The sequence below is a fragment of the Actinosynnema pretiosum genome, from assembly GCF_024171695.1.
GTDB classification, from domain to species: domain Bacteria; phylum Actinomycetota; class Actinomycetes; order Mycobacteriales; family Pseudonocardiaceae; genus Actinosynnema; species Actinosynnema pretiosum.
This window is the reverse complement of sequence record NZ_JAMTCF010000006.1, coordinates 230,687-288,357: the sequence shown is the minus strand read 5'-3', so window position 1 is coordinate 288,357 and position 57,671 is coordinate 230,687. Positions and strand designations below refer to the sequence as shown.

Here is a 57,671-nt window from a genome sequence, read left to right as displayed (position 1 = left end):
AACGCCGGTTTTTGTCGGACCCCCTCGCTACCTTGGCGCCAACCCAGGGGAACGAGGAGGACAGGGTGGACGAGGCACATCCCGACGCCGGGCTCATCGCCGCGGGCGCGGTGCTGCCGGGCCCGCGCGCCGCGGCGCCGGGCCAGGACGTGATCACGGCCAGGCGCTACGCGCACCCGGCCGCCCCCGGCCGCGCCGTGGTCCGGCTCGTCCCCGCCCTGCTCGCCCGCGCCGAGGACCTGACCTGCGACTACCTCGGGTTCGGCGAGCCCGAGCGGGTCCACGAGGTCGGCACCGGCAAGCGGGTCGCGCTCGGCTTCCCGGCCTGGGCGCTGGCCAACGACCCGGACAACGGGCACCACGCGCTCGACCTGGTCAAGGACGTCGAGCGGCTCGGCGCGCTGGCCCGCTCGCGCGCCGAGGCCGCCAAGACCGGGTTCCTCGCGCTCGGCGAGCGGCTCGCCAGGTCCGCCCCGCACTTCCTGCCCACCCTGTACGAGCAGGCCGGTCGCGCGTTCCTGGCGCACGGCGGCACGAGCTACGCGGGCATCATGTTCGGCAAGGCCAGACAGGCCGAGGAGGTGCACAGCCTCCCGCTGGACGTCGAGCGGCTGCGCGAGGTGTTCCTGGAGTTCGCGTTCGCGGGCGCGCTGACCGTGAAGGCGCTGACCTCGTTCGCGAAGTCACTGCAGGGCAGGCTCGACCCAATCGAGGCCTACGAGCTGGTGCTCGACCTGTGCGTGCGGCGCTGCGCGGGCGGCCTCGCCCCGCACAACTCCATGCCCGACGACCTGCGCAGGCTCGCCGCCGCCGCCGGGCTCGACCAGGACGCCGAGGACGAGCGGCTGCTCGCCCGCCTGCTCGGCCTGCGCGGCGTCTCCCGCGCGGGCGGCAAGTTCTGGAAGCGCTACCGCCCCGCCCTGCTGCGGCTGTCCGCGAAGGACCCGGCGCTCGCCCCCCGGCTGCTGGAGCTGGTCCCGGACGACCGCGACGACCTGGACGACTGGCTCGACCTGCTGGAGGCCTGCGGGGCGACCGCGCACCTGGTCGACGGCACCGGCGCGGTCGGCGCGGCGGCCTGGCTGACGTCGGTGCTCCAGCTGCGCGACCTCTCCTGGGGCGGGGAGACCCCGCGCTCCGAACGCCTGCTGGCGCTGGTCGAGCGCCTCGCCCCCCGGCTGACCGCCGGCACCACCCCGGTCCGCTTCCCGCACACCTGGCGGCAGGGCGAGCTGGACCTGCTCGACCTGCTGCTCACCCTGGACGTCCCGTTCGAGCTGGTGCACGAGACGGGGGAGCGGCGCAACCTCGCCGTCGACGACTGGCTCTCCGACGTGCTGCCCGGCCGCCGCGACCTGACCGCGCTCGCCGCCTCCGAGCGCACCCGCGCCGACCTGGGCGCCGGTCTGGTCGCGCACCTGTCCGACGCGGGCTCGTCGGGCCTGGCCAACCCGGCGGCCGTGCGCGCGGCGATGGCCGTGCCCGGCCTGCGCGCGGCGCTGTCCGCCTGGCTGGCCGTGCGGGTCACCGCGCTCGGCGCCACCGGTCTGCTCGACCTGGAGCGGCACCTGGCCGAGCTGGGCCCGCTGGGCGTGCCCGAGGCGTTCGCCGTGCTGCCCGAGGCCGCCGAGACCATCGCGGACGCCGACGTCACCGCCCTGCTCGCCTCGGTGCTGCGGACCGGTCTGCTGGACGAGCTGGGCTGGCCCGCGCTGGACCGCGCGGCCGGGCTGCTCGGCGCGGACGCCGAGATCGCGGGCGAGGGCTGGCCCGCGCTGGTGCTGCGCGCGGGCGAGGAGTTCGCCGTGGCCGGGCCGGACGGGGTGCTGGCCGAGCACCGCTCCCGCGTGCCGCTGGAGCGCAGGCACGACTGGGACTACGCGCCGACCGCCTGGTGGTTCGACGGCAGGCTGCTGGTGCGCTGGCACGCGAACTACGGCGAGGAGCTCGCGTACTGGAGCGACGCGCCGACGGTGCTGTTCGACCCGCTCAGCGAGGTCGACCCCTACCAGAACCGCGAGGCCGTGCCGTCCCTCGCGCTGCCCGGCGGGGCCCGCTGCACCGGTGGCCGCGCGGTCAGCCCCGGTGACACCCACGTGCCGTTCCCGCGCCCGGTGCACGGCGACGGCGCGAACCTGTGGGTCGAGACCGGCGTCGGCTGGCGCGAGGTCGACCCGGCGACCGGCGACCTGGGGCGGTCGAGCCTGCCCGCCTTCCTGGAGGAGTTCGGCGCGCCGCGCGAGCTGGACGCCTGCCACCTGCGACCGGTCGGTCCGGGAACGGAGGCGAGCCCGCTCGGCGCGTCCGGCGGGCTGCACGGCTGGCGGGTCCGGGCCGAGCCGGACGGCTCCTGGCTGGGCGAGGGCGTGGACGGGCGCGTGGCGCGGCAGCCGCGCGAGGCCGGTGCGCCCGCCGGGTTGCTCGACCTGCCCGGCGGCGCGCGGCTGGTGGTGCGCGCCGAGTACGAGACGATCGAGCTGCGCGACACCTCGGGCGCGCTGCTGGCGACCTTCGACGTCGGCGAGCGCCGCCCGGAGGGCGCCTCGGGCACTCCGCTGGTGCCGCCGGTCGCCTGGTGGCACGCGCTGCGGCCCCGCGACGAGACCGGTTCCGCCGCGCTGCGGGCGGTCACCGAGGAGGACGCGCGCGAGCTGATCACCGCCGCGCTGGCGACGGCCGAGACCGCGCTGCCCGCCGTGATCGCGGCGGAGGTGGCGCTGCTGCGCGCGGGTGGGGGCGGGGCGTTCGCCGGGGAGCCGGGCGCGGGGGAGCCGGACACCGGGAAGTCGGACACCGGGCGCTCGAACGCCGCTCCGGCCGAGGTCCGCGCACAACCGGGACAGGCCGGTGACGCGTCCTCCCCGGCCACCGGGGTCAGCGGGCCGGTCACCGGGTCCGACGATCCGGCGGCCGGGTCCGGCGATCCGGCCGCCGGGCGGTTCACGGCGCTGGCCCGCGCGGTAGCCGAGCGGCTGCCCGCCCTGACCCACCCCGAACTGCTGATCGCCGTGGTCGCCGAGATCCGCAGGGCCGCGCGCCTCCAGCAGGGGTTCCGGGCGTTCGCGCGGGTCGCCGAGGCGGCCAGGCTGATCGACGACTCCGCGCGCCCCGCCACGCCCGAGTCCGCCGTGCTCACCGACACCGGCATCAACCGGGCGGTCAACTGGTTCGCCTCCCACACCGAGGACGACGTGTCCGGGCCGCCGTCCGCGCTGCCCGACCTGCTGGCGGCGCTGGTCGCGGCCTCGGTCGACCCGGCGCCGGGACCGCTGCCCGAGGTGTCCTCCCTGGACTGGGGCAGGGTCATCCCGCACCTGCGGTCCCTCGTGCACCGGGCCGCCTCGCCGTTCACCCCGCCGGGGCAGCGCGCCGTGCTCGCCGAACTGCTGCGGGTGCTGGTGTCCAGCCCGATCGCGGACGGTTCCGGCCGGTGGCGGTTCGTGGAGCTGGTGCTGCCCGAGCGTGGCCCCCACCCGGAGAACCGGGTGACGCCGACCGGTGACGGGTTCGTCGCGCTGTTCGAGGAGAGCTGGCTGGACGTGCCCGGCCGCAGCTTCGAGGGCCTGCAGTTCGGCCGCGACGGGTTCGCGCTGCCCGAGGGCTGGCGGCTGAGCGAGCACTGGCCGCTCGACCCTGGGATCGACCGGGACGCGGTGTCCGCGTTCCTGGACGCGCTGGCCGAGCGCGGACCCGCGCCGTGGCGGCCGGAGGCGGTCGACCGGCTGGTCGAGCTGACCGGTCTCAGCGGTTCCGAGGCCACCGTGCTGCTGGCCGGGATGCCGGGCGTGGGCGCGTGGGGCGGCAACTACCTGGGCACCGCCCTGCGCAAGGAGCTGGGCCTGTCCCGCGACGCCGCGCTCGTCGCCAAGGCCACCCTGGGCCCGCTGGAGGACGACGCGCGCGGCCTCCTCCTCAACGCCGCCGTGCCCGCCGACCCGCTGCGCCTGTGGACCGAGGGCCCGGACGTGGCCGCCGTGGCCGAGGTGTGGAACAGCGAGCACGGCCGCCGCACCCCGGTGCCGGAGGACCTGCTGATCGCGGCGCACAAGGCGTTCGGCCGCGACGACATCGCCGCGCTGCTCGTCGGCCTGGTCAACCCGGACCGCGCGACCTGGCTGACCACCGACGGCGGCCAGCGCTTCGACGGGGTCGAGCTGGAGCAGGGCGACGAGGCCGGGTTCGGCTCGGACCACCTGGACGTGCTGCCCCGCCTGCTGACCTGGCTCGGCTACCACCTTCCCGGCGGTTCGCCGCTGCGCGCGGAGCTGTCCCGCGCGCTCGACCTGGCCAGGGCGCGGGCGCACTCACCCGCGTTCCTGGTGGAGCTGGGGGCGTGGGAGGAGAACCGGAAGGTCGAGAAGCTGCTCGGCGTGCCCGCGCTGGAGTCGGGCAAGGTGCTGGTGCACCGGGGTTTCGTGGAGGTGGCCGCGGAGGACGACTACTGCACTGTCGCGGTGCGGCCGGGCCTGGTCGGTCAGGCGGACCGGGACCTCGTGGTGGCGCTGGCGAAGGCGCTCGACGGCGAGGCGGTCCTGGACGACCTGGACCTGCTGCGCTCGGAGGGCCTGGCGACCCTGTGCGCTCCGCCTGCCGACGTCTCGAACGCCGCAGGCGCCGCAAGCTCCCAGGACCCGGCGACGTACGCCCAGGACCCGAACAACTCGGTCCCGAACCTGGTGGCGGAGGCGGCGGAGGCGCTGGGCCTCTCACCCGACGCGGCGACCCTGTACCTCCAACTCCTCGCGCTGCCCGACCCGACCGACGCGAACGCGGCCCGCTGGACCGGCTGGAAGCCCGCGCGCCTGCGCAAGGCGAGGACCGAACTGGCCGACACCGACCTGGTCCTGACCGCGAAGCGCGCCAGGGCGGGCCGAACCCTGTTCCTGCCGGGCGGCTGGCACGACCTCCCCACCCCGGCCCTGCCGGTGGAGACCTGGAAGGAACGCCTGTACCCGCTGCCGGAGCACCCGGAGGGCCCGGTGCTGCCAGCGGAACCGGTGGCGTCCCTGTTCACCGGGGCGTGGGCGCGGTTCCGGGCGGGCGAGGTCCCCGCCTACGAGAAGCTCGGCGAGCAGAGGAGCCGCCGCTGACACCCGAGAGACCGGACCGGCGGCCCACCGCACCACCCGGTGGTGGGCAAATCGCCTGGACAGGTTCCGCGCCCTGTGCGTTGATCATCCGTGTGCCACCGGGGCGCGCGGACGATCACCGAGGGGAGCGCGGGGCATGACCACTGTGGACGAGGCCGTGAAGCGGGGCTGGGCGAACGCGCGGCCGGACGACCCGGAGCCGACCGTCGACCACTTCCGGGCGCTGCTGGCCGAGCACCCGGACGACGTGGTGGCGCTGTTCGAGTACGCGGGTTCGCTCGACTACGCGGGCCACGAGGCCGAGGCCGTCCCGGCGTACGAGCGCGCCTTCGCGGCGGGCCTGGACGGCGACCGGCTGCGGCAGGGCCTGATCCAGTACGGCAGCACCCTGCGCAACCTGGACAGGCACGACGAGGCCATCGCCGCGCTGGAGCGCGCGGACCGCGAGTTCCCCGGCCACGACTCGGTCCGAGCCTTCCTGGCGCTGGCGCTGACCAGCGCGGGCCGAGCCCCCGAGGCCGTGGCGCTGCTGCTCACCCTGGCGGTCGACCGCGTGGACAGCCCCGACCTCCAGCAGTACCAGCGAGCCCTGCGCGGCTACGCCGCAGAACTGGCGAACTGACCGAACCACGAACCGGACCACGGCGCCTTTGGACGCAGCGCCGGCCCTGGGGCCCGGACCTGGGCCTGAAGCCCGGACCAGGAGCCCGGACCAGGAGCCCGGACCAGGGCACTGAGGCGACTGGGACCGGAGACGTTGCTCTGGCGGGGTCACTGGGGCGATCGACGCTGCCCGCATTGCGCTGGCCGGGGCGACTTGCGCTGGCGGCTTTGCCCTGGCCGAGAGCGGGATGACTGGGCTCGGCCGCGTCGCCCTGTCCGGAGCGCTGCGGCCGTCGGCACTGGCCATGTTGCCCGGCTGGCACCGGGGCGATCGGTGTTGATCATGGTGCTCTGGCCGGACTGCCGGACTGCCGGACTGCCGGACTGCCGGACTGCCGGACTGCCGGACTGCCGGACTGCCGGACTGCCGGACTGCCGGAGAGCGTTTTATCTGGCCGGGGTGCCTGGGTCGGGGGCGGCCACTTTGCCCTGTTCAGGGCGGACTGGCCGGTACCGGTGCGCCTCTGGCGCGGCGGCCCGGCAGGCGGGGGTCGCACGCGTCGGTGGTCAGTTCGCGGGTGGTGTCGTGCCGGTGGTGGCCGTGGTCGCCCCGCCCACCGTCGCCGAGTCGCTCGTGGACGTCGAGGTGGTGGTCGGCGACTCCTCGGTGGTCGGCGCGGGGGCGGTGTCGGTGACCTCTCCTATCGTGGGAACCGTGGTCACCTGGGTGGTGGTCGGCGTGGTCGGGGGAGAGGTGACCACCGGCTGAGGCTTGTTCTGCACCGTCACCCCGCAGGCCGAGCACAGCAGCAGCACCAGGCCCAGCACACCCCCGAGCCGCACCTCACCCATGCCCACCCGCCTCCCCCCACCACGCCCGTGCCGTCCAGCAAGGGCCGCACCACCACGCTGCTCCCCACTGGGCCGCTGGCTGCCTGGCTGCCCGTCGCTCACCCGTTGATCGCCGGGCTGCTCGCCGTTGACCTGCTGGTTGCCGCGTTGCTCGCCGCTGACCCGCTGGCCACCACGCGGCTCGTCGCCGTGCCGCTGACCACTGCGCTGCTGGACGCCAAGCTGTTCACTGCAGGGCTGCCAGCCACCGCCGCGTCGTTCACCAGCGGGCCTCTGGCCGGCGGGACGCTCGCAACCAGGCCGCCTGCCGTCGGCAGCGCCGCCGATGACCCCCTCGCCGCCCGGCTGTTCATCGCTGAGTCGCCAGTCGTAGCGCCACTCGTCGGCAAGCCTTTCGCCGGTCAACTGGTCGTCGCCCCGCCGCCCGCCAAACTGCCGCTCATCGCCCTGCCGTCCGCTCTCGGGCCGCTCACCACCGTGTCGCCCGTCGACGCACCATCCGCCCTCGGGTCGCCCGTCTGCGGACCACCCGTCCCAAGGCCGCCCACCCTCGGGCCCCCCACCCTCAAGCCACCCGCCTTCAAGCCACCGGCCTTCGAACCCCCCACCACCTCGCAGCTCATCACCACGCCGCCCGCCGACGCGCGGTCCGCCCCCGGACCACCCGCCCCCGGACCACCCACCACCAAGCCCCGCCCCTCCACGTCTCACGCGCCTGCCTCCGGGATCTCCACGGCGAACCGCGCCCCGCCACCGGGACGCTCCTCGACGAGCACCACTCCACCATGTCGTCGCACGTGCTGCGCCACGAGCGCCAGCCCCAGCCCGCTCCCGCCCGCGCCGCCCCGGCTGCCCGCCCGCGCGCCGCGGTCGAAGCGCTCGAAGATCCGCTCCCGGAGCTGTTCCGGCACGCCCGCGCCCGCGTCGTCCACCTCGATGCGCGCCCGGTCGCCCCGCCGCAGCACGCCGACCCGCACCGCTCCTCCCGCGTGCCGCTCGGCGTTGTCCAGCAGGTTGCTCACCACCCGGTCGAGCATCCGGTGGTCGCCGAGCACCACCACGCCCTCGTCGACCGCGTCCAGCGGCACGGTCGAGCGCCTCGCGCCCAGCACGTTGCGCAGCAGCTCCGCCACGTCGATCGGGTCCGGGTCGGTCAGCTCGTGCTCCGCCGAGCGGGAGATCTCCAGCAGGTCCACGACCATCCGGGCGAAGCGGTCCACTTCGGACGTGAGCAGGTCGAGGGCCTTGCCCGCCGTGCCGTCCAGTTCGGCGCCGCGCCTGCGCAGCACGGCCGCCGCGTTGACCATGGTGGTCAGCGGGGAGCGCAGCTCGTGGCTCACGTCGCCCGCGAACCGCGCGTCGCGCAGCACCCGCCGCTCCAGGGCGTCGGCGGTGGAGTTGAACGAGGTCGCCAGCTGGTCCAGGTCCGGGTCGCTCTGCTCGGGCACCCGCGCCGCCAGGTCGCCGCGCGCCACCCTCGCCGCCGCCCTGGTCAGCTCGGACAGCGGGCGCAGGGCCTTGCCGCTCGCCCAGAAGCCCAGCGCCGTGCCGAGCGCGCCCCCTGCCAGGGCGCCCGCGACCAGCAGCGCGCTCAGGAACCGGAACGTCCGGTCGAGCTGCACCAGCGGCGCCAGCTCCACGTACACCCCGTCGGGCGTGCCCAGCGGCAGCACCACGGCCAGCACCGGCACCCCCTCGACGCGCAGCCGCTGCGTGGCGGGCGTGCCGTGCTTGCCCAGGGCGACCAGCTCGCCGGGCACCGACTCCGGCCGCACCTGCCTGCCGCTGGCCAGCACCCGGTCGCCCCGGTGCACCAGCACGGTCGAGTCCGGGCCGGTGGTGAGCCCGGTCAGCAGCTCCTCCAACCCCGCCGACCCGGTCACCAGCGCGGCCTCCACGAGCTTCACGTTCACCTCGGCCTGGCGGGTGGCCGACTGCTCGCGCTGGCGGAGCAGGTACTCCGACGTGAGGCTCCAGGTGGCGAACGACAGCGTGCTCGTGATCAGCAGCGAACCCGATCCGAGCAGCACCGCGACGCGCCTGCGCAGCGACAACTTCGGCACAACACCTCCTCGACCGCGTGCCAGCGTGCCCCCGCGACACCGGTACCGCAGCGGATCGCAAGGTGATCGCAAGGTTGCCCGAAGCGGTTTCCGGTGCGCGCACCGGTAGCGGTCGACAACGATGCAGGGTGCGCCAACACGGGCACCGGCCGGGCGGAAGCGGCCGGTGCCCGTTCCCCGTGAAGAAGGCAGAAATCCGCCACCGTGACCGCGATCCCCACCGCCAGCGCACCGAACCCGATCACCCTGATCTGCGACAACTGCGGCAGGACCTTCAGACCGGACCACCGCGCGCCCACCTGGCGCGCCCTCTGGCCACTGGCCCGCGCCGCGGGCTGGACCGGCCGGGGCCACGCGGTGGGCCCGCACTCCTGCCCGCGCTGCTCAGAGTGATCCTGTTCCCCAGGAATGCGCAGCATTTTTCGACAGAACTCCAGAAAGCTGAAAGAAATGCGGAAAGTAGGGGTCGGTGTGCATATATTTCCCTGATGCTCGCGAGGGTGGGTGCTGACCCGTCCCACCCCGCCAGCGCGCCCCCGGACCGACGACTCGCCGGTCCGGGGGCGCGCGCACGTCGAGCCCTGCTCAGCCGCGCGTCGGCACGCCCGTCACCTCGTCCGCCACGACCGTGCCGCGCGCCCGGTCCCGCCGGTCGAACAGCGCCAGCAGCGGCGTGGCCATGATCGTCGTCACCAGCGCCACCACGACCAGCGCGCTGAACAGCGCGGGCGTCACGATGCCCGCCGCCAGCCCCACGTTGATCGCGATCAGCTGCATCAACCCGCGCGCGTTCATCAGCGCCCCGACCCGCAGCGCCACCGGCTGCGGCTCGCCCACCAGGCGCGCGGCCATCCAGCACGCCCCGAACTTGCCCGCCACCGCCAGCAGCACGCAGACCACCGTGAACACCAGCGCCTCGACGCTGCCCAGCAGCGCGAAGTCCGTGTTCAGCCCCGAGTAGGTGAAGAACAGCGGCAGGAACAGCGCGCCCACCGGCCGCAGCGACTCCACGGCCCGGTCCAGCCGCTCCGACCGGGGGAACACCACGCCGAGGCTGAACGCCCCGAACACCGCGTACAACCCGATCGTGTCGGTGTACCAGGCGATCAGGAACAGCACGCCCAGCACCACGAGCAGCAGGTCCTCCGCGCCGATCCGCTCGGCCAGCGCCACCGTCCTCGGGCGCGACCGCAGCGCCAGCGCGAGGCCGACCACCAGCAGCGCGGACCCGCCGACCGCCAGCGCGACCGGTCCGGCGCTGCCCGCCGCGATGCTCAGCACCCCGGCCAGCAGCACCCACGCGACCGCGTCGTCGATCGCGCCCGACCCCATCGCCAGCGTCCCGAACCGGGTGTCCGACAGCCCGCGCTCGGTGATGATCCTGGCCAGCATGGGGAACGCCGTGATCGACAGCGCGACCCCGACGAACAGCACCGACACCAGGACCGGGGTGTCCGGGGAGAACAGCGCCGGGTTGCCCGCCGCCGCCCAGGTCAGCCCGGCGCCCAGCAGCAGCGGCACCAGCACGCCCGCCAGCGAGACCAGGCCCGCCGACCGCGCGACCGCGCCCAGCCGGTCCACCCGGAACTCCCAGCCCGCCCGGAACATGAACGCCACCAGGCCGATCTGCCCGACCACGTACAGCACCGGCCGCAGCTGGGGCGGGAACAGCTCCGCCGACGCGCCGGGCAGCAGCGCCCCGAACACCGAGGGACCGAGCACGACGCCGGCGACCATCTCGCCGACCACCGGCGGCTGGCCGATCAGGCGCAGCAGCAGACCGACCACGCGGCACACGACTAGCACCACGACGACCGCGAGGAAGAACGCGGGCGCCAGTTGGGTGGGGGTCACAGGAAGCCCTCCGGGAGGTGGGGTGGGGAGTACGGGGGGAGGGGACGGCGCCGGTGGGCCCGGACGCGGCGGGCCGGGCCGGGGCGGTCACGCGGGGAGGGGCGCCGTCCGTGGGGCGATCACTGGTGGGGACGACCGCAGGGTGGGAACGGCCGCGTGGGCGTGGCCGCTCGGGGAACGACCGGTGGTGGGAGCCGCCGCTGGGGAGCGGCCGTCGGGAGCGCCCGTCAGGGGGACGGGCGCCGGGCGGGGGAACCGGTCCGATGGGGAGTGCGCGCGTCGGGAGCGGCCGGGTCGCCCGGCCCCACCCCCGCCGCGTCCAGGGCGTCGAAGTACCTCCCCGCCAGCCGCAGCCTGCGCGCGTCCAGGACCATCACCGTGCCCAGCACCAGCTGCACCAGGCTGCGCGCCACGTCCTCCCACCGGTCCCGCACCCGCAGGAACCCGCGCAGCGCCGCCACCCGCCCCGGCCGCCGCGGCGCGTCGCGCGGGACGAGCAGGCACGGGGCGCGGTGCGGGATGGAGCGGGTGTGGGAGACCGGCGAGTCCAGGCGGTAGCGGCGCAGCACCTCGCGGGTCGCGGCCTTCATCGCCAGCGGCGCGATCCGCCACGCCGGGCACGGGCGGTTCGCCGCCACGCCGAACGGGATGTGGTGGGCCTCGCGCGCCGACAGCGACTCCCAGCGCTCCGGCACGAACTCGTCGGGCCGCTCGTAGCCGGTCGCGTGGTACTCCGGGTAGCTGAAGCACACCACCGACCCGGCGGGCAGCACCTCGCCGGGGCCCAGCCGCACCTCGCCGCTGGTGATCCGGTGCGCGATGCCGAACAGCGGGTACAGCCGCAGCACCTCGTCCAGCACGTGCCCGAGGTACCGGTCGTCCTCGGGCTCGGCGACCAGCCTGGCCTGCACCTCGGGGCGCCGCGCGATCGCCAGCAGCAGGTGCGCCATGCCCTCGGACATCTGCACCACGGCGGTGTTGAAGAACGTGCCCTGCAGGAAGTGCACCTTCTCCTCGGGCCCGAGCGAGTCCGGAAGCGGGCGCACCACGTCACCGGCCGCCACGCGCCGCCGCAGGTAGCGGGTCAGCCGCGCCCTGCGCCGCATGTTCCGCAGCCCGGTGCACTTGAGCGCGGTGACCACGTCGTCCGCGTGCCCCACGATCAGGTCGCGGGCGCGCGGCGGGCACGGCTCGCCGAACACCAGCCCGTAGAAGTACTCCGCCCACACCGGCATCATCAGGTCGCGCAACCGCACCAGGCTCACCCGGCCGTGCGGCAGGGCGTCCAGCGCGGCGGCCGTCGCGCGGGTCGCGGCCTCGGCGAGCGGACCGGACGGACCGGAGACCATCGCCCTGGTGAACCGGGCGACGTCCTCGTAGCGCGGACCCGGTTCCAGGTGCTCCTGGTGCACCTCGGGGCCGGGCGCCAGCCAGTACCAGAACAGGTCGGACAGGCCCGCGCCCCGGCTGCGGCCGTCCGCCGCCGGGTCGGCGTAGACCCGCTCGAACACCTCGGGGCCGTGCCGCTCGTCGGGCAGGGTGAGCACCCGGTCCCCGTTGACCTTCTCGAACACCTTCCCCCGCAGGGCCACCACGCGCTGCGGCAACCAGCGCGGCGCGCTCACCGCGGCGGCGGCGGCCAGCGCCCTGACCGCCGTCGACGCCCTCACCGCGCGGTCCACGGCGCGTCCACGTCCACCACCAGGTCGCGGGTCAGGTCGGCGTTCGAGCGCCCGCCGCACAGCGCCAGCGCGTGGTCGTGCTCGTCGCGCAGCACCTCCAGCACCCGCCGCACCCCCGCTTCGCCGTCCGCCGCCAACCCCCACACCACCGGTCTGCCCACGCCGACGGCCGCCGCGCCCAGCGCCAGCGCCACGGCCACGTCCGACCCGCGCCGCACCCCGCCGTCCACCAGCACCGGGACCCGCCCGGCGACCGCGTCCACCACGGCGGGCAGCGCGGTCACGGCGGGCGGCACGGCGTCGAACTGCCTGCCGCCGTGGTTGGACACCAGCACGCCCGCCGCGCCCGCGCGCACCGCCAGTTCCGCGTCCGCCGGGTGCAGCACGCCCTTGACCAGCACAGGGAGCGGGGTGGACGCGACCAGCCCGGCCAGGTCGTCCCACGAGGAGTCGGCGGACATCCCGATGGGGCTGGTCCCGCCGGGCGGTGAGCCGGGCAGGTCGCGCATGTTCTCCGCCGCGAAACCCGGCGGCAGGTCGGTGAACCCGTTGCGCAGGTCCCGCTCGCGGCGGCCGAACACCGGCGAGTCGACGGTCACCACCAGCGCCGAGCACCCGGCGTCCTCGGCCCGGCGCACCAGGCACGCGGTGACCGCCGGGTCGGGCTGGAGGTACAGCTGGAACCACACCGCCGCGCCCGCGTCGACCCCGCGCGCCGCCGCGACCACCGCCGCGACGGGGGTGGTCGCGGCCATGCCGGTGATCAGCGCGGTGCCTGCGGCGGCGGTGGCGCGCGCGGTCGCCAGCTCGCCGTCGGGGTGCGCCAGGCGGTGGAACGCGGTGGGCGAGACCAGCACCGGGAACCCCAGCCGCGCGCCCGGCAGCGCCACGGCGGTGTCCCGCGCGGCGCGCCCGCGCAGCACCCTGGGCAGCAGGGCGAGCCGGTCGAACGCCCGCTCGTTGCCCGCCACCACCCGCTCCCGGCCCGCGCCGCCCGCGACGTAGTCGTAGAACTCGGGCGACAGGGCCGCGCGGGCGCGCTCGTGCAGATCAGCGAGCGCGCCCGGCGCCCAGGTCGACCCGGTCGGCGCGTGCGCCGAGGTCACGACAGCGCGGGGGCGGGCGCCCCCAGGTGCTCCGACAGGAACTCGCGCAGCGGCGCCTGGTGCACCGCCTCGCTGTCCCACTCGTTCTCCAGGTTCTCCGTCACGTGGTGCTCGCCGACCAGCTCGGCGCCCTCGTAGACCCGCACCACCGGGTGCAGGTAGCGCCCGTCCAGCCCCTGCACGTCGTCCTGCGACTTGCGCCCGGCCGTCACGTCGAACGGGTCGACCGCGTCGTGGTCCGCCCCGTACTCCAGGGTGATCACCGCGTGCCTGGCCACCTCGCCGAAGTCGCCGCGCGGCACGGCCGCCGCCGCGTGGTCCACCGGCACCTCCTCGGCGTAGCGCAGCGACCCGTCCGGCGACTGGAGCACCACGTCGCCCAGGAACGCGAACTGCTGCCACAGCGCCGACGAGGTGTTCACCCGCCGCACCACCTCGTCCACCGCCGCCTCGACCTTCGTCCCCAGGTCCAGCGCGGGCCACCGGACACCGTGGTGCCGGTGCTCCAGGATTCGGTGCAGCGCGCGCACGCCGTAGCGGAAGCCGTGGATGAAACCGCTGGTCGACTTCTTGAAATCGCGCACCTGGGTGATCGTCCCGGCGAAGTGCAGGTCCGGGACGTTCGGCGACTCCCAGGTCTCGGTCTGGGCCGGGAACCGGTCGTTGATGGTCAGCTCGGGGCGGCACTCGGGGGCGAAGGCCGAAGCGTCGAAGCGGAATCCCGTAGCGAGCACCACGCGGTCGTACCGGATCTCCTTCACGATCTCGTTCACCCGCTCGAACACCACTTCGACGTGGTACCCGTCGGCGTCCTTCCGGATTCGCCGGATCTTGCCGTCCAGGATCGCGTTCTGCGATTTCAGCTGGTAGGTGTCCAGGAAGTTGTTGTTCACCGCGCGCAGGTGGCCGACGAAGTGCGTGCGCCAGGCGAGCTTGAGCGACCCGGCGCCCGCGACGTGGATGACGGCGGCGTTCGCGATCAGGCTGTCGGCGGTCTCGAACGCCGAGTTGCCGCGCCCGACGATCAGCACGCGCTGCCCGGTGAAGCTCTCCGGGTCGGTGTCGAACTCGTCGTAGCGCTCGGCCAGCTCCGCGCCCTCGAAGTCCGGCACGTTCGGCAGCGACACCCCGGTCGCGGCGATCACCCGCTTCGCCCGGAAGGTGTTCCCGTGCTGGTCACGGGCCACGAAGTCGTCCGGTCGGGTGATCTCGACCAGGCGCGTGCCGTACCGCACGTCGATGCCGTGCGTGGCCGCGAAGTCGGCCAGGTAGCCGACCATCTCGTCGGCGTGCGGGAAGTAGCGCGGGGTCCGCCGGGTGAACAGCGGCTCGTGCTCCTCGGACAGCAGCGAGTTCCAGTCGTTGCGCAGCCGCAGCTCCGGGTCGTCCCACCCGGTGTGCACCTTGTTGATCGAGATCAGCGTGCGGTGCCGGGGGAACCGGGTGAAGAAGGCGCCCGCGGCCTCGCCCGACTCGACCACCAGGTAGCTGCGTCCGGCTTTCGCCAGGAAATAGCCCGCCTGCAGGCCCGCCGGACCTGCTCCGATCACCAGGTAGTCGACTGCCTCTTCGGTGGGCACCGGGCTTCCTCCTCTTGCCGTGGGCGAACCTGGAATTGCTGGTTGAACGTTTAATAACCTCTAGTGGAAAGTCGTTCCCGCGTCAACGCCCCGGACTTCGGGGAGATGTTCGAAAAATTACGCGAACGGGGCGGGGGCACTCCCCGCCGAAATGCTGTCGAGAACCTGTCGAATCGTCTCGAAATCCGCCACGAGGTGGCAGCGAATCGACCGGCGAGCCCAACCGAATGGAGACCACATGCCTTCCGCCCAGGTTTTCCCGCAAGCCCTGCTGGACGAGCTGGCCCACGACCCGGACAGCCCCGCCTTCGAGCGCGGGCCGCGCGTCACCACCAGGGGCGAGCTGCTCGACCTCGTCCGCCGCACCGCCTCCGCCCTGCGCGGCGCGGGCGCCGGACCCGGCACGGGCGTGGCCGTCGCGGTCGGCGTCACCGCCGAGGGCTTCGCCGCGCAGATCGCCGCGCACGCGCTGGGCTGCCGCGTCGTCATGGTCCGCAAGGGCCTTGGCCGCGCCCACCTGCCGCACGTGGTCGGCGACGTCGACCTGCTCGTCGTGGACGCCGAGGGCGACCACCCGGACCTGCGGACCGCCGCACCCGCCGCGAAGCCCGTCGTGCTGGAGACCGACCTGCCCGCCGCGAGCCGCGCGCGCCTGACGCCGCTGGGCAGGCCGGACGACGCCGCCCTGGTCACCTACACCAGCGGCAGCACCGGGCGGCCCAAGGGCGTGGTGATGACCTACGCCGCGCTCTCCGCCTACTGGGCCTGGCAGCCCGACCGGTGGGACGCGCGGGTGCGCGAGCACGCCGAGCGCTACTCCCGGTTCCTGCTGTTCGGCACGCTCGCCAGCGCGGTCATGTTCGAGCACCTGGGCCTGTGCCTGCTCGGCGGCGGCACGGCCGTGGTCCCCGAGTCCGGCCTGCCCGACCTGCCCGCCGACTTCGGCAGGTTGCGCGGCACCGCCTGCCTGCTCACCGTCCCGCGCCTGCACCACGTGCTCGACGCGGTGCGCGCGGGCGGCGTGGACACCTCGTCGCTGCGGCTGCTGCTCGTCGCGGGCTCCCCGCTCGCGCCGCACCGGATGGCGCAGGCGCACGAGCTGCTCGGCGACGTCGTGCGGCAGGCCTACGGGCAGACCGAGACCGGGATGCTCACCGTGCTCACCGCAGAGGACGTGCGGCGGAGCCCCGACGCGGTGCGCTCGGTCGGGCGGCCGTGGGCGGGCGTGCGGGTGCGGGTGGTGGACGGCGACGGCGCGGACGTGCCGACCGGCGTCGCGGGTGAGGTGCTGGTGCGGGTGGACTGCGCGTTCGCCGGGTACTGGCGCGACCCCGAGCGCACCGCCGAGGTGCTGCGCGACGGCTGGGTGCGCACCCGCGACCTGGGCGCGCTGGACGCCGACGGCTTCCTGCACCTGACCGGCCGGGCGCGGGACGTGATCATCGTGGACGCGGTGCTGCACCACGCGGGCGCGATCGAGCGGGTGCTCGCGGGTCACCCGGACGTGGACCAGGCCTACGCGGTCGGCGCACCGGACGAGCGGACGGGGGAGGCGGTGCACGCCTTCGTGGTGCCGAGGGCGGGCGCGGTCCCGGACGCCGACGCGCTGCGCGAGCTGGTCGCGGGCGAGCTGGGCGCGGGCGCGCGGCCGAGCACCGTGACGGCGGTGGCGGCCGTCCCGCTGCTGCCAGGGGGCAAGCCGGACAAGCGGGCGCTCCTGGCGCTGCTCGACCACGCGGGCTAGCAGGTCCGGACGGGGGAGCGGAACCCACCGAACGAACGGCTGCAAACTGTCAACAGTTGTCGGATTTGTCTGATCGGCCGCGCGCTGACCAGGCAAACCCCTCGACTGCGGTGCTGGTTCTTGACAGAGGTCTAGTCCACCTACAAACCTAAGAGAGCGCTCTCACGGAGCGCTCGGACACCCGTCCGACCCCTGCGCACCACCGGCACCACCCGCACCACAGCCGCCACCGGCACCCGCGCCTCACCGCCGCGAGGTAGGGAAACCCCATCCTGCTCACGAGGAGTTCCCGATGCGCACCACGTCGAGGTGGGCCACCGCCCTCCTGGCGCTCACCGCAGCCGCCGCGGCGACCGTCGCAGGACCCGCAGGCCCCGCCCAGGCGATCGGCCCGGACCTGCTCCCCCTCACCGTCACCAACAGCAGCGGCCGTTCCGGCTCGGTGCACCTCTACGTGCTCGGCACCGACATCCGCAACGGCCGCCTCGGCTACGTCAACCAGGCGGGCGCCTTCACCCCCTGGTCCGGCGGCGCCACCCCGCCCGTGCCCGCGCCCGACGTCTCCATCAACGGCCCGGCCAACGGCGGGTCCACCACCCTGCGCATCCCGCGCTTCATCTCCGGCCGCGTCTACATGTCGTTCGGGGAGAAGCTGAAGTTCTTCCTCCCGCCGAGCGGCCTGGTGCAGCCCGCGCCGTGGAACCCGTCGGACCCGAACACCAACATCCTGTTCGACTGGAGCGAGTTCACCTACAACGACGCGGGCCTGTGGATCAACAGCTCGCAGGTGGACATGTTCGCCGTGCCGCACTCGGTCAGCGTCACCGGCGCGAGCGGCCAGACCCGCACCACCGGCGCGCTCAAGGCCAACGGGCGCGACAACGTCATCAACGGCCTGAAGTCGCAGTCGGGCTGGAGCGGCCTGGTCCGCACCCGCTCCGACGGCACCGTCCTGCGCGTCCTCGCGCCGGGCAAGGCCGCCGAGGCCGGGCTGTTCAGCGCCACCTACCTGGACCCGTACATCACCCAGGCGTGGAACGCTTACACCAGCAAGACGCTGACCGTCGTGCCGTTCGGCGACCAGCCGAGCATCAAGTACTTCGGCCGCACCTCGGGCAGCACCATGACGTTCACCAACACGGCGGGCCAGCGGGTCGCCACGTTCCAGAAGCCGTCCACGTCCAACGTGTGGGGCTGCGACGGCGCGCTCGCCGCGCCCAACGACCAGGTGGTCGGCCCCATCGCCCGCACCCTGTGCGCGGCGCTGCACCGCTCCACCCTCGGCACGCTGGACACCCAGCCCAGCGGCGGCCCGGCGGACTTCTACAAGGGCGCCATCACCAACCACTACTCGCGCCTGGTGCACCAGAACATGGTCGACGGCCGCGCCTACGGCTTCGCGTTCGACGACGTGCTCGCCCAGGAGTCCCTGGTGCACGACGGCGACCCGCGCTCCGCGGGCATCACGCTGACCCCGTTCACCGGCGGCGGCGGGACCAACCCCGGCAGCAAGACCAGCATCGTCTCCGACTGGCACGGCAAGTGCGTCGACGTGCCGAACTGGAACTTCGCCGACGGCCAGCGCCTGATCGTGTGGGACTGCACGGGCGGCACCAACCAGAAGTTCGAGTGGACCGGTGGCCAGCTCAAGACCGACAACAACATGTGCGTCGACGTCGCCTGGGGCTCCAGCACCAACGGCGCGGCGGTGCAGCTGGCCGCGTGCAGCGGCAACGGGGCGCAGCAGTGGGTGCTCTCCGGCGCGGGCGACCTGGTGAACCCGCAGTCCAACAAGTGCCTGGACATCCCGGCCGAGACGCCGGGCAACGACGCGGTGCTCCAGCTCTGGGAGTGCCTCGGCAACCCGAACCAGAAGTGGCACAAGGGCTGACCCACCGGGTAGCCCGATGACGAGGGGCGGGGTGGGCGCGGTCGCCGAACCGCGCCCACCCCGCTTTCCTTCTCCCGTGCGCCGGTTGGTCAGCGGGCCGCTCCCCCTGTCGCGGCTCCTCGCACGGCGCTCGCCCCGGTCGTGGCGGGGCTCCCCGCCACGCTCGGAGCGGTCACGCCCACCACTTCTGCCAGACCGCGTTGTCCATGCCCTGCACGAAGACGTCGATCCGGCCGGGGCCCCACGAGACGGCGGTGGGCGCGTGCTGGAACGTGCCGCCCAGCGACTCCCAGCCGAGCCAGGACGAGCCGTTCCACCACTTGTGCCACAAGGCGTTGTCGGTGCCCTTGGCGAACACGTCGAGCCTGCCGCTCGCCCACGAGGACACCGTCGGCCCGGCCGTGATCACCCCGCCGAGCGATTCCCAGCCCGACCACGAGGACCCGTTCCACCACTTGTGCCACAGCGCGTTGTCCATGCCCGCGCCGAACAGGTCGATCCGGTTCGGGCCCCACGAGACGGCCGCCGGGTTGTCGATGACGGCGCCGCCCAGCGATTCCCAGCCGGACCAGGACGAGCCGTTCCACCACTTGTGCCAGACGGCGTTGTCGGCGCCCTTGGCGAACACGTCCAGCCGCCCCTGCGACCACGAGGACACCGCCGGTCCCGCCGTGATCACCCCGCCGAGCGACTCCCAGCCCGACCAGCGGGACCCGTCCCACCACTTGTGCCACAGCGCGTTGTCCGTGCCGCGCGCGAAGAGGTCGATCCGGTCCTCGCCCCACGACACGGCCGCCGGGTTGTCGACGATGTTCCCGCCGAGGGACTCCCAGCCGGACCAGGACGAGCCGTTCCACCACTTGTGCCAGACCGCCGAGTCCTCGCCCCGCGCGAACAGGTCCAGCCGCCCCTGCGACCACGACGACACCGCCGGGCCCGACGTGACGCGCCCTCCCATGCTCGACCAGCCGTACCAAGCCCGCGCGGACGGCGCCGCCACGGCCGTCCCGCCCACCACGCCCAGCGCCGCGACCACCGCGACGACCACCCTCACCAGCCGAGTGCGCACAGCAACCCTCCGGTCATTGCGGGAATGCCTAGAACGATTTCCGAAGCTAACACGCGGGCGCATTGTCGAATGGGCGGTAATATTTTTACCCGAACCGGGAGGAAAACGCGGCTAACGCTCGCTCGCCGTCGCCGACGTGGTGGAACGGGGTGAGAATCACCGCCGGATCGTGCGGCCCGCCGCGCTCGGCAGGGCGATTCATGACCGGAAATAACAATCATCGGCGCGGTTCGCGGCGCCCGTCCCGGCCCGCGCCACCGGGACGCGCCGCCCGCCGCCGAACGCCGCCACCCCGGCTGGGCCGCCCGGCCCATCCCGCCGAGAACGAGCGAACGCGCAGGTCGCGGGCCCGCGCGGCCGAACGGCCCACCCCGTAACGAGATCACTCCCACCCTCGATCTCCCGGACGTCCACCGCCACGAGCCACCGTGGCCACGGGAGAGGCGTGAACGCGATGTCCCTGTCCAGCGCCGTATTACGCGCTTTGATCTGCGCCCTGCTGGCGCTGTCCGCGCTCGCGGCGCCCGCGACCGCCGAGCCGACCTGCCCCTGCGGGCTGTGGGACGACCACGACACCCCCGCCGTCCTCGACGCCGCCGAGCCCTCCGCCGTCGAGCTGGGCCTCGCCTGGCGCGCCGACCGCGACGGCTACGCGCTCGGCGTCCGCTTCTACAAGGGCCCCGGCAACACCGGCGCGCACACCGGCTCCCTGTGGTCCGCCGACGGGCGCAGGCTCGCCACCGGCACGTTCGCCGACGAGACCGACACCGGCTGGCAGACCCTGCTGTTCCCGGTCCCCGTCGCGGTCCCGGCGGGCGTCGACCACCTGGTGTCCTACCTCTCGCCCACCGGCCACTTCTCCGTCGACCCCGACTACTTCACCGCCCCGCGCCGCGCCGACCCGCTCACCGCGCCCGGCGCGGGCGCCTTCCGCAGCGGCGGCGGTTTCCCGGACCAGCGCTCCGGGGCGAGCAACTACTGGGTCGACGTGCTGTGGGCCGCCGAACCCGGCCCCGACCTGCGCCCGCCCGCGCTCGTCGGCGCAACCCCCGCCGACGGGGCCTCCAGCGCCCCGCCGTCCGGCCGGGTCACCGCCACCTTCGACGAGCCGGTCGACCCGGACACCGCCGCCCTCGCCGTCACCGGACCGGACGGCCCCGTCGCGGGCGCGGTCACCACCTCCGCCGACCGGCGCACCACCACGTTCGTCCCCGACTCGCCGCTGCCCGGCGGCGCCCCGCACCGCGCCGAGGTCGTCGTCCACGACGGCGCGGGCAACCGCAGGGCGCACACCTGGTCGTTCACCACCGCCGCACCCAGACCCGCGAGCTGCCCCTGCTCGGTGTGGGACGAGGCCGTCGCGCCGAACACCCCGGCCAGCGCCGACCCGGCCGCCGTCGAGCTCGGCGCCAGGGTCCGCTTCGACGGCCGCGCCGAGGTGCTGGGCGTGCGCTTCTACAAGGGCCCCGGCAACACCGGCGCGCACACCGGCTCGCTGTGGTCCGGGAACGGCGTGCTGCTGGCCACCGGCGCGTTCGCCGACGAGACCGCCGAGGGCTGGCAGACCCTCAGGTTCACCTCGCCGGTCGTCGTGCAGGCCGCCACCGACTACGTCGTCTCCTACCACGCGCCCCACGGCCACTACGCCGCCGACCTCGGCTACTTCCGCGCGGGCGAGGCGACCCACGGCGCGGCGCACCTGCCCGCCGACGGCGACGGCGGCCCCAACGGGCTCTACCGCTACGGCGGCGGGTTCCCCACGTCCTCGGCGCAGGGCGCGAACTACTGGGTGGACGTGCTCTACCGCAACGGCTTCAACGGCGACACCACCCCGCCGACCCTGCTCGACCGCGCCCCGGAGGGCGACGCCGTCGACGCGCCCCTGTCCGCCACGTTCAGCGAGCCCGTCGACCCGGCCTCCGCCCAGGTGCGGCTGACCGACCCGGCGGGCGCGCGGCTGCGCGGCTCGGTGTCCCTGTCGGCCGACCTGCGCACCGTCACCTGGCGCCCGGACGGCGCGCTGCGCGGCGCGACCCGCTACACCGCCCGCGTCATGGCCGCCGACGTCAACGGCAACCCGCTCGCCGAACCGGGCGCCTGGTCGTTCACCACCGCCGCGCCGCGCTGCCCGTGCTCGCTGTTCAGCACCGCCACCGCCCCCGGCCCGCCCACCAGCGGCGAGGACACCGCGCACGAGCTGGGCGTGCGCTTCACCCCGACCACCCCCGGCAAGGTCACCGGCGTCCGCTTCCACAAGGGCCCCGGCAACACCGGCACGCACACCGGCTCCCTGTGGTCCGCCGACGGGCGCAGGCTCGCCACCGGCACGTTCACCGGCGAGACCGCGAGCGGCTGGCAGTCGCTGACCTTCGCGACCCCGGTCGTCGTGGTGCCCGGCGAGGTCTACGTGGCCTCCTACACCGCCCCGAACGGCCGCTGGTCGCTCGACGAGCGCTACTTCCAGCGCGCCCTCGTCGACACCCCGCCGCTGCGCACCCCGGCCCCCGCCGACTGGGAGAGCGACGGCGTCGGCGTCTACCTGCCCGGCGCGGGCTTCCCCACCCGCAGCTACCAGGGCAACAACTACTGGGTCGACGCCGTCTACACCCCCAGCGCCGACACCACCCCGCCCGCCCCCACCTCCCGCACCCCGCTCGCCGGGGCCGTCGAGGTCGACCCGCTCACCACCGTCGTCGCCTCCTTCGGCGAACCGCTCGACGCCGCCCGCAGCTCCGTCGCCGTCACCGGTCCCGGCGGGGTGCCGGTCGCGGGCGGGCTCACCACCAGCCCGGACGGCCTGACCCTGCTCTGGACGCCCGACGCGCCGATGGCCACCGGTGTCCACACCGTCTCCATCCGCACCGCCGACGTCGCCGGGAACGTCCTGCCCACCCCGGTGACCTGGTCTTTCACCGTCGGCGGGAGGTGAGCGGAACCCGCCCCGCGCAGGGGGCGTCGCAGTAGGGGTTCCCCGGTCCGGGCGTGGGTCCTACCACGTCCGGACCAATCGCTGAGTAACGTCAGCCCCGCGAATCCCTGCACGCGAGCACAAACCTGGAGTTGAACGACGCCGTGAGCGGTCCACAGGAAGGCGCTGCGGCGCCGAGGATCATCGGGAACCGGTACGCGCTGCTGGCCGAGCTGGGCCGGGGCGCGATGGGCGTGGTCTGGCGAGCCCACGACAACCTCATCAACCGCAAGGTCGCCATCAAGGAGCTGCACCTGCCCGAGGGGCTGCCGCCCCAGGAGGTGCAGGTGCTCCAGCAGCGGGTGCTGCGCGAGGCCCGCACGGCGGGCGCGCTCAACGACCCCGCCGTGGTCACCGTGTTCGACGTGATCGTCGAGAACGGCGTGACCTACATCGTCATGGAGCTGGTGGAGGGGCAGCCGCTGGACACCCTGGTCAAGCGCAACGGCCCCATGCCCGCCGAGCACGTGGCGGGCATCGGCCTGCGGGTGCTCTCCGCGCTCCAGGCCGCGCACGGCGCGGGCATCGTGCACCGCGACGTCAAGCCCGGCAACATCCTGGTGTGCCCGGACGGCCAGGTGAAGCTGACCGACTTCGGCATCGCCCAGGCCGTCGACGACCCCGGTCTGACGCTCAACAACGCCATCATCGGCTCGCCCGCCTACCTGTCCCCGGAGCGGGTGCGCGGCGAGGCGGCCACCCCGGCCTCCGACCTGTGGGCGTTCGGCGCGACCCTGGCCTACGCGGTCGAGGGCGCGGCCCCGTTCCAGCGCACCTCCACCGCGTCCACCCTGCACGCGATCATGAACGAGACGCCGCAGCTGCGCCTGGCGCACGGCTCGGTCGCCGCCGCCATCGCGGGCCTGCTCGCCGCCGACCCCAGGGCCCGGCTCACCGCGACCCAGGCCGCCGCGCTGCTGTCCGGCAACGCGACCAGGCCGGTGGCCGTCGCCGCCGGTCCCACCGCCGAGACCGGCCAGGTCCGGCCCGCCCCCGCCGAGCCCGCCAAGCGCGCGCCGGTGCTGATCGCCGCGGGCGTCGTGGCGCTGCTGCTGGCCACCGGCGCGTTCTTCGCCGGGCGCGCCCTGTCCGACTCCACCGAGGCCGCCGGGTCCACCCCGACCACCGGGTCGGACGCGCCGAAGACGGAGCTGGACGTGACGTTCTTCAGCTTCGGCAGGCAGGGCGACATCCCGGTGTGGGCCATGGGCGAGCAGGGCTGCGGCACCAAGCTGATCAACAAGGGCGCGGCGTTCGACTGGCAGCAGAACGTGGACTGCTCGCAGCCGCACAAGATCGAGCGCTACGCGGCGGAGACCCCGTTCTACGACCGCGCCGAGAAGGGCCTCGCGGTGCCCTATCCCGGCCAGGAGTGGTTCCGGGACTACGCGCTGCACTACTGCGACCTGCACGCGCGGACCGTGCGGGTGAGCGCCGACAAGCGCGACGCGCTGGTGTTCTACGCCATGGCCCCCACCAAGGAGGAGTGGGAGTACAAGGAGGGCGACGCGATCGGCGCCAAGGAGGTCGTGTGCGTCCTGGCGAACAAGGACGGGGCCGACCGGACCGGCAGCGCGCGCGGCTGAGACCCGCAGGGTGGGGTGGCCGAGGAGGCCGCCCCACCCCGGCCCGCTCAGCGGTTCAGCGCGGTCCTGATCCTCACCACGGCCGCGTGCTCGGCCTGCGCGACGCTCCCGTCGGCGGTCGCCACCTCGCGGCAGATCTCCACCACGGCGTCGGCGAACGCCTCCGCGTCCTGCGGCGCGCGGTACGCCACCAGCGCGAACGACTGGCGCAGCGCCGCGAGCACCCCGTGCTCCACCTCGGCCACCGTGCCGCCCGGAAGCTCCGGGGCGTCCGCCGAGATCGCCGCGCGCACCTCGTCGGGCAGGGCGGCCATCGCCCGCACGCCCGCGTGCGTCTCCTGGTCGAGCGCGCCCTCGTCCGCTACCGACACCAGCACCATCGCGCCGTAGACGGCGGTGCGCAGCGTCCGGCTCTCCTCGTCGGTGTAACCCATGAGGACACCCTAGCTTGATCACGTCCGGCTCCCGAACGCTCGCCGGGCGTCCGGGGTCGTGATCTTCGCGCAGGTCAGCACGGGTTTGTCCGAAGTGCGGTTCCCGCTGCGGGGGCCGGCTTACGATCACTGCGGGAACCGCCCGGCGGGGGCGCGGCGCGACGGGGGAGCGGGCATGAGCGGTTACGAGATCGTCGCCGAGCAGCTGGCCGTGCACGGCAGGCAGCTCGCGGACCTCAGCACGCGGGTGCAGGGCGCGGTGGACGCGGCCCGCACGGTCAGCATGCCGACGGACGCCTACGGCATCCTGTGCCAGCCGTTCCGGATGATGCTGGACCCGGTGGAGAGCTTGGGCCTGACCGCGCTGGGCGGGGCGGTGGACGCGCTGGACGCCTCGGGGACCGAGATCGAGGGCGCGGTGCGGCAGTACCGGGAGATGGAGGACGGGGTCGCGCAGACCTTCCGCGACATCAACGGGGCCGGGTGATGGCTGGCGAGAATCCGCTGGTGGCGCAGGCTCCGGCCGGATTGGACGTGCTGCACCCCGATTTCCCCGCTGCCCGTCCGCACACCCTGAGGGGAGAGTCCCCTCACGCGAGTTGAAGCCGACGACGTGGACGAGGACGGCGAGTTCGTCCTCCACGGGGGCGAGCCGTACACCGGCGAGGTGGTCGAGCTGCGCGAGGACGGCAGCGTGATCACGCTCTACACCTGCACCTCGGGCTACTACGACGGCCCTTATAGGGAGACATACCCGGACGGCGGCCCTTACAAGGAAGGGGTGATGCGGATGGGGTTGTCGGTCGGCCTGCACCGCCGCTGGCACCCCAGCGGCAGGCTGGCCAGGGAGGACCTCTTCGACGAGCGCGGCCACGTCGCCCGTCGCGAGTGGGACGTCGACGGAGCCCTGCTGGTCGACACCTTCCCCGACACCCCTTGACGCATCCTGCCGCGTCGCAGTCGTGGTTCAGCGGGTGCGGGACACCTTCGCGCGGGTGGTGGCCGAGGGCTTTCGCGCGGACGAGGTCGTCGGCGCCTCGGCGGAGGAGATCGACGGGGTCGCGCGTGCGCAGCGGGCTTCAGGCGTTCCCGCCGCGCTCCGCGAAGTGCTGCGGCTCATGGGACGTGAACCCGGCATGTGGCTTTCCGGGTCTTCCTTCGGGGGCGTCCTCGACGGCGAGAGCAAGCGGGACGCCCTGGACTGCCTCGACGAGCACGACGCCGCCCGGCTGGGCAGTGGCGACGAGGGCGGGCACGGGATGGTGGACGCCGAGGGGATGCTGGTCGTGCTGGACGCCGCGGGGTCTTCCTACCTGGTGGTGGACGGGGCGGCCTCGGCCTCGTCGATCCACCGCTGTGGGCCCTCACCGAGGGGGCCGGTTGCTCTCGCGGCGGGCGCGCGGGAAGAGCGACCCCGCTCGTGAGGAGTACTTCGACTGGTCGTGACGGCTCGCGGTGAGCATGGCTCCACCAGCGGTTCCGCCGGTCACCCCGCGAGCAGCCGGGGCCGCAGCTCCAGCCACGGCCGCAGGGCGTCCGCGACGTCCGGGGACAGCAGCGGCGGCAGGTGGCGCAGGCCGTGCAGCTCGTTGCGCAGCAGGCGGGCGGCACGGGTGTCGGCCTCACCGAGCCTGCGGTCGCACAGTGCCTCCGCGTTCGCGGGCGCGGCGGCGAGCCAGTCCCGCGCCGCCTGGTCGGGGGTGCGCCAGGCCAGGTCCGGGGCGTCCAGCAGCCACTCGACCGCCGTCACCGCAGCCTCGCCCGGCGGGACGAGCCCGGCCTCGGCGGCCACCCGCGTCACCCTGGCCCGGCGCTCGGTGAGCTCCCCGGCGTTGGTCGAGTGCAGCGCGCTGGACAACCCCGCCCACTCGGCCTCCGGGTCCACCCGCCCGGCCAGCTCGACCAGCCGGTCCCGCAACCGCGCCTCGGACACCTCGTAGAACCCGCGCGCCACCCGCCGGAACTCCTCCAGCCGGTGCTCCGCGCGCGCCCAGGCGCGCTGCCGCCAGGACAGCGGCGTGCCCAGCACCTTGAGCACCTGCCCGTCGACCCCGTGCCCGGCCTCCGCCGCGTCCCGCACGGCCAGCACGTCCACCCCGCCCACCGAGCCGAGCCTGGTGTACGCCGGGTCGTGGTGCGGCAGCTCCACCAGCCCGAACCCGCGCGCTTCCACCGCCGCGACCAGCTCGTCCAGCAGCAGGTCCCCGTGCCGGAAGGGGCCGTACCGGTCGACGAGGGGACCGCCGACCTCCCCGTCCAGGTAGCGCAACCGGAGGGGCTGGCCGCCGAAGTAGGTGATCTCCCACCCGCGCGGACCCCGCCACCAGCCGAACTCGACCAGCGGCAGCCCGTTGACCAGGACGTCCCCCCGGATCAGCTCGGGGTCGCCGTCGTCGCCGAACGCGGCGCGCAGCTCGTCGACCGCGCTGGTGTGGTCCAGGCCGAGGACGGTTCCGGTGGTCACCAGGTCGGTGAAGAAGTCCAGATCGCTCACGGACGGTGATCCTAAGAGGACGGTGCCAGCAGGCGGGAGCGCATTTCCCGCCACGGGCGCAGCTCGTCCGCGACGTCGGGGGACAGCAGCGGGATCAGCAGGCGCAGCTCGTGCACCTGGTCGCGCAGCGCCCGCGCCGCCGCCGTGCCGGGCTCGTCGAGCACCCGGTCGCACAGCGCCTCGGGGTTCGCGGGCGCGGCGGCGAGCCAGTCCCGCGCCGCCTGGTCCGGGGTGCGCCAGGCCAGCTCGGGTCGGCGCCGGATCCAGCGGGCCACGAGCAGCGCCGCCTCGCCCGGCGGGACCGGCCCCACCTCCACCGCCACCCGGAACACCCTGGCGCGCCGCTCGACCTGCGCCCGCCCGGTCGACCACCGCACGGCTGCGGACAACCCGGCCCACTCCGCTTCGCGGTCGTCGCCCACGCGCGCGGACAGGCGCTCGCGCAGCAGCGGTTCGGGCACGGCGACCAGGCGCTGCGCGGCCCGCCGGAACTCCGCCTCCCGCCCGGCCGCCCGGTGCAGCGCGGCCCTGCGACGCCCACCCGCCCCGATCCACGCCGACCGCACCGACCCGTCGGCGTCCCCCCTGCCCCGGACGACCACCCCCGAGGCGGGGGCGAGCAGCTCCCGGTGCCGCGCCCCCGGCCCCGTCAGCTCCACCAGCGCGAACCCGCGCGCCCCCACCGCGTCGACCAGCTCGTCCAGCGGCAGGGGCTCGTGCCGGAACGGGCCGTAGCGCGCCACCAGCGGGTCGCCGACCCGGCCTCCCAGGTAGCCGAGCCGATGCGCCTGCGCCTCGCACCGGTCGACCTCCCAGCCGAGCGGGCCGCGCGACCAGGCGAAGTCGACCAGCGGCGTGCTCGGACTCGGGCGGCCGGGGGCGACCCGGTCGCCGAACACCGCGACCACCTCGTCCACGCCGCTGGTGTGGTCCAGCCCGAGGACGGTTCCGGTGGTCACCAGGTCGGCGAGGAAGTCCAGGTCGCTCACACCCCGGATGCTCCCCGCCCGGTCAGCGGCTCGCACCCCGCAGCCGCCCCAGCAGCGAACGCCGCTGCGCAGGCTCCGCCCTGAGCGTCTCCAACCCGACGACCGGCCCCGGCGGCGCCGCGCTCACGTCGCGGCCCGACAGCAACCGGGGGCGCAGCTCCAGCCACGGGCGCAGCAGCGCCACCGACCTGCGGTCCAGCATCGGCAGCAGGTCGGCGAGCACGTGCAGCTGGTCGCGCAGCACGCGCGCCTGCCGGGTGCGCGGCTCGTCCAACCGCCGGTCGCACAGCGCCTCGACCGCCGCGAGCGGCGGCACGGCGGCCAGCCAGTCGGCCAGGATCGCCTCGGGCGGCACCCCGTCCGGCACCTGCCCGCCCGTCCACGGCGCCTCGGCGGCCCACAGCGCGCGCGTCACGGCGACCTCGTCCGGCGGCACCACGCCCAGCTCGAACACCGCGCGGTCCAGCCGCAGCACGCTCACCGCCATCCGGTCGCCCGCCACGCCCCCGACCCGGCGGCGCAGCACCCGCCACCAGTCCCGCAGGTCCTGCCCGGCGGACTGCTCCCGCACCCAGTCGGGGTCGACCTCGGTCATCCCGCGCACCCGGTGCGCCAGCGCGTGGAACTCCTGCTCGCGCGGCCGGGCCTTCTGCAGCACCCCGTAGTCGGCGCCCTCGCGGTCGTGCGTCACGCACAGCACCGCGCCCGGCGGGTACGGCGAGGGCGGACGGCGGGCAAGTTCCCAGGACGGCGGGTACGAGTCGGGCTCGACCAGCGCCACCATCCCGGTCGCGGGCGCCCAGAGCACCCGGTGCCCACCGGCTTCCCGAGGCAGCTCCTCCACGGCGAACCCGCGCGCCCCGACCGCCGCCCGCAACTCCCGCTCGTGCAGCAGAGCCCGCCGGAAGGGCCCGTACCGCTCGGTGATCACCCGGTCGACCTGGGTGAGGCGGGGGAGCAACCGGGGAAGCGCGCCGAACCAGGAGAACCGCCACTCGCCGACGTGCCGGGGGACGTAGAGGCGGGTCCAGCAGAAGGTGGCGAGCTCGTCCTGGCGGCAGTGCGTGGAACCGGGGACGTCGTCCTGCGGCAACCACTCGGGGCCGAGGCGGTCGCGGACCTCGTCGAAGGAGCTGGTGTGGTCGACGCCGAGGAGGGTGCCGGTGGTGAGCAGGTCGGCGAAGAAGTCGATGTCCCCCATAGGGGGCATTGTCCCAACGGGAAGGCGGGGGGCGGTTTTCGGGCTGGGCAAGGGAAAGCGGTTTTTCGGCGGGTATGTTCGTCGTGACCCGGAGTGAGCGGAGGTGGGTCGGGGTCGCCTGCGGTGAGATCGCCAGGAACGCGACGAACCGGATGTTCATGGGCGTGCTCGCCCGGTGTGGTGGTTTTTACGGGAGAGAGCACCAGTTCTACTTGAACGACATGTCGGTCCTGCCCTACGAGAACAGGTGGGGGGACGGGCGGATCGTCTTCGCCGCGCGAGGAGAACCCGGCTGTCCGCTGCAAGCTCCGCTTGGCTCGCCCTGTTGCCTTCAGGGACTCCCGCGCCACGCGCAAGCTCATCGAGGCGACGGGGGAGCACAGCGCCCTGCTGTGCGACGGTGAGAAGGCCTACGGCCTGGGGGAGGTCTCCCCGGACTAAGACCCGACGTCGGAATCGGTGTTCGTCTCGACCTTGCTCGAACGCGGTGTGTGGGAGCTGGCGCACGACGATGCGGTGCTGTTCACCGTCAAGGACGGCGTGGGCCACCTGCCCGAGCCCGCACTGGACGTCCCACGGTTGAAGGCCCTCGCTGCCCAGCTCACGAACATGGACGGCGGCGTTCTGGTCGACGCGCAGGGGAACTGCCACGCGATCGGGGTGATCCTGGACGGCGCCGCCAACGGAAGGGGGTCCGCCGCTCGGGGAAGCAGGTGCAACAACGCCATTCGCTACCTCGGTGGATCGCCCCGGCCCGCCGTGGTGGTCGTCGCAGATCCCCTGATGAACGACAGCTACTGGAAGTAGTGCCCCCGCCTCACCTCACCCCCCTTCCCCCACCCCGTCCATCACCTCCGCCCCCGCGATGAACGCCGCCGCCGCCAACACCCCCGCCCCGCTCGCCAACCGCCGGTACTCCCGCAAAGCCGCCTCCCGGTCCCCCATCGCCTGGTAGCTCCGCGCCACCAGGAACCGGCACTCGTCCGCCCGCTCCGCCCACCCCTCGCCCTCGACCTCCACCAGGTGGTCCAACCACCCCGAGGCCCGCACCCCCGCGTCCACCGCGTCCTCCCACCGCGCGGCCGCGTGGTCGGCGCGCAGCAGCTGGTACCAGTGCTCCGCCGTGTCCACCCCCCGCACCACCGCCTGCCCGACCGCCTCGTTCAAATCATCGGCCGCCGCGCCCGGATCGACCTCCACCAGCGCCACCCCGCGCAGGTACCGCAAGTGCCCCGCCAACCGCCCGGCGGGCAGCCCCCGCAACCGCCGCTCCGCGAACCGCCGCAGCTCCGCGGGCCCGCGCCCCAGCTCCTCGTGCGCCCGCCGCACCTCCTCCACCGCCTCCACGGCCCGCTCCCACGCCTCCACCGACACCGCCGCGTCCAGCGCCGCCACGGCGTGCTCCCGAGCCTGCGCCGCCTGCCGCCCGTCCTCGTTGCGCCACGCCGCCTCGCGCACCCCCACCGCCGCCGCCAGCACCGCGTCGCCCGCCTCCCGCGCCGCGACCGCCGCACGCTCCAGCGCCCGGTGCGCCTCGTCGGTCCGCCCCACGGCCCGCAGCGCGTGCGCGTACCAGTGCTCGCCCCACCCGACCGCGTCCGGCGCGCCGACCTCGCGCAGCCGCTCCACCGACTCCTCGGTCAGCGCCAACCCCTCGGCCCCGCGCCCCGACCCGATCACCCACACGCCCAGCCAGCAGTGGTTCAGCAGGTGCCTGCGCGGGTCGCCGTGGCGCAGGTGCACCTGCGCCGCCCAGCGCATCCGCAGCTCGGTCTCCTCGCCCTGGCAGAACCGCGCCCGCAGCTCCGCCTGCCGCCCCGCCAGCGGTTTGGGCAGCTCGTCGCCCACCGCCGCCAGGCACGCCCGCGCCTGCTCCTGCTCGCACCGCAGGTCGTGCCACTCGGCCAGGTCCAGCAGCTCGCCGTCGTCCAGCCCGGCGGGCGGCAGCACGTCCGGGCAGGGGCGGGAGGTCGGGGTCAGCGGCAGGAACCTGGTCACCGGGGGCGCGGCCAGGCGCGCCCGCACCCGGTCGCCCACGGCCGACGTGCGGTTGCGGGCGTCGAACTCCTCGGCCAGCTCCAGCGCCAGCCGCCGCATCCGCCGCGCCACCACCGCGAACGGCACCGAGTTCGGATCGCCCGCGCCCAGGTCCAGCTGCGTGTCGCCGCGCCCGGCCCTGACCACCCGCTCCGCCAGCACCGCCACCGACGTCGCGAACCCCAGCACCGCCGACGGCCGCTCCCGCGCCTCGAACCCGCGCATCGGCCCCAACCAGTCAACGGCCGCGTCCTCGTTGCCGGTCAGCGCGCAGAACTCCACGACCCGCCCGTGCTCCTCCACCGCCCGCGCCCGCCCGCTGAGCCCGCGCAGCACCCGCCGGTACGCCAGCGCCGCCCGCTCGCCCATCCCGGCCCGAGCCAGCGGCAGCAGCATCGCGCACCGCACCTTCAGGGCTAACAGGTCGTTCGCGGCGGGATCGGCGAGCACGGGTCCGGCCAGCGCGTGCGCGGTCGCCACCGCCGCCTCGTCGCCGCGCAGCAGCATCCGCTCCACCCCGACCGCCCGGTACCCGCCGTCCTCGGTGTCCGCGCCGCCCGCCGCCACCCACTGCACGTGGGCCCGCTCCTCGGCCTCCCAGTCACCCCGGTGCGCCGCGATCGCCCGCGCCGCCGCGTGCACCGACCGCAGCCCGTGCCCGCGCTCCCGGCACCGCCGCTCCACGTCGCCCAGCGCGGCGGTGATCTCGGCCAGGCCGAACGAGGGGAAGTCGACCATCCGCCGCACCAGCGCCGCGTACCAGTCGAACAACCCGGCCTCGTCCTCGGGCGAGAACCGCCACGGCTTGCGGTCGTACTCGCGCAGCGCGAGCCTGAGCTCCTCGAACACGCGGGGCCACCGGCCGTCGTCGCGGTGCGCGTCGGCGAGCATCCGGCGCGCGGCCAGCCCCGCGCGGGGCTGGTCCTCTGCGGCGGCCCTGCGCACCAGCTGCTCCAGCATGGTCGTGCGCGCCCCGCCGTGCTCCATCGCCCCGACCGCCTGGAGCGACTCCCACAGCTCGAACTCCGCGGTGCTCATCGAACACACCCCGCAACCAACCCGCGCCGCGCCGTGATCACCCCCGAGAGCTTAGGCCGAACCGGCTCCGGGACCGAGGCAGCTCCCCGCGCGCCCCGAAACCCGCAGTGACCCCGAAGCGCCGCCCCACCGCAGGAATGCGGGCAGGTCGTGGGCACACCCGCCCCGCGCGCCCCGCCCGCCGCTGCGGTGACCCGAAACCAGCGGTGAACCGAACCGCACGCCGGGCGAACGGCCGGGAAACCGGGTGCGGCGCGCCGCACGGCCCATCCACTGCCCGCGCCGCCCGCGTGCGGTCCAAGCGCGGCGAGCTGGAGTGGGCGCTGCCGAGCTCGACCCGCGTCGGCGCCCGCTGCCGACCCCGGTGCCTGCCGACCGCGAACTCGGCTGGGCCCCCGATGGCCCACCCCGCCCCGGCAGCGTGGAATCGGCGCGCGAGTTCGCGGCCTGGGCGGTGACCGCAACCAGTCAGTCCACAGTGGACTGATCATGTGTTCCTTCGCCGGTCGGGGTTCCTACCCGTCCACAGCGGACTTCACACCCCGCCGCCGCAGTGGTGATGAACACCCCCTGACTTGTGCCGCGCCCCACCCGCCGGTGCGCCCGCCGTCCCGGTGCGGCGGTATCGTCCCTGCCGTGGAGCAGCACGGCAGGGACCCGCGGCGCAGCCCGGCACGGCGCGGCGCGTCCGCCGCCAAGCTCGGGTCCGTCGCGCTCGGCGCGGTGCTCGCCGCCTCCGTGCTCACCGGCGTCGCGCTCAACCGGGACACCAGCGTCACCGGTTCCGCCGTCCCCGAGGACGCGCCCGCCGAGACCGGCGCGACGACCACCACGACCACGACCTCCACCCCGCCGCCCGACCCGTGCGCGCCGACCCTGGCCGCGCTCACCCCGCGCGCCCGGCTCGCCCAGCTGCTCCAGGTCGGCGTCAACCCGCGCGGCCCGCAGGACGCCCTGTCCATCGTCGGCTCCGAGCAGGTCGGCGGCATCTTCGTCGGCGGCGACGACGTCGGCCTGCTGTCGGGCAACGCGCTGGCCGCCGTGCACGCCGCCGCCAAGCTCCCGCTCACCGTCTCGGTGGACGACGAGGGCGGCCGGGTGCAGCGCATCGACGCGCTCGACGGCGACATCCCCAGCGCCCGCACCATGACCCGCACCATGTCCACCGAGCAGGTCAGGGAACTGGCCCGCGTGCGCGGCGAGGCCATGAAGGCGCGCGGCGTCAACACCGACCTCGCCCCCGTGCTCGACCTGACCGGCCAGGCCGCGAACACCGTCATCGGCGACCGCTCGTTCAGCCCGGACCCGGCCACCGCCGTCTCCTACGCCGAGGCGTTCGCGGAGGGCCTGCGGCAGGCCGGGGTCGTCTCGGTGGTCAAGCACTTCCCCGGCCACGGCAACACCTCCGGCGACTCGCACCTCGGCTCGGTCACCGCGCCCCCGCTGGCCCAGCTGCGCGCCCACGACCTCGCGCCCTACCGGGAGCTGCCCAGGTTCGGCGCCGACGTGCAGGTCATGGTCGGCCACATCGAGGTCCCCGACCTGACCGGCGGCCTGCCCGCGAGCCTGAGCCCGGCCGCCTACGAGCTGCTGCGCGGCGAGTTCGCCTTCGACGGCCTGGTCATGACCGACGACCTTGGCGCGATGCGCGCGGTCACCGACCTGGCCGACCTGCCTGATGCGGTGCTGCGCGCGCTGGTCGCGGGCGCGGACGTGGCGCTGTGGTCGTCCGGCGGCCGGGTCGGCGAGGTGCTCGACCGGTTGGAGCGGGCCGTCGCGGGCGGGGAGCTCAGCGCCGAGCGGGTGGACCGCTCGCTGCGCCGCGTCCTCAAGTCCAAGCACGTCTGCTAGCGCCCCCCACCTGCGTCGATCAGTTCCGGTGATCGCTGCGCGTGCCGATCGGGTCTGGTTCGGCCGTCAGCGGCGCGGTGGGGTGGGCTGCATGAGGATCGGTACCCACCAGGCGGGGCTGCCCATCAGCGGCGAGCGCCCCGAGGACCTGCCCGTCGACAGCGCCTGGACCAACCAGATGCCCGGCGGCTGGGACCCGCTCGCGCTGCTCGCCGCGCACGGCCCCGGCGAGCTGGAGCTGGGCACCGCCATCGTGCCCACCTACCCCCGGCACCCGGTCGCCCTGGCCACCCAGGCGCTCACCACGCAGGCCCTGGTCGGCGGCAGGCTCACCCTCGGCATCGGCCCGAGCCACGCCTGGCACGTCACCGACCAGCTCGGCCTGCCGTACACCTCGCCCGCCGCGCACACCCGCGAGTACCTGGAGGTCCTGCGGCCCCTGCTGCGCGGCGAGCACGTGCGGCACGCGGGCGAGCACTTCACCGTCGACATCCGGCTCGACCAGCCCGTCGCGCCACCACCGGTGCTGCTGTCCGCGCTGGGGCCCAGGATGCTCCGGGTCGCGCGGGACCTCGCGGACGGCGTCGTCGCCACCTGGTGCACGCCCGAGCTGGTCGAGGGGCACCTGGCGCCCGCGCTGGGGGACGGCGCGCGCATCGTGGTGAGCGTCCTGGTGGCGATCACCCACGACCCGGACGCGGCGCGCGCCCAGGTGGAGGAGGCGTTCGGCGCGGCGTCGCGGATGCCCGCCTACCGGGCGCTGCTCGACCGGGGCGGGCTGGCCGGCGTGGGCGACACGGCGGTGGTCGGCACCGAGGAGCAGGTGCTCGCCCAGCTCACCCGCCTGCGCGACGCGGGCACCACGGACCTGGTGCTCGCCGTGCTCGGCCCGCCAGCCGACCGCGCGCGGGCGCACGAGGTGGCGGCCGGACTGCGCGGCTGACGGGCACGGCGGGTCACGCCTCGCCGTCCCCGCCCCGCAGGACCGCCTCCCGGTCCTCGGCGGGCGCCTCGTCGGGGGCGTCCGCCGCAGCGGGCCCGGACGGTTCCGGCTCACCCGCCCCCGGCACGTCCGGCTCCTCGTCGGCGACCTGCGGCAGCAGCGCCCGCAACCGCTCGACGAGCGCCCCGCGCGCCTCCTCCCCGAGATCGACCCCGTCCAGCGCCGCCAGCGCCTCCAGCGCCGTCGACACCTCGGTCCTCCCGGTCTGCGCCCGCTGCCGGGGCAGCGTCGCGGGCCCCTCGCCCGGCGACCACCGCATCGGCAGCACCACCGGCTCCACCCCGGCCACCGCCCGGTCGAACAGCCGCAGCGCCTCGTCCACCCGCAACGGCCGCGACCCGCCCACCTCGGGCTCCCCGGCCAACGGCCCCCACGCCAGCGCCAGTCCGGCCGACCCGGACCGCCGCCGCGCCAGCGCGATCCCGGCCAGGAACGCCCACGCCGCGGCCTCCTCCGGGTCCCCGCCCAGCGCCCACCGCGCCGACCCGCACAGCACGAACAGGTCCAGGTCGCCGGCCGCCTCGTGCAGCCGCCACGCCCGGTCGAACGCCTCGCCCGGCTCCCGCGCCACGTGCACCACCCCGGTCACCGCGTGCTCGCCCAGCGCCCGCCGCACCGCCACCCCGTCCGAGAGGTCGAGGTCCAGCACCACCGCGCCCAGCTCCTCCCGCAGCGCCGCGACCGCGCACGCGTCCCGCCGACCGGCGATCACCACCCGCCGCCCCCGCCCGGCGAGGTGCCTGGCCAGCGCGGTCCCGACCGGTCCGCCGCCGACCACCAGCACCGCGCCCGCGTCGGCGCGCGGCCCCACCAGCACGACCTTCCCCGCCTGCCCCAGCGCCTCGGGCGCGCGCCGCACGTCCCACGCGGTCGCGGGCAGCGGCTCGACCCCCTCGGCGACCAGCCGGGACAGCATCCGCTGCACCCGGTCCGGGGTCACCTCGGCCAGGTCCAGCACCCGGTGCCGCACGGCAGGGAACCCGGTCAGGTCCGGTGCGGCCGAGCCCAGCTCCACGAAGTACCCGCCTGGCCGCACCAGCTCCAGCGAGGCCGCCGCGAACTCCTCGGGCAGCGCGTTCACCACCACGTCCACCTGGGGGAACCGCTCGCGGAACGCCAGGTCCAGCGACGACGCGACCCGCTCGGCGGGCAGGTCCGGCGCGTGCCGCCCGTCCGGGTGCGCGGTCGCCCACACCTCGGCCCCGGTGGCGCGCGCCAGCAGCACCACCGCCGCGCCGACCCCGCCGGGCGCCGCGTGCACCAGCACCCGCTGCCCCGGCTGGAGGTTCACCACGTGCCGCAGCGCGTAGTGCGCGGTCAGGAACGCCGACGGCACCGACGCGGCCTCGGCGAACGACCACCACGGGGGCACCGGCACGAGCGAGCGCTGGTCGACCACCACCTCGGGGGCCGCCGATCCGTCCGCGAGGCCGAACACCCGGTCGCCGACCGCGAGCCCGTCCACGTCCGCGCCGACCTCGGCGACCACCCCGGCCAGGTCCGCGCCCAGCGGGACCCCCGGTCCGGCGGCGGGCAGCGCGCGCACGTCCCGGAGGCCCACCCCGGACGCGTGCACCGCCACCCGCACCTCGTGCGGCTCCAGCGCGGCCAGGGGGCGCGCCACCGCGACGACGCCCTCCGCGCCGACCTCCAGCCGCCACGGCCCGTCCGGGACCTCCAGCGCGGGCTGCGGTTCGGCGACCAGCCGGGGCGCGAACGCCGTCCCGCCGCGCACCGCCACCTGCTCCCGCCCGGTCGACACCGCGCGTTCCACGTCCTCGGCGCGCTCGGCGTCCACCAGCACGATCCGCCCTGGGTGCTCGACCTGGAGCGCGCCGACCAGCCCGCGCAGCGCGGCGCCCGCCGGGTCGACCCGGTCCTGCCCGCGCGCCGCCACCGCGTCGCGGGTCAGCACCACCAGCAGCGGGTGCTCCGCGAGCCGCGCCACGACCTCCGCCCGCGCCCGCCGCGCCTGCTCGGCGCTGTCGACGCCCCCGCGCCGGTCCAGCACGGCGAACCCGCCGACCGGACCGCCGCTCGGGCACGGCTCCCACACCTCGTGGAACAGCGCGCCCCGCCGTTCGGCCACCGCCGCCGCGCGCGGCTCCACCGCGCCGATCGACGCGACGGGCGCGCCCTCGGCGTCGGCCAGGTCCAGCCGCGTCCCGCCGGGGGAGCGCAGCAGCCGCGCCCGCAGCTCACCCGGCGCGCGGCCGGGGTGGTGCAGGACGACGTCGTGCCACGCGTGCGCCAGCGGGTCGGGTGGCGCCGCGCCGAGCAGCGCGGCGGCTTCCAGCAGCGCCGGGTGGATCAGCCACTCCTCGGCCGGAACCCCTCGCGGCAGCACGAGTTCCGCGTACCGGGCGGTGTCGTCCCGCCACACCGCGCGCACCCCCCGGAACGCCGGTCCGAGCCCGGCCGGGTGCGCGACCGGCTCCGGTTCCGCGCCCGCGGGCGGCCACTCGGCCGGGCCCCACGCCTCACGGTCCACAGTGGACTCGGCGGGAACCGGCTCGGCGAGAACCCCGGTGGCGCAGCGCGTCCACGCCCCCTCGTCCTCCCGCGCGTGCACCACCAGCTCCGCCCCGTCGACCCGCGCGCGCAGCGCCACCGGTCCGTCCAGCCCCGGCGGCGCGTGCACCACCAGCTCGGCGACCCCGCCGCGCCCCGTCCGCCGAGCCGCGTGCAGCGCCAGGTCCAGCAGCGCCGCGCCGGGCAGCACCGCGACCCCGTGCGCGGTCCGGTCGGCCAACCACGGCCGCCCCGAGACCCGCCCGGTGAACACGACCTCGGCGCTCTCCGGCACGTCCACCCGCGTGCCCAGCAGCGGGTGCCCGCCCTCGTCCAGCCCCAGCTCGCCCGGCGCGGTCGACGCCCGGTGGTCGCGCGGCGGCAGGACCTCCCGCTGGAACGGGTAGGTCGGCAGCTCCACCGCTCGCCCGGCCGGGATCAGCCCGGTCCAGTCCACCGGCCGCCCCGCGCCGTGCGCCCGCGCCAGGTCCGCCAGGAACGCCTCGGCGCCCGCCCCGTCCGACCGGACCACCCGCAGCGGCCCGGCGTGCTCCGCCAACCAGGTGAGCGCGGCGTGCAGCCGGACCGGGCCGCGCAGCTGCCGCGCCCAGTAGTCCGCCGTGCCGAAGTCCTCGGCGGGCGCCCCCACCAGCGTCGACACCACCGGCAGCGCCGGGGCGCGCACCACCAGCCGCTCGGCGACCCGCGCCAGCTCCCCGACCAGCGCGTCGCAGTGGTGCGAGTGGAACGCCCCGCCCGCGCGCGGCTGCTCCACCGGGCGGCCCAGCGCCTGCCAGTGCTCGACGACCGCCGCGACCGCGTCCGCGTCACCGGAGACGACCGCGCTGTCCGGACCGGTCACCGCCGCCACCGACACCCGTTCCCCCAGCGCCGCGACGACTTCCGCCTCGCTCGCCCCGATCCGCGCCATCACGCCCGAGCGGGGCAGCGCGGCGAGCAGCCGGGCGCGGGCGGTCACCAGCGCGGTCGCGTCGGGCAGGTCCAGCACGCCCGCGAGGTGCGCGGCGGCGACCTCGCCGACCGAGCGGCCGACCAGGTGGTCGGGCGTGGCGCCGTGGTGCTCGTAGAGCCGGAACAGCGCCACCTGGAACGCGAACAGCGCCGGTTGCGCGACCTCGGGCAGGTCCAGGTCGCCGCCGTGGAACACCAGGTCGGTCAGCGGGACCTCGAACCGGGCCGCCACCTCGTCCCACGCCGAGGCGAACACCGGGAACGCGTCGTACAGGTCGCGGCCCATGCCCGCGCGCTGCGCGCCCATCCCGGACAGCAGCAGCACCGACCCCGCCGGCCCAGGCTCGGGGCGGAAGTCGGCCAGCGCGGCGAGCAGCTCGGCGCGGTCCCGGCCGAGCAGCACCGCGCGGTGCTCGAAGTCGGCGCGGGTGGCGAGCGAGCGGCTCACGTCCGAGGGCGACCACGAGGTGGTGGCCAGGTGCGCGCCCAACCTGGCGGCCTGCTGGCGCAGCGCGCGCGGGGTGCGGGCGGACAGCAGCCACGGCACCGGGCGGTCGGGACCGGCGTCCTCGGGCTCGGGCTGCGGGTCGGGCCGGGGTTCGGGCTGCTCCAGCACCAGGTGCGCGTTCCCGCCCGCCTCGGACGCGGAGAGCCCGACCCGGCGCGGCTCCGGCCACTCCCGGCCGTCGTCGGACGGCGGCAGCAGCCCGTGCCGCATCGCCTGCGCCACCAGGACGATCCCGGTGATCCGGCCGTCGAACCCGGCCCGCTCCGGGACCTGCTCCTCGGTGAGCCCGGCGGCCTCCAGCGCCCGCAGCACCACCCGCCGCCTGGCCGGGACCCCTCGTCCCGCGACGTCCCCGCCGCCGTCCGAGTTCACCGCCGACCCGCGCACCACGACCTGCGCCCCGCGTCCACCCCGCACCGCGTCCGCCAGCCGCTCCAGCACCAGCACCCCGGTCCGCCCGTCCGCGTCGACCCCGCCGACCAGCGCCAGCACCGACTCCCCGGACCGCAGCGACTGCGCGGCCAGGTGCACCGCCACCAGCTCCGACCCGTCCGCGACGCCGATCGACGGCCCCTCCAGGGCCAGCGCCCGCACCACCCGGCCCGGCGGCTGACCGCCGGTGAACACCCCGGTCGCGGTGCCGCGCAGCGCGCGCGGGTCGATCCCGGCCCGCTCCAGCGCCTCCCACGCGGTCTCCAGCAGCAGCCGCTCACCCGCGCCGACCTCGGCGGCCTCCTCCGGCGACAGGTCGAAGAACGCGGCGTCGAACCGCTCCGCGTCCACCGCCCCCGGCGCGGGCGGCTCGCCCGCGACCAGCCGCTCCCACAGCGCTTCCGGCGTGCCGACCCCGCCGGGCAGGCGGCACGCCGTGCCCACCACCACGACCGGTTCCAGCGCGGGCCGCGCGCTCTCGGCCCGCTCGTCGGCCGCCGCACCCCGGCTCAGCAGCACCGCCAGGTGGTCGGCCAGCGCGGACGGCGTCGGGTGGTCGTAGACGACCGTCGCGGGCAGCCGCAGACCGGTGGTCGCGATCAGGTGGTCGCGCAGCCGCACCGCCTCCAGCGAGGTGAACCCCAGCTCGCGGAACGTGCGGTGCCCGTCGATCCCGGCCGCGCCGCGCTTGAGCACCGCCGCGACCAGGTGCGGGACCAGGGTGTGCGGGTCCGGCTCGCCCTCGGTGACCGGCAGCCCGGCGGAACCGGGGCCGCGCCAGAACCTCCGGTGCTGGAACGCGTAGGTGGGCAGCTCGACGTGCCCGCCCCGGCTGCGCCAGAGCACCGGCGTGCCGCCCGCCCACACCTCGGCCAGCGCCTCGGCGAACGCGACCGCGTCGTCCGCGCCCCGGCGCAGCGCGCCCAGCGCGACGTCCGGGTGCGCCGGGTGCGGGCCGACCTCGACCACCGCGCCGAGGCCCTCGGCGCGCAGCGCCAGCAGCGCCTCGTCCAGCAGCACCGGGTCGCGCAGGGTGGTGTACCAGTGCTCGGCGTCCAGCTCGGAGGTGTCCAGCAGCCCGCCGGTGACCGTGGAGCAGAACGGGATCGCGCCCTCGCCCGGCCGCACGTCCGCGAGCAGCCTCACCAGCTCCTCGTGCGCCCGCTCCACGTGCTCGGTGTGCGCGCCGCGCCCGCCGAGCGAGCCCGCGAGCACCCGCGCCCGCAGGCACACCACCCGCGCGGCCTGCGCCAGGTCGAGCCCACCGGCGACGTGCGCCGCCGCCACCTCGCCCTCGCCGCAGCCCACGACTGCCGCCGGGGACACCCCGTGGTGCTCCCACAACCTGGCTAGCGCCACCTGGAACGCGAACAGCGCCGGCTGCGCCACGTCGGACCCGGTCAGCGGACCGCCCTCGCGCAGCGTCCGCAGCACCGACCAGCCCAGGTGCTCGGACAGCGCCGCGTCGCACTCGGCGAGCGCCTCCGCGAACACCGGGCTGGTGCGCAGCAGCTCCCGGCCCATGCCCGGCCAGTGGCCGCCCTCGGCGGGGAACAGCAGTACGACGCGGCGCGCGGCCGGGTCGACCTCCCGCACCGCCAGGTCGCGCAGGTTCCGCAGCAGCTCGGCGCGGTCCCGGCCGACGACGGCGGTGCGCCGCTCGAACCCGGTGCGGGCGGCCAGCGACGCGGCCACGTCCGCCGGGGTCCAGTGCGGCTGGTCGACCAGGTGCGCGTGCAACCGGGCCACCTGGGCGCGCAGCGCCTCCGCCGTGCGCGCGGACAGCGGCCACACCACCGGGACGTCACCATCCACAGTGGACCTAATCGGCGCTTCGGGGGCCTGCTCCAGCACCACGTGCGCGTTCGACCCGGACGCCCCGAACGACGACACCCCGGCCCGCCGCACGCCGGGCCACGGCCGGGCGTCCCGCGCCGCGCCGCCCTCGCGCTCCACCGGGAGCAGCCCGTGCCGGATCGCCTGCACCACCTTGATCACCCCGGCGACGCCCGACGCGGCCAGGGTGTGACCGGTGGCCCGGCGCAGCGACCCCACCCGCACCGGCGTCGGCCGGTCGTGCCCGTACGCGGCCAGCAGCTCCGCGCCCTCGCCCGGATCGCCGGAGGTGGCCTCCACGGCGGTGACGTCCCGCGCCGCGAGCCCGGCCTCCGCCAGCGCCGCGCGCACCACGCGCTTGCGCGCCGCGACGCCCCCGGTGACCGCGCTGCCCGCGAGCACCGCCAGCACCGGCCGCCCGGCGCGCCGCGCCTCGGACAACCGCTGGAGCACCAGCACGCCCACGCCCTCGGCCCGCTCCGCGCCACCGGGCGCGTCACCAGCCGCGACCCCGCAGGCCAGCGCCAGCCCGGACTCGCCCGAGCGCAGCGACCGGGCCGCCAGGTGCACGGCGACCAGCGACGACGAGTCCGCCGCCGCGACGGTGATCGCCGGACCGGACAGGCCCAGCGTGCGCGACACCCGAGCGGAGGGATCACCGCCCTGGGCGCCGTCCTGAGCCGTGGTTCCGGTGAACACGCCCGCCGGACCGCCGCGCAGCGCCTCCGGGTCGACGCCCGCGCGCTCCAGCGCCTCCCAGGCGACCTCCAGCAGCAGGCGCTCGCCGGAGTCCATGGCGGTGGCCTCGCTCGGGCTGATGTCGAAGAACGCCGCGTCGAACTCGTCGGCGCCCGGCAGGCCACCGCTCGCGGGCGCGTGCCCGGCGTCCAGCAGCTCGGCGACGTCCCAGCCCTGCCGCGCCTCGGTTCCGCCGCACAGCACCAGGTCCCACAGGTCGTCCGGGCTCTCGACGCCGCCGGGGAGCCGGCACGCCATGCCGATCACGACCACCGGGTCGTCGGCCGGGGGAGCGGCGGGCCGCTCGACGACCTCCGCCGGTGGCTCCGGCAGCTCGGGCTCTTCCTGCGGCAGCTCCTCCGGAAGCGCCCGGGGCGCTGGGGCCTCGGTGAACGGGGCGCGCGGCGGCGGGGCCCCGTCCAGCGCCACCAGGACCGTGTGCGGGGTGGCGCGGGCGGTCTCCAGCAGCTCCGGCACCCGCGCCGGGTCGTCCAGGCCGACCGCCTGCGCGGGCAGGCCCAGCCCCTTGCGGTGCACGGCCAGCGCCTCCAGGAACGCCGCCACCGCCGCGTCCGCCTGCCCTTGGGGACGTGCCGACGGCAGCAGCAGGAAGAAGTCCAGGTCCCGGTGCCTGGTCACCTCGTGCAGCGCCCACGCGGTCCCGGTCGCCGAGCGCAGCGCCGCCGACACGTCCGCCACCGGGCGCGGCGCGTGCACGACCCCGGTGGGGCGGTGCGCGTCGACCAGCCTGGCCAGCGCCCTGGCGTCGTCCGGGTCGCCCGCCTCGACGGTGACCGCCGCGCCGTGCTCCTCCAGCTCCCGCCGCAGCTCCCAGGCGTCGTGCACGCGCCCGACCAGCACCAGGTGGTCGTGCTGCGGGGCCAGGTGCCTGGCGACCGCCGCGCCCAGCCCCTCGGTGCCGCCGACCACCAGCACCGTGCCGCGCCTGGCGCGCGCCGGGGCGGTCAGCACGACCTTGCCGGTGTGCCCGCCCGCCGCCAGGTGCCGCAGCGCCTCGCCCGCGCGCCGCAGCTCCCACGCCCGCAGCGGCAGCGGCTCCACCCCGTCGGACAGCAGCCGGGCGAACACCGCGACCAGCACGTCCGGGTCCACCCCGGCCAGGTCGAACCCGCGCCACCTCGGGTCCTCGCGCGGGCCTGCGCCGTCCACGTCGACCAGCAGACCGGTCGGGGACAGCAGCGCCAGCGAGGCCGTCGTGCTCTCCGGATCGCCGCCCAGCACCACGTCCACCTGCGGGAAGCGGTCCAGGAACACCAGGTCGCGCGAGGAGGCCACCCGCTCCGGCGGCACGCCCATCGCGTGCAGCGCGGGCCACTTGTCCGGGTGCGCGGTCGCGAACACCTCGGCGCCCGCCCGGTGCAGCAGGTGCACCGCGGCCGACCCGACCCCGCCCGCCGCGCGGTGCACGAGCACCCGCTGGCCCGGCCGCACGCCCGCGAGGTGGTGCAGCGCGCAGTGCGCGGTCAGGAACGCGGACGGCACCGACGCGGCCTCGGCGAACGACCAGCCGTGCGGCACGTGCGCCAGCAACCGGTGGTCGGCCGTCGCGATCGGCCCCAGGCACCCGTCGACCAGCCCGAACACCGGGTCGCCGACCCGGAACCCGAACACGTCCTCGGCCGTCCCGGTCACCACGCCCGCCGCCTCGCGCCCCAGCGCGGTGCCGACCGGGGCGGTGCGCGCCGCGTGCACGTCCCGCAGCCCGAGCCCTGCGGCCCGCACCGCGATCCGCACCTCGCCTGGCGCGAGCGGGCGCAGCGGGCGGGCCACCGGGCCGACCCCGTCGACCAGCCCCGGCTCCACGACCTCCAACCGCCACGGCCGCACCGGCTCGGGGTGGAGGTCGGCGGGGAGCAGCTCGGGGACCAGCGCGACCGCGCCGCGCAGGGCGATCTCGGGCTCGTCCAGGGGGAGCAGGGGCGCGAGGTCCCCGTCGCCGTCGACCAGCGCGACCCGGTCCGGGTGCTGCTCCCGGACGGCGCGCAGCAGGCCCCAGAGCGCGGCGGCGGTCGGGTTGGGCAGCTCGCCCGGCAGGGCGGCGACGGCGCCGAGGGTGCGGACGACCAGGCGGGCGGTCGGGTCGCCCGCGAGGCGGGCGAGCACGCGCTCGGCGACGAGCTTCGGGACGGGGGAGGGCTCGCGGTGGTCGAGCACGACGGTGGTGAGGGGGTGGGGGGTGTCGTGCGGCGCGTTGCCGAAGTGCGCGCTGTGGTTCGACGGGCTGTTGGGCTGGGTGCTGCCGAACTGGACGCTGTGGTTCGACGGGCTGCCGAACTGGACGCTGTGGTTCGATGCGCCGCCGAACTGGACGCTGCCGAACTTGCGGTTCGACGCGCCGCCGAACTGCGCGCTGCCGGGGCGCGAGCTCCCAGCGAACGCATTGCCCGTTGACGAGTTGCCCGCTGGCGCGTCGCCGGTGCGCGTCTTGTGGTGCGGGTCGATCCGGGTCCAGCTCCGGGTGAACAGCCCGTCCGCCACGCCCCCCAGGAACTCCACCTGGTCGACCTCCAGCACCGGCCGCCCGTCCTGGTCGTGCGCGGTGATCCGCACTGAGTCCCGCCCGATCCGCTCGACCCGCGCCCGCAACCCCGTGCCACCACCCCGCCGCAACCGGACCCCCGACCAGCGCAGCGCCAGCGGCGGCGTGGAACCGTCCAGCAGCACGGCCTGCAACACCGGGTCGAGCAGCGCCGGGTGCACCCGCCAAGCCGTCCCCGGCACCCCGTCCGGCTCCACCTCGACGTGCAGCACCCGCCCGTCCTGCCACACCCCGCGCAACCCACGGAACGCGGGCCCGCGCCGCACACCCCTGGCCGCGAGGACGTCGTCCGCGTCGGTCAGGTCGACCGGGATTCCCGGCGGCAGGACGACGGCCGCACCCTCGGACCGCTGGTCAGCGGCGGTGCTTTCCCCGGACGGGTGTTCTTCGGATTGGTGCTCTCCGGACACGTGCGAGCGGTTCGCGACGTCACTAATCTTGGAGTTGCCCGCCGAGTGGTCGTACGAGGCGGGCACACCCGCAACGCGCTCGCCCACCGCGTGCTCGTCCGCGACGCGATCGCTCACCACGTGACCGCCGCCCGAGCCGCTCCCGAGGCGCGCCGGACCGGTAACGCCCTCGCTGGCTGCGGCGCCCTCGTGCGCCGCGTCGGGGCCAGCGTCGACGTGAACCGCGCCGGTGAGCCAGGAGCCGGTGGACGCGGCGTAGACGCGCCCGACACCACCGCCCCCACGGCCGGTGCCGGACACGTCGACGCCGGTGGCCACCACATCGGTGACCACCGGGTCTGCGGTCGCCGCACCGATGGCTGCTGCCAGCGGGCCCGAGCCTGTCGGGCCGGTAGTCGCTGTGTTCGCGGTCGCCGGGCTGGTGGTTACCGGGCTGGTGTTCGCAGGGCTGGTGGCCGCTGGGCTGGTGGCTACTGGACTGGTGTTCGCCGGGCTGGCAGTTACCAACCCGGTAACCGCCCAACTGGTGGTCGCCGGACTGGTTGTCGTCAGGTGGATAGCCGCTGGGCTGGTAGTTGCCGGGCTGGCAATCGCTGGACCGGTAGCCGCTGAATCGATGGTCACCGGGTTGGCGAGCGCTGCGCTGGCAGCTGAATTGGCGGTCGTTGGGCTGGCGGTCGTCGGGTTGGTGGTTGCCGGGTTGGTGTTTGTCGGGTTGGTGGTGGCTGGACCGGTGGTTGCCAGACTGGCGGTCGCAGGGCTGGCGTGTGCTGGATCGACGGTTGCTGGCCCGGTGGTCGCCGGGTTCGCGGTCGCTGTTCCGGTGGAACCACCGTCGGGTTGGGATGTTCCGGCGAGCGTCGTGGTGTTGGGCGCCTCGTCAGTGGTCCCAGTGCCCGTGCTGTCCGCTGTGGTGATGTGTGCGGTGGCATTGCTGTCTGGTGCTGTGTCGCTGGTCGTTGTGCTGTCAGGGGTCGTGTGGTCGAGCGTTGCGCCGTCCGGTGCTGCGCCGTGAGGTGCTGCGCTGTGGAGCGCCGTGCTGCTTGTGGAGGAGGTGTTGCCGTTCGCTGTTGGTGTCGTTGCCAGCGCTGTTCCGGGTTCGCTGGTTCCGCGTGTGCTGGTTGCCAGCGTGCTGATCGCGGTTGCCGTGGTTCCGGTCGTCGCGCCTGTGCCTGCACCAATGCCCGCGCCTGCGTTCGTGCCCGTGCCTGTGTTCGTGCCGGTCTCTGCATTCGCGTTCGTGCTGCTGCTCGTGCTGCTCGTGCTGCTCGTGCTGTCTGCGTTGGCCTTGCTGTCTGCGCTGCCAGTGCTGCCTGAGTTGGTCGTGCTAGCCGTGGTGGGTGCGCTGTCTGTGCTGATCGTGGTCGTCGCACTGGTTGTGTTGACCGTGGCTGTGGCGGCTGTGCCAGCAGCGCTGGCAGTGGCGGTTGCCGTGGTGGCAGCGGCAGTGGCGTCGGACGTGGCTGTGGTGGCGGGTGTGCTGGTTGTCGGTGTGCGGAGTTGGGCGGTGGCGTGGGGGAGCCACTCGTCTGACTCGCGCACGTGCAGCACCAGCGTGCCGTTGTGCGGGTTGGCGGTCAGGCGGAGTGCGGTGCGGCCGGTGAGCGGGAGTGGTTCGTGCAGGAGGAGTTCTGCCAGTTCCGCGTCCAGCACTGCCGCTACGTGCAGGGCCATGTCCAGCACCGCCGCGCTCGGCAGCACCGGCACGCCGCCCACCTCGTGGTCGGCCAGCCAGGGGTGGGCCTGCGCGGACAGCACGCCGGTGAACACGATCTCGCCTGAGCTGGGCACGTCGACGCGCGCGGTCAGCAGCGGGTGGCCGCCGGGTTCCACGCCCAGGTCGCCCGGTGCCGCCCCGGTGTCGGGGGTGGGCCAGTAGCAGCGGCGTTGGAACGGGTAGCCGGGCAGTGGCACGCGGCGTGCTGCGGGCAGCAGGTCGGTCCAGCGCACCGCGCGCCCTGCCTCGTGCGCGCGGGCCAGGCCGGTGAGGAAGTCCGCGACGCCGTCCGCGCCGGGGCGCGTGGTCGGCAGCACGGTGATCTCGCCGTGCCTGCGCCGCGCCCACTCCAGCGCGTCGTGGAACCGCACCGGTTGGCGCAGTTGCCGGGCCCAGTAGCCCGCCGTGGCGAACCGGTCCGCAGGCCTGCCCTCCAACGTCGACACCACGGACAGCGCGCACGGCCTCGGTTGCAGCCCGGTCGCCACGATCGCCAGCTCCACGGCGACCGTGTCGCAGTGGTGCGAGTGGAACGCGCCGCCGGTGCGCAGCACGTTCGCCTGCCGCCCGCGCGCCCGCCAGTGGTCGACCAGCGACAGCACCGCGCCGGGGTCGCCGGACACCACGGCGCTGTCGGGCGAGTTCACCGAGGCCAGGCACACGCCGTCGCCGAGCAGCGGTTCCAGCTCCTGCTCGGTGGCCTCCACCGAGGCCATGAGCCCGTCCGGCAGCAGCGCCACCGCGAGCCGGGCGTGCGCGTCGAGCAGCGCGAGCGCGTCGGCCAGGTCCAGCGCGCCCGCGAGGTGCGCGGCGGCGACCTCGCCGACCGAGTGCCCGACGAGGTGGTCGGGGGTGACGCCGTGGTGCTCGTACAGCCGGAACAGGGCGACGTGGAACGCGAACAGCGCCCGCTGCGCCACCTCGACCCGGTCCAGCTCATCGGACGGCCCGTGGAAGGCGACCTCGGTGACCTCCGGCGGGCACACCTCGTCCCAGGCGCGGGCGAACACCGGGAACGCGTCGTGCAGGTCGCGTCCCATGCCGACGTGCTGCGCCCCCTGTCCGGACAGCGGCAGCACCACCCCGGCCACCCGACCGGGCGCCACGCGGTCCAACTGCCCGACCAGCTCGTCCCGATCCCGCCCCAGCAGCACGGCCCGGTGCGCGAACCCGCTGCGACTCACCAGGCTGACCGCAACCTCGGCCGCCGACGCCTCGGGGTGCGCGTCGAGATGGGCCCGCAACCGGAGCCCGTGCGCCCGCAGCGCTTCCGGCGACTTCGCCGACAACACCCACGGCGTCAACGGCAACCCCGCACCACCACCCGGCGCCTCGACGACGGGCGGCTGTTCCAGCACCAGGTGCACGTCCGTGCCGAACCGCCCCAGCGACGAAACCCCGACCCGCCTCGGCTCCGGCCACGACACCGGCTCGACGAGCGGCACGAGTGAGGAGGCGATCCCGGAGACGGACGTGGGTGCGGATACCGACGTGGGTGCGGATACCGACGTGGGCGTGAAAAAGGACGTTGGCCCGGATACGGATGTGGACCTGAAAGCGGATGTGGGCGTGGCCCTGGACTCGGCTTCGGCCCCGGACTCGGCTTTGGACTCCGGTTTGGGCTCGGCTTTGGACCTGGGGCCGGATTTTGGGCCAGTTCCGAGGGCTGGTTCGGAGTCAGCGGTGGTCGTTGGCGCGGAGGTAGGCGTGGGAGCGCTCTCATCGGCAGGTGTTGGTGGGGTGGCTTCCGGTGCGGGTAGGTGCGGGGTGGCGGGAAGGGTGCCGTGGCGCAGGGCTTCGACCAGTTTCACCAGTGCTGCGGCGCCTGATGCCGCCCCCGTGTGGCCGGTGGTGGAGTGGAGCGCGCCCAGGTGGACCGGGTGTGGGTTCGTGCCGTAGACGGCGTGCAGTGCGGTCAGTTCGGCTTGGTCTTCGGCCGGGGTTCCGGTGCCGTGGGCTTCCACGGCGTTGATCTCGTCCGGGGTGAGTCCGGCCTGGGACAGGGCTCGGCGGATCAAGTGTTCTTGTGCGGCGGGTTGGGTGTCCTGCGCGTGCGGGGCGGGGGTGGAGGGGATCTGTGTGAAGGGGGCCTGATCGGAGAAGGAGGAGGAGGCTGTGGATCGTGGGGTGTCGGACGTGCCCACCGCGCTGCCGCGCACCACGGCCAGGACCGGGTGTCCTGCCGCGAGTGCGTCGCTCAGGCGTTCCAGCACCAGCACAGCCACGCCCTCGGACCAGCCGGTGTCGTCGGGATGCTCGGAGAACGGTTTGCGCTTCGGGCCGTCGACCTCGCGCTTGGTCGCCTCGAGGGTGGTCAGGACCTCCACACCGCCCACCAGCGCCAGCGCGGACTCGCCGGAGCGCAGTGACTCGCTCGCCAGGTGCACCGCCACCAACGACGACGAGCACGCCGTCACCACGGTCACCGCGGGTCCCACCAGGCCCAGTGCTTGCGCCACCCGACCGGACGTGGCGCTCGGGCAACCGCCTGGCGCGTCGGGGTGGTCGGCGCCGGTGCCCACGAACGTGCCGGTCGTGGTGGCGCGCAGCGTCGTCGGGTCGATGCCCGCGTCTTCCAAGGCCTCCCAGGCGGTTTCCAGCAGGAGGCGTTGGCGGGGGTCGGTCGCCAGGGCCTCGCTCGGGCTCAAGCCGAAGAACGCGGCGTCGAACTCGCCCGCGCCGTCCAGGTAACCGCCCGGACCGCCGCTCTCCCAGCCCCGGTCCGCAGGGGGGAGGGGGACGATCGCGTCACCGCCCTCGGACAGCAGCGCCCACAGCGCACCGGGGGAGTCCACCCCGCCGGGCAGGCGGCAGGCGGTGCCCACGATGGCGATCGGCTCCACACCCAAAACAGCGGGAGCACCGGAAACAGCGGGAGCACCCGGAACAGCGGGAACACGGGAAGCGTCGGCATCGGGGACGGCGGGAGCAGGAACGGTGAAAGTGGGAGAGTCGGAGGGCACGACCTCGGGATCGGGCACCTCGGGAGCGCGGACCTCGGGCTGCTCGGTCGCTTCCAGGTCGACCTCAGCCGGGGGAGTGCCGTCCGGTTCGACGCCATCCGGTTCGACGCCATCCGGTTCGACGCTGTCCAGCTCGACGTCCTCCGTTTCGTCGTCATCGAGTTCGTCGTACTCGGGTTCCGTGTCGAACCGGGCGTCTTCCGCAGGCATCTCATCGGCCCGGTCGAACTCATCCGGTTCGAACTCATCCGGTTCGCGCTCGTCCCCGTCGACCTCGTGCTCGACCGGCTCGTCCGCGTCCACCCCCAGCTCGTCCAGGCTGAACCGCACCGTCTCCGCGTCGGCGGAGACCCCCACCGGCTCGAAGAAGTCCGTCGCCTCCGGGTCTCCCACCCCCTCCGCAACCCCCAACCAGCAGTCCTCCCGCTGGAACGGGTAGGTCGGCAGCGGCACCCGTCGCGCGTGCGGCACCAGTCCGCGCCAGTCCACCGGCAGCCCGCCGGTGTGGGCCCGCGCCAGCCAGTTCAGCAGCGCGGACGGCCCGTTCGCCGTCGACGGGATCGGCAGCAGGGCCGGGTCGTGGGCGTGCAGCCACGACGTCGCGCGGTGGAACAGCACCGGGGCCCGCAGCTGCCTGGCCCAGTAGCCGGGGGTCGCGATCTCGTCGGTCGGCTCGCCCAGCACGGTCGACACCACCGGCACCTGCGGCGTCCGGAACGTCAAGGTCGACGCCACCGCCGCCAGCTCCGCCACCATCGGGTCGCAGTGGTGCGAGTGGAACGCCCCGCGCGTGCGCAGCCTGCCCGCGTCCACGCCCGCCCGCCGCCAGCGCTCCACCACCTCGTCGACCGCCGCGCCGTCCCCGGACACCACGGTGGCGTCCGCCGTGTTCACCGCCGCCACGCCCACGCCGGGCACGTCCCGCAGCGCCGCCGCGACCTCGGCCGCCCCGGCGCGGATCTCCGCCATCGCCCCGTCGGCGGGCAGCTCGCGCAGCAGCCCGGCCCGCGCGCGCACCAGGGTCGCCGCGTCCCGCAGGTCCAGCACCCCGGCCAGGTGCGCGGCGGCGACCTCGCCGACCGAGTGGCCGACCAGGAAGCTCGGCCGCACCCCGTGCGCGGCCAGCAGGGCGGCCAGCGCCACCTGGAACGCGAACAGCGCGGGCTGCGCCACCTCCGTGCGGTCCAGCTCCTCCTGCGACCCCTCGAACACCAGCTCGGTCAGGCCGGGGTCCAGGTGCGCGCACGCCCCGTCCCACGCGCGCGCGAACACCGGGAACGCCCCGTGCAGCAGCCTGCCCATGCCGACCCGCTGGCTGCCCTGCCCGGACAGCAGCAGCACCGCTCCGGACCACGCGGGCTCCTCGGTGATGCCGCCGAGTCCGTGCAGCAGCTCCTCGCGGGTCGAGCCGACCACGGCGGCCCGGTGCGCGAACGCGGTCCTGGCGCGCGCCAGGGTGTGCGCGACGTCCGACGGCGTCCAGTCCGGCTCGCCCAGCAGGTGGTCGGCCAGCCGCGCGGCCTGCTCGCGCAGCGCCTCGCGGGTCGCCCCCGACAGCAGCCACGGCACCACCGGCTCGCCCACCGGTTCGGGGGCGGGCGTGCGGGCGGGGGCCTCGCCGAGCACCAGGTGGCAGTTCGTGCCGCCCACGCCGAACGCGCTCACGCCCGCGACCAGCTCACCGCCCCACCCGCCGTGCCACTGCGTCAGCGAGGTCTGCACGCGCAGGTTCAGCAGGTCCAGGTCGAGCGCCGGGTCCGGCTCCCGGAAGTGCAAGCTCGGCGGCAGCTCGCGGAACCGGATCGCCAGCGCCGCCTTCAGCAGGCCGACCGCGCCCGCCGCGCCCTCCAGGTGCCCCACGTTCGTCTTGGCCGACCCGACCGGCAGCGGCGAGCCGGGCGGGCGGGCCGCGCCCAGCACCGAGCCGAGCGCCAGCGCCTCCGCCCGGTCGCCCGCGCGGCTGCCCGCGCCGTGCAGCTCCACGTACCCGACCGCCGCCGGGTCCACGCCCGCCGCCCGGTACGCCGCGCGCAGCACCTCCCGCTGGCCCGCCGGGTCGGGGCCGTCGTGCGGGCCGTCGCCGGTGACCGCGCCGCCCAGCACCACGCAGTGCACGTCGTCGCCGTCCGCGAGCGCGGTGGCCAGGTGCTTGAGCACCAGCACCACCCCGCCCTCCCCGCGCCCGGAGCCGTTCGCGGACGCGTCGAGCACCCGGCAGCGCCCGTCCGGGGACGTCCCGCCGAACTCGCCCGACCGCGCGCCCTCCGGCGCGAGCACCAGGTCCACCCCGCCCGCCAGCGCCACCACCGACTCGCCCGAGCGCAGCGACTCGCACGCCAGCTGCACCGCGACCAGGGACGACGACTGCGCGGTGTCCACGACCAGGCTCGGCCCGCGCAGCCCGAACGCGTGCGACACCAGGTCGGCGATCACCCCGCACCGCGCGCGGTCGTCGGCGGTGACGCCCAGGAACACCCCGACGCCGAGGCCCGCGAGCGCGCCGGGCACCGCGCCGCTGTCCTCCACGGCCTCCCAGGCCAGTTCGAGGGCCAGCCGCTGCCTCGGGTCCATCGCGCGCGCCTCGTCCTCGGACACGCCGAAGAACTCCGCGTCGAACCAGTCCACCCGCTCCAGCGCCCCGCCGCGCGCGCCGGGGCCCCACCGGTCGGCGGGCGCGACCCCGGTCGCGTCCGCGCCCGCGCGCAGCAACCGCCAGAAGGCGCGCGGGTCGGAGGCCCCCGGCAGGCGGCAGGACGCGCCGACGACGGCGATCGCCTGCTCGGCCCGGTGCTCGGCCGAGGCGTCCCACTGGGTCGGTGCGCGGTCTGGTTCGGGCGGCAAGGTGCGACTCTCCGGCTCGTCCTGGGCTGGTCCTGCGCTGGTTCCTGGGAACGGGACCCGCGCGGCCGGCGCCGGGACCGGTCGGCGCCCGCCGACCGGTCAGCGCCTGCCCGCGCCGTACCGCCGGGATGGTTGTGTCCGCTCACGGGGGTGCGCAACCGCGCGGGGAGCGGTTGACCGGATCGGTTGACACACGGGCGGGTTTTGCTGTGTGGCTGCCCGGTTCCGCGCCGGTGATCTGGTACCGGCGAGCCCCTGTCCGAGGTGTCCGGATCGTGGCGCCCGTCCGCAGGGGTGCGCGGGCCCGGCGGAGCGCTCCGGCCCACTACCCCTGGTTCGGTGAGCGCGCACCTCCCTTCGGTCTGGGCCGAAAAGATTGTCCGGTGATCACGGCCGGGGGGAACCTGGGAGCGCGGGCAACCGGGGGTGTCCGGTCGAGGGTGGCGGCGGATCCAGGGGGGCGGTCCCACGACCGCCGGGGGTGTTCCGACCTGCCTCTTTCGGGCTCGTGCCGTCCGCGTGGCCTGCGGACGGGGAGCCTGCTCGTCGCCGGGCGCGTCCGGGTTCCGGGCGCGCCCGGTGGGCTTCCCGCAGGGCGCTCGGCCGGGCCTTTTTCACAGGCCGCGCGACGTGGGCGCCGTGCACCGGACCCGGCGCGCGAGACGTCGTCCGCACGGCTGAACAGCTGTTCAGGCGTGCGCCCGGACCTCGCGCCTTCCGCCCGGCCCGGCTCCGGTCCGCGCGCGCGGCGGAGCGGGCGGCGCCCCGCTGCCTCCCCGAGGGGGAATCCGCGTTCCCGCACTCCCCGCCCGGCGCCGCGACCCGCCCGGCGGTCCGCGCTGGGCCGTCCGGGGGAGCGCACGACCCGCCCCTCCCGTCGTGCTCCCCGGTCTGGCGGTGCTGCGCGCGGCCGGGCGCGAGTTGGATGGGGACGTCCCGCCGGGGGCGCGGCCCCGCGAGTGGTCTGCGGGCCGGGGGGCCGGCTGAGGAGGACCGGTGCGCATCCTGGTGGTCGGGGCCAACGGCAGGCTTGGGCGGCGCGTGGTGGCGCGGGCGCTGGAGGTCGGGCACGAGGTGACCGCGTTCGCCCGCCGCGCCGACGGGCTGCCCGCCGACCCCGCGCTCGCGGTCAGGGTCGGCGCGGTCGCCGAGTGGCCCGCCGAGGTCAGGGCCGCCGTCTCCGGCCAGGACGCGGTGATCGCCGCGCTCGGCAACCCGCCGTGGACCGCTCGGCGGCGCGGGCCCGCCGCCGTCGCGTCCGCCGTGGCGAACCTGGTGGTCGCGATGTGCGCGGAGGGGGTGCGGCGGATCGCGGTGCCGGTGGCCTGGGGCGCGGGCGGCAGCAGGGTCGCGGCCTCGCCGGTGCTGCGCGTGCTCGCGGCCACGGTGGTGCGCCGCGACTACCGGGACTACGGGGCGGCCGAGCGGGTGCTGACCACCTCCGAGCTCGACTGGACCCTCGCCTACCTGGGGGCCCTCACCGATCGCGGCGCGGCAGGGTGGCGGGCCAGCACGGACATCGGCGGGCCGCGCGCGCTGGGCCTGTCGCGCTCGGCGGCGGCGGAGTTCCTGGTGTCGGCGGTGGAGCGGGACGACCTGGCGCGGCGGCGCGTCGTGCTGCACGGAGCGGCGCGGTGACCGGCGACGCGGGCGGCTACCCGCGCGGCGTGGACCGGCCGGGCTTCTGGAGCGCCGACCGGCCCGGCGCGTGGAGCGCGGACCAGCCGGGGATCTGCAGCGACCGGCCGGGCTTCTGGCGGGCCGACCGGCTCGGCGCGTGGCTGCTGGACCAGCCCGGCGCGCTGCGGCGGCAACCACCCGGCATCTGGCGCGTCGACCGGCCCGGTTTCTGGAGCACCCACCGGGCGGGCGTGCGGAACGCGCTCAGGACCGCGCTCCAGGCGGCGATCCGGACCTCCGGCGGTGCGGGGGCGCACCGGCACGCGGAACCGGGCAGACCCGGCCCGCCGCCTGCGGGCGGCGGTTCCGGGGGTGGGGGTGTCGGCGCGCCCTGGAGCGCGGACCAGTTCGGCGAGTGGGTGATCGGCACGGGCCCGGTGTCCTCCGGGGACGCCCGTCCCGGTGGCCGGGGTGGTGAGCGGTCCGGTTCCCGGCGTGGCGTTGCGGCCGGTGCGGAAGGGGGCGGGGCGGCCCCGGTGTTCGAGGGGGACGCCCCTCCCGGTGGCGGGGGCGGCGACCGGCCCGGTTCCCGGCGGGGTGCCGAGGGGGTGGACCCGGTGTCCGACGTGAGCGCCAGTGGCGATGAGCGGCCTGGCGCGAGTGGACCCGGCTCGGGACCGATGCTCGCGGGGAACGCCCGTTCCGGCGGCCAGGACGTGGACCGGTCCGGGGCCCGGAGCGTTCAGCCGCCCGGTGCGCGGAGCGCGGACCGGCCCGGCGCGGGGAACCCCGGCCAGTCGTTCGCGGGGAGCGCTCTCCCGAGCCCGCGCGGCGCGGACCGGTCCGGCGCGTGGGACGCCGACCCGTCCGGGGTGGACGACCCGGTGGCCGACCGGGTCGTGGTGATCACCGGGGCCAGTTCCGGGCTCGGCGCCGCAGCCGCCCGGCGCTTCCACGCGCTCGGCGCGCGCGTCGTCCCCGTCGGCCGCTCGCCCGAGCGCACCGCCGCGCTCGCCGCCGAGCTCGGCGTCACCGGGCACGTGGTCGACTTCAGCAGCCTGGCCACCGTCCGCGCCCTCGCCGACGACCTGCTCGCCAAGCTGTCCAGGATCGACGTCCTCGCCGCCAACGCGGGCGGCATCCCCGACCGCACCGGTCCCACCGTCGACCGCGTCGACCCCGTGCTCCAGGTCAACGCGCTCGGTCCGTGGCTGCTCAACGCCCTGCTGCTGCCCGCGCTCGCGGGCGGTCGGATCGTCGCCACCTCCTCGCGGGCGCACCGGGGCGCCTCGCTCGCGGTGTCCGAGGTGGACGGTCTGCCGGTCGGCGCCCGGCCGCTCGGCGCCTACGCCGCCTACGGCCGCGCCAAACTCGTGTCCGGCATCCTGCTGCGCGAGCTCGGCCGCCGGAACCCCGGACTGCCCGTCGCCGACTTCCACCCCGGCGTCATGGCCACCGGCTTCGCCCGCCACCTCGGCGCGCCCGGCGCGCTGTTCACGCTCCTGGCCAGGCCGCTCCTGGTCCGCCCGGAGACGGCGGCCGACCAGCTCGTGCGCATCGCGAGCCGCGCCCGCGCCACCGGCTACCACGTCGGCGACCGCCCGGCCCCCGGTTCGCCGCAGCTCGACGACCCCGTCCTCGGCGCGCTCCTGTGGGACATGGCGGCGAAGGCCACCGGGCACCCCTGACGGCCAGGGCGCGGGGCGGCCGGGCGGTGACCGCGCCGGTCGTCGGGCCGATCGCCGGGCCCGATCGCCGGGCCGTTTCCGCTCATCGCCTGGCCGGGTGTCACCGGAAGTGATGATCTTTTGCTTTTCCCGACCGCTCCCGGCCGCACCCCGCCCTACGCTCCGCAACCGTGTTCCAGCCTCCCGACAGCTCAGCGCCACCGCCCACCGCCCCCGGCGACCCCGGTGGCGACGTGAGAGCCCGGCGCTGGTCGTTCGAGACGAGGCAGGTCCACGCGGGCGCGTCCCCCGACCCGACCACCGGGGCCCGCGCCACCCCGATCTACCAGACCACCTCGTTCACGTTCGCCGACTCCGCGCACGCCGCCGACGTCTGCGCCCTGCGCGACCTGGACTCGCACGCGTACAGCCGCATCGGCAACCCCACCACCGCCGTCGCCGAGGCGCGCCTCGCCGACCTGGAGGGCGGGGTCGCGGCCGTCGTGCTCGCCAGCGGCCAGGCCGCGATCACCCTGGCGCTGCTCAACCTCGCCCGCACCGGCGACCACGTGGTCGCCTCCGCCGCCCTCTACGGCGGCACGCGCGTGCTGCTCGCCCACACCTTCACCGAGCTGGGCATCGGCGTCGACTTCGTGGCCGACCCGGACGACCCTGCCGCGTGGCGGGCGGCCGTGCGGCCCAACACCAGGGCGTTCTTCGCCGAGGTGGTCGGCAACCCGCTCGGCAACGTGCTGGACCTGCGCGCGGTCGCGGACGTCGCGCACGCGGCCTGCGTGCCGCTCGTGGTGGACAACACCGTCCCGACGCCGTACCTGTGCAGGCCGCTGGAGCACGAGGCCGACGTGGTGGTGCACTCGACCACGAAGTTCCTGGCCGGGCACGGCAGCAGCGTTGGCGGCGCGGTCGTGGACGGCGGGCGGTTCGACTTCGCCGCCGACCCCGACCGCTGGCCGCAGTTCACCGAGCCCGACCCCGGCTACCGGGGCGTGGTGTTCGCGGCGGACTTCGGCGAGCTGGCGTTCGCGCTGCGGCTGCGGGCCAGGCTGGCGCGCGACCTGGGACCCGCCGCGTCGCCGTTCAACAGCTTCCTGCTGCTCCAGGGGATCGAGACGCTGTCGCTGCGGGTGGAGCGGCACGTGGCCAACGCGGGGGCCGTGGCGCGGTGGCTGGCCGGGCGGCCGGAGGTGGCGCGGGTGCACTACGCGGGCCTGCCGGACGACCCGTGGCACGCGGCCGGACGGCGCTACCTGCCGCTCGGGGTCGGCGCGGTGGTGGCGTTCGAGCTGGTGGGCGGGCTGGAGGCGGGGCGTCGGCTGGTGGACCGGGTGCGGTTGTTCAGCCACCTGGCGAACATCGGGGACGTGCGCAGCCTGATCATCCACCCGGCGTCGACCACGCACGCGCAGCTCGAACCGGCCGAGCAGGTGGCGGCCGGGGTGACGGCGGGACTGGTGCGGCTATCGGTGGGGTTGGAGGGGATCGCCGACCTGCTGGCCGACCTGGAGCAGGCGCTCGCGGAGTGAGGTGGCTCGCGCCGCCGGACCGGTCGCGCGACCCCGGTTCGCCGCCGGGGTCGCGCGTCCGGTCCCGGTCCACGAGGCCGCGCCGACCGGGCCGCTGTCCCGGTCGGCGCGGTCACCGGGGTCAGGCAGCCGCGCGGGTGTGGCGCCTCGCCGCCGCCACGGTCTGCTCCAGCAGCAGCGCGATCGTCATCGGCCCCACACCGCCCGGCACTGGGGT

General features: G+C 75.7%; 29 protein-coding genes and 1 pseudogene (1 of these 30 cut by a window edge). 16 read left to right on the top strand and 14 right to left on the bottom strand.

Annotation, left to right across the window (positions count from 1 at the left end; all coding sequences use genetic code 11):
- Window positions 1-65: 65 nt before the first annotated feature.
- Both LV78_RS14500 and LV78_RS14495 read left to right on the top strand, forming a co-directional pair.
- Window positions 66-5,090, top strand: a complete 5,025-nt coding sequence (locus tag LV78_RS14500) for a hypothetical protein (RefSeq protein WP_253845793.1) — start codon at window positions 66-68, stop codon at window positions 5,088-5,090.
- A gap of 136 nt (window positions 5,091-5,226) precedes the next feature.
- Window positions 5,227-5,712, top strand: a complete 486-nt coding sequence (locus LV78_RS14495; RefSeq protein ID WP_253845792.1) for a tetratricopeptide repeat protein — start codon at window positions 5,227-5,229, stop codon at window positions 5,710-5,712.
- Window positions 5,713-6,260: 548 nt separating this feature from the next.
- Here LV78_RS14495 and LV78_RS14490 read toward each other — a convergent pair.
- The 6 genes from LV78_RS14490 to LV78_RS14465 form a co-directional block, all read right to left on the bottom strand.
- Window positions 6,261-6,545 (bottom strand): hypothetical protein, encoded by a 285-nt coding sequence (locus LV78_RS14490; protein WP_253845791.1) that lies wholly within the window; start codon window positions 6,543-6,545, stop codon window positions 6,261-6,263.
- Between the two features lie 707 nt (window positions 6,546-7,252).
- Window positions 7,253-8,608, bottom strand: coding sequence for a HAMP domain-containing sensor histidine kinase (locus LV78_RS14485; RefSeq protein WP_253845790.1), 1,356 nt, complete (start codon window positions 8,606-8,608; stop codon window positions 7,253-7,255).
- Window positions 8,609-9,193: 585 nt separating this feature from the next.
- Window positions 9,194-10,462 (bottom strand): cation:proton antiporter, encoded by a 1,269-nt coding sequence (locus LV78_RS14480; RefSeq protein ID WP_253845789.1) that lies wholly within the window; start codon window positions 10,460-10,462, stop codon window positions 9,194-9,196.
- A 227-nt stretch (window positions 10,463-10,689) separates the two neighbouring features.
- Window positions 10,690-12,144 carry a cytochrome P450 gene (locus LV78_RS14475; protein WP_253845788.1) on the bottom strand — a complete coding sequence of 485 codons (1,455 nt, stop codon included), beginning with the start codon at window positions 12,142-12,144 and terminating at the stop codon, window positions 10,690-10,692.
- Window positions 12,129-13,250: an alpha-hydroxy acid oxidase gene (locus LV78_RS14470; protein WP_253845787.1), complete on the bottom strand. Its 1,122-nt coding sequence runs from the start codon at window positions 13,248-13,250 to the stop codon at window positions 12,129-12,131. Before LV78_RS14470 ends, LV78_RS14475 begins: the two co-directional genes overlap by 16 nt.
- Entirely contained in the window at window positions 13,247-14,830 is a 1,584-nt protein-coding gene (locus LV78_RS14465) for an NAD(P)-binding domain-containing protein (RefSeq protein WP_253845786.1), read from the bottom strand. The genes LV78_RS14470 and LV78_RS14465 overlap by 4 nt, the downstream gene beginning before the upstream one ends.
- A gap of 238 nt (window positions 14,831-15,068) precedes the next feature.
- On the opposite strand from LV78_RS14465, the gene LV78_RS14460 reads away from it, so the two are divergent.
- Complete coding sequence (locus tag LV78_RS14460) at window positions 15,069-16,574, top strand: class I adenylate-forming enzyme family protein (RefSeq protein ID WP_253845785.1); 1,506 nt, start codon at window positions 15,069-15,071, stop codon at window positions 16,572-16,574.
- Between the two features lie 292 nt (window positions 16,575-16,866).
- Window positions 16,867-18,465, top strand: coding sequence for a glycoside hydrolase family 64 protein (locus LV78_RS14455; protein WP_253845784.1), 1,599 nt, complete (start codon window positions 16,867-16,869; stop codon window positions 18,463-18,465).
- Between the two features lie 172 nt (window positions 18,466-18,637).
- On the opposite strand, the gene LV78_RS14450 is transcribed toward LV78_RS14455, so the two are convergent.
- Window positions 18,638-19,519: a PLL family lectin gene (locus LV78_RS14450; protein ID WP_253845783.1), complete on the bottom strand. Its 882-nt coding sequence runs from the start codon at window positions 19,517-19,519 to the stop codon at window positions 18,638-18,640.
- Window positions 19,520-19,988: 469 nt separating this feature from the next.
- On the opposite strand from LV78_RS14450, the gene LV78_RS14445 reads away from it, so the two are divergent.
- Entirely contained in the window at window positions 19,989-22,463 is a 2,475-nt protein-coding gene (locus tag LV78_RS14445; protein WP_253845958.1) for a DUF4082 domain-containing protein, read from the top strand.
- Window positions 22,464-22,606: 143 nt separating this feature from the next.
- Complete coding sequence (locus LV78_RS14440) at window positions 22,607-24,088, top strand: serine/threonine-protein kinase (protein WP_253845782.1); 1,482 nt, start codon at window positions 22,607-22,609, stop codon at window positions 24,086-24,088.
- Window positions 24,089-24,135: 47 nt separating this feature from the next.
- On the opposite strand, the gene LV78_RS14435 is transcribed toward LV78_RS14440, so the two are convergent.
- Window positions 24,136-24,522, bottom strand: coding sequence for a hypothetical protein (locus LV78_RS14435; RefSeq protein ID WP_253845781.1), 387 nt, complete (start codon window positions 24,520-24,522; stop codon window positions 24,136-24,138).
- A 175-nt stretch (window positions 24,523-24,697) separates the two neighbouring features.
- Here LV78_RS14435 and LV78_RS14430 point away from each other — a divergent pair, with 175 nt between their 5' ends.
- The 3 genes from LV78_RS14430 (at window position 24,698) to LV78_RS14420 (ending at window position 25,946) form a co-directional block, all read left to right on the top strand.
- Window positions 24,698-25,009, top strand: coding sequence for a hypothetical protein (locus LV78_RS14430; RefSeq protein ID WP_253845780.1), 312 nt, complete (start codon window positions 24,698-24,700; stop codon window positions 25,007-25,009).
- Window positions 25,010-25,135: 126 nt separating this feature from the next.
- On the top strand, window positions 25,136-25,462 hold the full coding sequence (locus LV78_RS14425) for a toxin-antitoxin system YwqK family antitoxin (protein ID WP_253845779.1): 327 nt from the start codon (window positions 25,136-25,138) through the stop codon (window positions 25,460-25,462).
- Window positions 25,463-25,496: 34 nt separating this feature from the next.
- Window positions 25,497-25,946, top strand: coding sequence for a hypothetical protein (locus tag LV78_RS14420; RefSeq protein WP_253845778.1), 450 nt, complete (start codon window positions 25,497-25,499; stop codon window positions 25,944-25,946).
- Between the two features lie 62 nt (window positions 25,947-26,008).
- Here LV78_RS14420 and LV78_RS14415 read toward each other — a convergent pair whose 3' ends face one another.
- The 3 genes from LV78_RS14415 to LV78_RS14405 are packed head-to-tail and all read right to left on the bottom strand — an operon-like array spanning window position 26,009 to window position 29,206.
- Window positions 26,009-27,016: a hypothetical protein gene (locus LV78_RS14415; RefSeq protein ID WP_253845777.1), complete on the bottom strand. Its 1,008-nt coding sequence runs from the start codon at window positions 27,014-27,016 to the stop codon at window positions 26,009-26,011.
- 11 nt (window positions 27,017-27,027) lie between these two features.
- Window positions 27,028-28,005 (bottom strand): hypothetical protein, encoded by a 978-nt coding sequence (locus LV78_RS14410; RefSeq protein WP_253845776.1) that lies wholly within the window; start codon window positions 28,003-28,005, stop codon window positions 27,028-27,030.
- A gap of 22 nt (window positions 28,006-28,027) precedes the next feature.
- A complete protein-coding gene (locus tag LV78_RS14405) occupies window positions 28,028-29,206 on the bottom strand; it encodes a hypothetical protein (RefSeq protein WP_253845775.1) in 1,179 nt (392 codons plus the stop codon).
- A gap of 294 nt (window positions 29,207-29,500) precedes the next feature.
- Between LV78_RS14405 and LV78_RS40750 the strand changes: the two are divergent.
- Together LV78_RS40750 and LV78_RS14400 are read left to right on the top strand one after the other, a co-directional pair.
- Window positions 29,501-29,647 (top strand): annotated as a pseudogene (locus LV78_RS40750) (hypothetical protein); the annotation flags it as partial.
- An 18-nt stretch (window positions 29,648-29,665) separates the two neighbouring features.
- Entirely contained in the window at window positions 29,666-30,013 is a 348-nt protein-coding gene (locus LV78_RS14400; protein WP_253845774.1) for a hypothetical protein, read from the top strand.
- A gap of 15 nt (window positions 30,014-30,028) precedes the next feature.
- Here the strand turns inward: LV78_RS14400 and LV78_RS14395 are convergent, their stop codons facing one another.
- Window positions 30,029-32,281, bottom strand: a complete 2,253-nt coding sequence (locus LV78_RS14395) for a hypothetical protein (protein ID WP_253845773.1) — start codon at window positions 32,279-32,281, stop codon at window positions 30,029-30,031.
- 636 nt (window positions 32,282-32,917) lie between these two features.
- Here LV78_RS14395 and LV78_RS14390 point away from each other — a divergent pair.
- Window positions 32,918-34,132, top strand: coding sequence for a glycoside hydrolase family 3 N-terminal domain-containing protein (locus tag LV78_RS14390; protein ID WP_253845772.1), 1,215 nt, complete (start codon window positions 32,918-32,920; stop codon window positions 34,130-34,132).
- Window positions 34,133-34,223: 91 nt separating this feature from the next.
- The gene (locus tag LV78_RS14385; RefSeq protein ID WP_253845771.1) at window positions 34,224-35,075 is read left to right on the top strand and encodes a TIGR03564 family F420-dependent LLM class oxidoreductase; all 852 of its coding nucleotides are present in this window, start codon (window positions 34,224-34,226) and stop codon (window positions 35,073-35,075) included.
- 13 nt (window positions 35,076-35,088) lie between these two features.
- Here the strand turns inward: LV78_RS14385 and LV78_RS14380 are convergent, their stop codons facing one another.
- Window positions 35,089-52,623 carry a type I polyketide synthase gene (locus LV78_RS14380; RefSeq protein WP_253845770.1) on the bottom strand — a complete coding sequence of 5,845 codons (17,535 nt, stop codon included), beginning with the start codon at window positions 52,621-52,623 and terminating at the stop codon, window positions 35,089-35,091.
- A 996-nt stretch (window positions 52,624-53,619) separates the two neighbouring features.
- Between LV78_RS14380 and LV78_RS14375 the strand changes: the two genes are divergently transcribed.
- The 3 genes from LV78_RS14375 (at window position 53,620) to LV78_RS14365 (ending at window position 57,454) form a co-directional block, all read left to right on the top strand.
- Complete coding sequence (locus tag LV78_RS14375; RefSeq protein ID WP_253845769.1) at window positions 53,620-54,261, top strand: NAD(P)-dependent oxidoreductase; 642 nt, start codon at window positions 53,620-53,622, stop codon at window positions 54,259-54,261.
- The gene (locus LV78_RS41605) at window positions 54,258-55,931 is read left to right on the top strand and encodes an SDR family NAD(P)-dependent oxidoreductase (RefSeq protein ID WP_253845768.1); all 1,674 of its coding nucleotides are present in this window, start codon (window positions 54,258-54,260) and stop codon (window positions 55,929-55,931) included. Before LV78_RS14375 ends, LV78_RS41605 begins: the two co-directional genes overlap by 4 nt.
- 233 nt (window positions 55,932-56,164) lie before the next feature.
- A complete protein-coding gene (locus LV78_RS14365) occupies window positions 56,165-57,454 on the top strand; it encodes an O-acetylhomoserine aminocarboxypropyltransferase/cysteine synthase family protein (RefSeq protein WP_425546843.1) in 1,290 nt (429 codons plus the stop codon).
- A gap of 121 nt (window positions 57,455-57,575) precedes the next feature.
- Here the strand turns inward: LV78_RS14365 and LV78_RS14360 are convergent, their stop codons facing one another.
- Window positions 57,576-57,671, bottom strand: partial view of a bifunctional 5,10-methylenetetrahydrofolate dehydrogenase/5,10-methenyltetrahydrofolate cyclohydrolase gene (locus LV78_RS14360; RefSeq protein ID WP_253845766.1) — the 3' end only. The gene runs 756 nt beyond the window's last position; only the last 96 of its 852 coding nucleotides appear in the window; the start codon falls outside the window, past its right edge — the gene reads right to left on this strand; the stop codon is at window positions 57,576-57,578.

Coding starts and splice junctions, on each gene's coding strand:
- LV78_RS14430 (WP_253845780.1), top strand. CDS start 24,698: ATGAGCGGTTACGAGATCGTCGCCGAGCAGCTGGCCGTGCACGGCAGG.
- LV78_RS14460 (WP_253845785.1), top strand. CDS start 15,069: ATGCCTTCCGCCCAGGTTTTCCCGCAAGCCCTGCTGGACGAGCTGGCC.
- LV78_RS14405 (WP_253845775.1), bottom strand. CDS start 29,206: ATGGGGGACATCGACTTCTTCGCCGACCTGCTCACCACCGGCACCCTC.
- LV78_RS14445 (WP_253845958.1), top strand. CDS start 19,989: ATGTCCCTGTCCAGCGCCGTATTACGCGCTTTGATCTGCGCCCTGCTG.
- LV78_RS14385 (WP_253845771.1), top strand. CDS start 34,224: ATGAGGATCGGTACCCACCAGGCGGGGCTGCCCATCAGCGGCGAGCGC.
- LV78_RS14455 (WP_253845784.1), top strand. CDS start 16,867: ATGCGCACCACGTCGAGGTGGGCCACCGCCCTCCTGGCGCTCACCGCA.
- LV78_RS14490 (WP_253845791.1), bottom strand. CDS start 6,545: ATGGGTGAGGTGCGGCTCGGGGGTGTGCTGGGCCTGGTGCTGCTGCTG.
- LV78_RS14495 (WP_253845792.1), top strand. CDS start 5,227: ATGACCACTGTGGACGAGGCCGTGAAGCGGGGCTGGGCGAACGCGCGG.
- LV78_RS14395 (WP_253845773.1), bottom strand. CDS start 32,281: ATGAGCACCGCGGAGTTCGAGCTGTGGGAGTCGCTCCAGGCGGTCGGG.
- LV78_RS14435 (WP_253845781.1), bottom strand. CDS start 24,522: ATGGGTTACACCGACGAGGAGAGCCGGACGCTGCGCACCGCCGTCTAC.